Below are 57,671 nucleotides of genomic sequence, written 5' to 3'. Positions count from 1 at the left end.
CGGCAGCGCCCAAGCCCTGGCCGCGGCCGCTGCGGCCAATCAGTTGCCGGCCGGCCTGACACTCACCCAGGCGCTTCTTGATCGCCTGCTCAAAGGTGATTCACAGTTCGGTGCGCCGGCCCTGGAAACCCTGCAGCTCTCGGCGCGGGACAGTTTCAACTTCTACGGCAGTACCTCCCTGGACACCTATGACCCACTGACGGGTAAGTCGCGGCTGAGCAACCTGATGCTCTCCACTCCGGCGATCTACGGTGCCGGTGGCGCTGGCGACGTGGCCAACATTCATACCGCCAACCTGATCTGGCAGGGCGCGACCACCCCACCGGGCTCGGTGATCGCCGGCGGGGCGGGCACTGGCAGCGGGCGCCTGGATATCAACGCCGAGCGTATTGAGTTCGGCTACGGCGCCTTTGCCCAGACCAACACCGTGAGCAGTTTCGATCGCCTGGCCTTGGGCTTTGCCAGCGTGAACCTCAATGCCAGCGAGCGCATTACCGCCAACCACAAGGGCAGCCTCTCGGTGTATCAGAGCCAGGGCGCCTATGACCCGGTGAAGGGCTTCCAGTACAGCGGCGGCGACCTGAATATTCTCACGCCACTGATGACCGGCGAAGCCGGTTCGGTGAACCGCATGACCGCAGGTGGGGCGATTGATATTGCAGCGTCCGCAGGGGCGCGCGGCAAGGCCGACGGCCAGGGCGCCGAACTGTCCCTGCAAGGCGACAGCATTCGCCTGGCCACGGCGGTAGTGCTGCCCAGCGGCAAAGTCAGCCTGGGCGCCCGGGGTGATGTGGTGCTGACGGATGCGGCGTTGATCGACGTGGCCGGTGGCGCCACTGTGTTCAACGATGTGACCCAGTACGACGCGGGCGGCACTGTGCTGCTGGACAGCCGCAGCGGCAATATCCTGCAGGCTGCCGGCTCGACCATCGACCTCTCGGCCAAAAACAACCAGGCCGGCAAACTGCGGGCGGTTGCGGTGGACGCGGCGGGCGGTATCGTCGACCTGCAAGGCACGATCCTCGCCGGCAGCAGTGGCTATTACGATGCGGGCGGGACCACGATGCCTTATGAGGCCGGTACCGTGGAAATCCAGGCCCAGCGCCTGGGCAGCAGCGGTTCACTGGACCAGCAGTTCGCCGACCTCAACCAGCGCCTGAATCAAGGCCAGGTGTTCGGCACACGCAGCTTCCAACTCAAGCAGGGCGACTTGACCATCGGCAATGGCCTCAAGGCCGGCACCGTCAACGTCTCCGTGGACAACGGCAGCCTGCGGGTCACCGGCCTGGTGGACGCCAGTGGCGAGCGCGTCGGCAGCATCAACCTGGCCGGCAAGCACGGCCTGACGCTGGACGGCGGCGCGGTACTCGACGCCCATGGCAGCAAGCTGCGGGTGGACAGCTACGGCAAGATCATCGACTCGCCCAACCGGGCCATGGTGGTGCTCGGCTCCGGCACCGGTCAACTGACCCTGGCCGATGGCGCACGCATCGACCTGCGCCACGGCACCGAGGCGGTCCAGGGCAATGACGGGCGCAATCGCGGCACCCTGGAACTGAATGCACCACGGCTGATCAACGTCGATGGCACCAGCAACGACATCAACATCGATGCCCATGGCCGCCTGACGATCCAGGGCGCGCGCTCGATCACCCTCAACGGCATGATCAGTTACGACGATGCGCCACTGGTCACCGATCCGACGGCCAGCGGGCGGCCTTACCAACAGATCGACCAGGCCTACCTGGATGGCAAGCATGTGCTGAGCACGGCCTTTATCAACGGTGCATTGCTCAACCAGAACCTGCTGCAAAACAAGCTCGCCGGGCTTAACAATGCAACCTACGCCGATGCCTTCCACCTGCGCCCGGGCGTGGAAATCGTCAGCAAGACCGCGGACGGTGACCTGGTGGTGCAGGGCGATCTGGACCTGTCCGGCTACCGTTACGCCAGCCTCAACCCCAACAGCCAGAAAACCTCGGTGTATGGCTCCGGTGAGTCGGGCAGCCTGACCCTGCGCGCCGGTGGCGACCTGAACATTTACGGCAGCATCAACGACGGTTTTGCGCCGCCACCGCAGACCGTCGATGACAAGGGCTGGGTGTTGTTGCCGGGCATCGACTTTACCGGCGGCACGATCATCGTGCCGGGTAACGGCATCACCCTGGCGGACGGCACGACCTTCCCGGCGGGCACCGTGCTCAACTACGACCTGCCGATCAAGGCCGTGGGCGTGGCCGCCGGTACGCGCTTGCCGACCCGGGCGACGCTGAACCAGGACCTGACGCTGCCTGCCGGTACGGTATTGGCCGCAGCGGTGTTCGACAGCGCGGGCAATGTGCTGTTTGCCGCAGGCACGTTATTGAGCCAGGCACACACCCTGGCGGCCGGCTCACAGCTGGACGCCGGCAGCCTGCTGACCCAGGACACCCGGCTCGGGGCGCTGACCTGGCCCAAAGGGGTGCCGTTGCCGACGAACTACGAGGCGCTTAACCCGACGCAAAACTACGTGACCCTCAATGGCGACATACCGCTGCCGCGCGGCGCGTTGATTCCTTCCGGCACCAACGTCAAGTTGCCGGGCGGGGCTGAGTCGGTGGCGTTGCGCCCGGAAGTGGCGGGGCGCCAGGGCAAGCTGTGGGCCCTCTCGCCGATGCTGGCCGAAGGTTCGCAATCCTGGTCGCTGCGGTTGGTTGCAGGTGCTGACACCGAGGCGGCCGACAGCCGCATCCTGCAAGCCCATCCGCGCAGCGGCGACCTGCGTTTGGCTGACAGCCACTACGGCATGTTTGCCAAGGAGATGCCTGCCAAGGGCAAGTTGACCTGGACCGCCTTCGCGGTGGAGGACTTTGCGGCCAATGGGGTGGTGGTCAAGGAAGGCGATCCGATCGACCAAAAGATCCTCGATGATTTCGGCCTGGGTTCGATTGATGATTTCTGTGCGGGCAATCCGGCGTACTGCGCCGTGAAAGTTGGCTATGTCTGGACCGAATTCGGCGCCAAGGACCTGGCGGACAACGGGATTATCGTCACCGTCGGAACGCCGATCGAGCAAAGCATCCTGGACCAGTTCGGTATCCCTTCCATCGATGAGTTCTGTGCAAGCTCGCCCGCCTACTGCCAGGCCCAAAGCGGCAAAGAGTATGCGGCGACCCCCTCCAGCAGCCGTTTCAGTGTGATTCGCACTGGTACGGGCGACCTCGAACTGCTCAGCGCCGGCGACTTGAGCATGGACTCCCTGTACGGGGTCTACACCGCCGGTACATCGTCCACTGCAACCGGTGCCGGTGACCCCTACAACCAGCCCAAGGCGCTGAACAGCGCGAAGACGGTGCTGAACGATACCAACAGTTATTTTGAACAGTTCGTCAACGGCTCATCTGACAGCCTGTACCGTGCCTGGTACCCGGAGGCAGGGGGGAATTTGAGCGTGAACGTGGGGGGCAACCTGACGGGGAATATCCTGGGAGGCGTCTTCAACCCAAGTCGGCCCAACCCCCTGGATAACGGCATCGACTCCGCCGATGTGGCCAACTGGCTGTGGCGCCAGGGCAGCGGCACGGTGAACACCGGCGGGCAGGCGCAGCCGACGGCCTGGTGGATCAATTTCGGTAGCTATACCGCCAACGCCTCCAAGGCTGATGCGTTCGTCGGGTTTACCGGTTTCGGCACCCTCGGCGGCGGTGACGTGGATGTACAGGTAGGCGGAGATGCCGGTGTGCTTCGGCGCATGGACGGCAACCCAATGTCGGCCTCTGCCAACCCGCGCAGCCAGGGGCTGGTACTGGCGGTCGGCAGTACCGGGCGGGTTGCCGGTGATGGCAGCCTGCAGTTGACGGGCGGTGGTGATCTGCGGGTGCGTATCGGTGGCGCCCTGAACCCTGGCAGCGTGGTTGATGTAAACGATCAGAACGGCCAGTTGGTGAATATCCGGGGCAATGTCCAACTGCAAAGTGCGACCACGGGCCGGATCGACCTGACCTACGGCAGCAACAGCTCTGAGCAGAGCCCGGGCGAAACCCGCGCATTCGATCCGTTCCAGGCGACCCGTGGCCGGGCAGTGGGGGGCATCACCCTGGTGCCGGGGGATGCCACATTCAACCTGACGACATTGGGTGACCTGGTGCTGCAGCAAGTGATTGACCCGGGCCGTGTTGTCCTGCTGAACAACTCATCGTTTACCCGTGGAGGGACGAGTGGGACCGGCGAAAGTTGGTTCTCGTTATGGACCGGTCACACGGCAATCGACCTGTTTTCAGCGGGGGGCAACTTGACGCCATCTGTCTCCGCCGCAGCGTCCGACCTGGCAACCGTCTACCCATCGATCGTTCGAGCGACGGCGGCTGGCGGCAGTATTTATTACGGAAACGCCGTCCTGGGGTCCCAAGCCGATACGAGTCCGATAAATGCCTTGGTGCTCGCTCCCGGTGCCAGCAGCCAGTTGCAATTCCTGGCCCATGACTCGATTTATGCGGGCGGTATGTTTGTCACGCCTTCCGGGGCCGACCCCAGCATCATGGCCACACCTTGGCGGCCGGCGTTCGTCGGGACCATTGATGGTCAGGTGGTTGTCGATGGCAACAATCTGTCGGAAAACGGTAGCTCGCCGGGTTCCCTTCCGCGGCCTCTGTTTGCCTTTGGCTCCGCCACGGCGTCGGCAGCCGCTTACGCGCCAACGGAACCGGCGCGGTTCTATGCCTTGACCGGCGACCTGGTGGGGGTCAGCAGCGGCCGGACCCTGACGTTCAATTCTTCTCCCTCGTTTTTGCATTCGGGGCAGACCTGGTATGAGGGTAACGGGCCGGTTTGGATGATGGCGGGGCGAGACATTGTCAGCAGTGGCAGCCGTTTTAATACGGCCCCCGGTGCGGTCAGCGAGCAGTCGACCGGCAACCTGTTCATCCACAACAACCCCACTGACATCTCCATCGTCTCCGCCGGGCGCGACATTCTGTACAGCAACTTCCAGGTTGCCGGTCCTGGCCTGCTGGAAGTGACGGCGGGCGGCAATATCCTGATGTCCGGGCGTGACCCGGCGAAGGGCGGCGAAGTCAGCATCACCAGCCTGGGCCCGGTGGTCGCGGGCGACAACCGCCCTGGCGCAGGCATCGTCATGCAAGCTGGCGTCGGCCCCAACGGCCCGGATTACCGGCGCTTTGTCGAGGCCTACCTGGACCCGGCCAACCTCGTCCAGCCAGGTGAAGCCCTGTCGATCCAGGGCGGCAAGGTCGCCAAGACCTATGAGAACGAACTGGTCACCTGGCTCGCCGAGCGCTTCGGTTTCGTCGGCACCCGCGAGCAGGCCCGCGCGGTTTACGCCGCACTGCCCGCTGAACAGCAACGGGTGTTCGCCCGTGATGTGTACTTCGCCGAACTCAAGGCTGCCGGCCGTGAGTACAACGCGGTGGGCGGTGTGCGCCAGGGCAGCTATGTACGGGGGCGTGCGGCGATTGCCGCGCTGTTCCCGGACAAGGACGTGGCCGGCAACCCGATCACCTACAAGGGCGATATCACGTTGTTCGGCGGCTCCGGTGTACACACCAATTTCGGTGGCTCGATCCAGATGCTCACCCCGGGCGGTGGGCAGACCTTCGGCATCGAAGGCGCGGCACCGCCGTCCACCGCCGGTGTGATCACCCAGGGCGCCGGCGATATCCAGCTGTATTCCATGGGCAGCATCCTGCTGGGCCAGAGCCGCATCATGACCACCTTCGGCGGCTCGATCATGGGCTGGTCCGGCGAGGGCGACATCAACGCCGGTCGCGGATCCAAGACCACCGTGGTGTACACGCCGCCCAAGCGTGTCTACGACAACTGGGGCAACGTGACCCTGTCGCCGGCGGTGCCGAGCACCGGGGCGGGGATTGCCACCTTGAACCCGATTCCGGAAGTGCCGGCCGGAGACATCGACCTGATCGCCCCGCTGGGTACCATCGATGCGGGTGAAGCGGGGATTCGGGTCTCGGGCAACATCAACATTGCCGCGTTGCGCGTTGTAAACGCCGCGAACATCCAGACCCAGGGCAAGTCGTCCGGGGTGCCGGTGTCGGCGGCGGTAAACACCGGGGCCATGACCTCGGCGAGCGCAGCCGGTGCGGCGGCGTCCCAGGCGGCGGAAGATGCCGCGCGCAGCCAGCAGGCGGCGGCCAAACAGGGCCGGGCGTCGATTGTCACAGTGGAAGTGTTGAGCTTTGGCAGCGAGCCAGTGGAGCGCAAGCCGGAGGACGGGCAGAAGACCTCGGGCTACAACCCCAACAGCCCGGTGCAGGTGCTCGGCGCCGGACCGTTGAGTGACCAGGCGCGGGCGCGGTTGACGGATGAGGAGCGCCAGCAGATCAGCTTGTAGTTTTAGAAAAGGACCTCTCGTTGTATTTGGGGCGATCATTGATCGCCCCTTTTTTTCGTCTTGGGGCCGGGCTTTCCCAGGTGGGATGATGGCGCGGTCGAGCCGGTAGTCACTGAAGCCGGGATGAGTGATATCTCGGCCACCAAGTGCGAGCTCTATCACCCTGATCTGTCAGGCCAGGAGCTGGAGGCGATTAAAAGTACGATGCGCTCAGCATTGGAAACCTACAGCGTTTCACAACGTTGGTCGGTGGCATGGACTGAGGAAATTGGTCAGGCGCTTCGCTCGTGAATTATTCAGCCAGTTGTTTGAATTGCCTCGCCAACTCCAACACGACTCGGCCGCTATTCGCGGTGGGCACCAAATGGGTAAACGGAATATCGATCATCCGATTCTCCCGCACCGCCCGCAAACGCGACAGCACCGGGTCGGTGGTCAGCAACTGACGTTTGCGGCTGGCCGGTGACCACAGCGCATCCGCCAGCAAAATCACATCCGGGTCACTCATCAGCAGGGTTTCGCTGCTCACGGTGACGCGGTATTGGTTGATCCCAGCGAATAAATTGCGCGCACCAGCAGCCGCCACCAACGTGGTGACGAACCCACGCCGGCCTTCGCTGTCCAGCCCGTTGACCTCACTGTCCAGGTAGAACACCGACAGCGGTTTACCCTCACCAGCCAGAGCCTGGGCACTGGCCAGGTCGGCGTCCATGGCATCGCTCAACGCCCGCGCCCGTGGCTGTTTATGCACCAGGGCGGCAAGGGTGAACAGGTCGTTGCGGATATGCCCGAAGTAATCCAGCGAATGCCCGTCGCACGCCGACTCCAGCAAGTACGACCCAACCCCGTTGCCTGCCAACCCTGTGCGGGAGGTGACACCAGTGCCAAAGGCAGTGGCGAATCCACCGACCACCAGATCCGGTTTCTGCGCATAGAGCACTTCGCTGGACGGGTACTTGGACGCAATCACCGGCACGCCGAAATACTCGCCGTGTCGGTGGGCCACACCGTTGTCATCCAGATACGCCACGCCCACCAAGGCCGGGCCGACATCCAGCGCCAACAGCAGGTCTGCGGCATGCTGGTTGAGGGCCACGATGCGCGAGGGCGGTGAGTGGGTGGCCGTCCAGTCCTGGTTGCAGTTGCGATAACGGTCCGCCAGCGCCAACGATGGGCAGAGCAGGGCGCCCAACAGCAACCACGAGGCTTTCATGGGCGCTCCTTGATCAGCAGATCCTCGACGACTTCGCCGCCCACCAGATGCACTTCCACCAGCCGTTGCACATCGTCTTTGTTGTGCACGCCGTACCAGCAAGTGTCCGGGTACACCGTCACGATTGGCCCCAGGTTGCACGGGAACTGGCAGTGGGTGCGTGTCAGCAGCACGCCGCCAGGCTTTTCGATGCAGTCGTGTTGCAGCAGGTGGCGGCGCAGGGTTTTCCACAGCTGCAGCGCGCCACGCTGGATGCAGCGCGGGCCGGTGCACAGGAACACGTGACGGGCGTGGTCAGGCACGTGGGACCAGTCCGGATGAGTTTCCACGGGCGTACTCATCAGAAGCGATACGTGTAGCGTACTTCGGAGGTGAACGGCCGCCCGAGGTTGTCGACGTTGCTGGCGCGGCTGGTGACGTAGTCGCGGTCGAACAGGTTCTCTACCAGCAGGCTCACGCGGTGTTGGTGGGCGTTGTCGAGGTAGCGATAGGCGTCGGCATCCACCACGGTGTAGTTGCCGTATTCGACCTTTTTCGAGCTGACGATATCGCCGATGTAACGCACGGCGGTGCCGGCGCCCCACAGGCGGTCCGCCGATTCATAGCCGACCCGCGAGCGGGCGAAGAAGCCCGGGATATCGTTGATGGTGACACCCGCACGGGACTCGGTGAGGTTGCGGGTCATGTCGGCCTGCACGCTCCATTGTTCATTGAGCTGCAGCTTGGCGTCGGCCTCGAAACCACGCATCTGGATCTGCCCCTGGCCGTTGACCCACTGGATATCGTCCAGGGTGATCAGGTCGGTGATCTTGCGTTTGAACAGCGTGACGCTGGCGCTGAAGTCCCGGGCCAGCAGGCTGCCCTTGTAGTCGACGCCCAGTTCGGCGTTGCGGCTCTTCTCCGGCTTGAGGTTGCGGTTGCCTTTCTCATCGTCTTCGTTGACGAACAGTTGCTCGGCATTCGGCAGTTTGTAGGCGGTGCCGTATTGGCCGCGCAGGGCCCAGTTGTCGTTGAGGTCGTAGAGCGAAGTGAGCATGCCGACAGTGGCGCTGTCGCCGCCGCTCATGGCTTCGTGGCGTACGCCGATGCTCGGGTGCCAGTTCGGCAGGGCTTCGATAGTCGGGCGCAGTTGGGTGTACAGCGCGTGGGCCTGGGCCTTGTTGTCGTCGATGATCAATACATCGTCCTGGCCCTTGAACCACTGGTTATCGGACCCGAATACCAGCACGTGCTCGCCGGGCAGCACGGCCTTGCCTTCGGCCTGCACGCCCCAGTCGGTGAAGCCCCAGTAGTCGTTGTGGTTGATGGCCCGGGTGCCGCCGCCTTCGATATTGTTGATGCGGGTATAGCGTGTGTCCCAATCGTTGATATGACCTTTGACGAAGTAGCTCAGGCGCTCGTTGAGGGTTTGCTCGAAGGTGGCCGTGGCGATCTGTTGCACGCGGTCGTTGGTGGTCTTGTGGTTGTCCACCGGCCGGGCGAAATCGAGGTTGGCGTCGGCGTACTGGTAAAACAGCTCAAGGCGCGTGTCATCGCCAAACGACTGGATCGCCTTGGTGCCGAAGGTGGTGACTTCGTAGGAGCGCTTCTTGTCGCTGACGTTTTTCATGTCGCGGTTGCGAAACGGCTGGTAGCCCTCGGAGACGTTGCGGCTGACGTAGGCCAGCAAGCCAAGATCGCCAAAACCGTTTTTGAAGATCTTCTCGACCCGGGCATCTCCGGTGGTGCCGCCGAAGGTGTCTGCGCCCAGGTTCACCTCGCCGGACGCCTCGCGGGTTTGCGGGCTGCGGGTAACGATGTTGATCACCCCCGACACCGCCTGGGTGCCGAACAGCAGGCTCTGGCCCCCCTTGAGCACTTCGATGCGCTCGATGGCGTTGGCGGGCAGGGTGTCCAGGTACAGGCCGCCGTACAGGCGGTTGTTCAGGCGCACGCCGTCCAGCAGGATCAGCGTGTCGTCGTTGCGCCCACCCAGCAGGGAATAAGTGCCGTAGTCGAACGGGCCATTCTTGGGGGCCACGTACAGGCCGGGGATGAACATCTGCATCACGCGCGACACATCGGCGGCGGGGCCGGCGCGTTCAATTTGTTCGCGGGTGACGATCTCAACCTTGCTGCCGTACTGGGCCATATCGGCCACGGTGGTGGACTCCACCGACGGTGCGGAAACGTTGAGTTGCTTGAGTTCCAGGGTGTTGTCGTCGGCCAGCAGCAGGGGGCTGAACAGGCAGCCGAAAAACAGGCCGGGCACAGGAGTCTTGAAAGGTCGAATCATAGTCTTCTCGGAAAAGTATCTTTCGCGAAAAGCACGCACGAGTAGGCACCGAGCACACGCCAATACCGGCCCATGCCCGCCCACCGCAGGATTTTGCCAAACAGAATTCCAGGCCGGTCTCCGGGCTCACGCGTATGGACACCTTCACCTTCCCATGGCGCGCAGGCCACAGTGGTGTGTCGAAGGGGTCACGCGTCTACCGTTGCGGGGGCAGCACCGGACTGGCTCGGAAAAAGAGCGGCACCGGTTTCCCGTTTCACCCCATGCACGGCGGCATGAGGCACCTGAAACAGGCCGGCATCTGAACATTCGAAAGACCGTTCGTCAACTTGGCGGGTACTTTTCCGGTGGCTGCATGGGAAGCGACTGACGGATATTGCCAGAAAATTCCCACAGGAGTACAAATGTACTCCATGAAGAATCTAACGCCCCGCCGTACCGCCATCCTGACCTTTATCCGCGACCGTATCGCGCAGCAAGGCCAGTCCCCCAGCCTCGCCGAGATCGCCGAGGCGTTCGGCTTTGCCTCCCGCAGCGTGGCGCGCAAGCATGTGCTGGCGCTGACCGAGGGCGGCTTTATCGAGGTCAACCCCAACCAGGCGCGCGGCATTCGCCTGCTCAATCAACCGGCGCGGCCGGAGCTGCTGGATATTCCGGTGCTCGGCCGGGTGGCCGCCGGTTTGCCCATTGGCGCCGATGCCGAAGTGCACAACCGTCTATTGCTCGACCCGGGCATGTTCGCGAAAACCCCGGATTACCTGCTGCGGGTGCAGGGCGACTCGATGATCGAAGACGGCATCCTCGATGGCGACCTGGTGGGCGTACGCCGCAGTGCCGAGGCCTTGAACGGGCAGATCGTGGTGGCACGCCTGGACGGTGAAGTCACCATCAAACGTTTCGAACACGTGGGCGAGCGTGTGCGCCTGCTGCCGCGCAACCCCGCCTATCAACCCATCGTGGTGCGGCCCGATCAGGACCTGGCCATCGAAGGGGTGTTCTGCGGCCTGGTGAGGCAAGGCTGATGGGCGCCGTCGTTGCACTGGACTCGCTGTTCAATGGCGGCCGGGTCTGGAAAGGCCGGCCCGCCGCGCCGCCGGCCAGCGTCCATCCCACCGGGCTTGCGGCCCTGGATGCGGTGCTGCCCAGCGGTGGCTGGCCGGAAGCGGCGTTGAGCGAAATCCTCATGGCCAAGGAAGGCGTGGGCGAGTTGCAGCTGGTGTGGCCGACCCTGGCACGGTTGGCGGCGGCCGGTGAGCGCATCGTGCTGGTGGCGCCGCCCTACACGCCGTACCCCCACGCCTGGCAAAACGCCGGGGTGGATGTGCGCCAGCTGTCAGTGATCCAGGCCGATGAACGCGATGCCTTGTGGGCAGTGGAGCAATGCCTGCGTTCCGGCAGTTGTGGCGCGGTGCTGTGCTGGCCGCGCAAGGCCGATGACCGCGCCTTGCGCCGCTTGCAGGTGGCGGCGGAAACCGGCCAGACCCTGGCCTTCGCCTGGCGCTCCTTGAGCGAGGCCATCAACCCGTCACCAGCCGCCTTGCGCCTGGCGGTGGAGACCAGCCCGGCGCAGGTGCGGGTGCTCAAGTGCCGGGGTGGCCTGGCCCATCCCGCGCCCATTGCGCTTGGGCACTGAGGTTGGCATGCGCTGGGTGTGTATTGTGTTCCCGCAATTGGCGCTGGACGGGGTGCTGCGTTCGCGCCCCGAACCGGACCAGCCGTTGGCCCTGCTGGCCGGCACGCCGCAGCGGCGGGTGCTGCAAACCGTCAATGACGCCGCGCGCAAACTCGGCCTTCGTCCCGGCCAGTCGCTGACGGCGGCTCATGCCTTGACCAAGGCGTTCGCCTGCGCCGAATACGACCCGGCGCAGATCGAATACTGGCAGCAGTTTCTCGCCGCCTGGGCCTACCGTTTCAGCTCCCAGGTCAGCGTGTTCTACCCACGGGCGTTGCTGTTCGAGATCGAGTCGAGCCTGGGCCTGTTCGGGCCGTGGCCGTTGCTCGAAGCACGCTTGCGCAAGGAGCTGACCGAACTGGGGTTTCGTCATCGCATCGTCGCCGCGCCGAACCCGGCGGCAGCGCGGATATTGGCGAATGTCTACGACGGCCTGGCCGTGGCCGATGAGCAATACCTGCAACACGCCCTGGCACCGATCCCCATCGACCGCGCCGGCCTCGACCCGCAAGCCGCCACCGCATTGTCGCGCATGGGCTTGCGCACCCTGGCCCAAGTGCAGACGTTGCCTCGGCATACCCTGGCCCGGCGCTTCGACGCTGCGCTGCTCAAGCACCTCGATGCACTGTGCGGCCAACGGCCCCTGGCGCTGGCGTTCTACCAGCCGCCGGACCGGTTTGATGTGCGCATCGAGCTGAATTTTGATGTGTTGTCCCACCAGGCCTTGCTGTTTCCCTTGCGCCGTTTGACTGGCGACCTGTCGGCGTTCCTGTGTGGCCGCGACAGTGGCGTGCAGCGTTTTGACCTGCACCTGGAGCACGCGGCCGAGCCCGACAGCGTGATCAAGGTCGGCCTGCTCAGCGCCGAGCGTGACGCAGCGATGCTGTTCGAACTGGCCCGGGGGCGCCTGGAGCAGGTGCAAGTCACCTCGCCGGTGCGTGGCTTTCGCCTGGTGGCCGAGGACCTGCCGGTGTTTGTGCCCCAGCGCCAGGACCTGTTCGACGAGCGCCCGCAACAAACCCTGCCGTGGGAACAACTGCGCGAACGCCTGCGGGCGCGGCTGGGGGATGAAGCGGTGCAAGGCCTGCGGTTTCACGCCGACCACCGCCCCGAATGCGCCTGGCAAGCCGGTGCTGACACTCGCCCGTGCACCCCCTCAAATAACGTGCAGCGTCCGGGCTGGTTGCTGCATGAACCGACGCCTCTGGCCGAGCAAGGCCTACACATCCTGATGGGCCCGGAACGCATCGAGTCCGGCTGGTGGGATGGCGCCGATGTGCGCCGTGATTACTACCTGGTGCGCACCCGCGCCGGCCAGCAGGGCTGGGCTTACCGCACCGTGGGCGAAAGCGGCACGCTGTGGCTGCAAGGCTGGTTTGCATGAAGTACGCGGAGCTGCACTGCCTGTCCAACTTCAGTTTCCAGCGGGGCGCCTCCAGTGCCCGCGAGCTGTTTGAACGGGCCAGGCAGCAGGGTTACGAGGCGCTGGCGATCACCGATGAATGCACCTTGTCGGGCATCGTCCGTGCCTGGCAGGCAGCCAAGGAAGTCGGGTTGCCGCTGATTATCGGCAGCGAGATGCGCCTGGAAAACGGCCCCAAGCTGGTGCTGCTGGTGGAGAACCTGGAAGGCTATCAACACCTGTGCCGGCTGATCACCATCGCCCGTCGCCGTGCGGAAAAAGGTCACTACCGGTTGCTGCAGGAAGACTTCACCGCGGTACACGGCTTGCTCGCGTTATGGATGGTCGAAGACACCGACACCCAGGCCCATATCCAATGGCTGTGCAGCACCTTCACCGATCGCCTGTGGCTGGCGGTGGAACTGCATTGCGGCCAGAACGATGCCCGTCACCTTGAGCAGCGTCTGAACCTGGCCGCCAGCCTGCACCTGCCGGCGGTGGCCTGCGGCGATGTGCATATGCATGTGCGCGGTCGCCGTGCGTTGCAAGACACCATGACCGCAATCCGTCACCACGTCCCGGTGGCCGAAGCCGGCGCGCGCCTGCATCCCAATGGTGAACGACACTTGCGCAGCCTCGATGCATTGGCCGCGCTGTACCCGGCGCACTTGCTGGAAGAGTCCCTGAACATTGCCCGGCGTTGCACCTTTGACCTCGGCCAATTGCGCTATCAATACCCCAGGGAGTTGGTACCTGAAGGCCAGGATGCAAAATCCTGGTTACGCACCTTGACCGAGCAAGGCATCGCCCAGCGTTGGCCGAAAGGGGTCGACGCCAAGACCCTCCAGCAGATCAATAACGAACTGGAACTGATCAGCGACCTCGGCTACGAAAGCTACTTCCTCACCGTACACGACATTGTGCGCTTCGCCCGCAGCCGTTCGATCCTGTGCCAGGGCCGCGGCTCGGCGGCCAACTCGGCGGTGTGTTTTGCCCTGGGCATCACCGAGATCGACCCGAGCCTGATGAACATGTTGTTCGAGCGCTTCCTGTCCCGCGAACGCAACGAGCCGCCGGACATCGACGTGGACTTCGAGCACGAACGCCGCGAAGAAGTGCTGCAATACGTGTTCCAACGCTACGGCCGCACCCGCGCCGCGTTGACGGCGGTGGTCAGCAGCTACCACGGCGCCGGCGCGGTGCGCGACGTGGCCAAGGCCCTCGGGTTGCCGCCGGATCAGGTCAACGCCCTGGCCGACTGTTGTGGGCGCTGGAGCGACGAAGCACCGCCCCTGGAACGCCTGCGCGAAGGGGGGTTCGACCCCGACAGCCCGGTGCTGCGCCGAGTGCTGACCTTGACCCAACAACTGATCGGCTTCCCCCGGCACCTGTCCCAGCACCCCGGCGGCTTCGTGATTTCCGAACACCCGCTGGACACCCTGGTGCCGGTGGAAAATGCCGCCATGGCCGAGCGCACCATCATCCAGTGGGACAAGGACGACCTCGACGCCGTGGGCCTGCTCAAGGTGGACATCCTCGCGCTGGGCATGCTCAGTGCGATTCGCCGCTGCTTCGACCTGCTGCGCCGCCATCGCAACCGGGACCTGAGCCTGGCTTCGGTGCCCAAGGAAGACGCGGCAACCTACGCGATGATCAGCAAGGCTGACACTATCGGCGTGTTCCAGATTGAGTCGCGGGCGCAGATGTCGATGTTGCCCCGCCTGCGACCGGAAAAATTCTACGACCTGGTCATTGAGGTCGCCATCGTGCGGCCGGGGCCCATCCAGGGTGGCATGGTGCATCCGTACCTGCGGCGGCGGAACAAGGAGGAAGAAACCACCTACCCGTCGCCGGAACTCAAGTCCGTACTGGAGCGCACCCTGGGCATCCCGCTGTTCCAGGAACAGGTCATGCAGATCGCCATGGTCGCCGCCGATTACACACCCGGTGAAGCCGACCAACTGCGCCGTTCCATGGCCGCCTGGAAACGCCACGGCGGCCTCGAACCCCATCAGCAACGCCTGCGCACCGGCATGCTGAAAAACGGCTACAGCGAAGCCTTCGCCGCGCAGATCTTCGAGCAGATTAAGGGCTTTGGCAGCTATGGTTTTCCCGAGTCCCACGCCGCCAGTTTCGCCTTGCTGACCTATGCCAGTTGCTGGCTCAAATGCCATGAACCGGCAGCGTTTGCCTGCGCCCTGATCAACAGTTGGCCCATGGGTTTCTACAGCCCCGACCAGATCCTGCAGGACGCCCGTCGCCATCATTTGCAGATCCGCCCGGTGGATGTGCAGGCCAGTGACTGGGATTGCAGCCTTGAGCCGATCGAAGGCCAGCAACCGGCGATTCGCATGGGCTTGCGCATGATCTCCGGGTTTCGCGAAGAGGATGGCCGGCGTATCGAAATGGCGCGCCAGGCCCGGGCGTTCTTTGATATTGCCGACTTGGGCGAGCGTGCCCAATTGGACACTCGCGCCCAGGAACTGCTGGCGGATGCCGGTGCCTTGCGCGGCCTGGCCGGGCATCGGCACCGGGCGCGTTGGGAGGTGGCCGGGGTGCAGAAACAACTGGGCCTGTTTGCCGGTATCGCCAGCCCGGAAGAGGCGGTGGTGGAGCTGCCGCAACCGACAGTCGGCGAAGATTTATATGCCGACTACGCCAGCGTCGGCACCACCCTGGGCCCACACCCGTTGGCGCTGTTGCGCGATGAACTGCGCGCGCGGCGTTGCCGCAGTTCCAGGGAATTGCTGCAGGTTGAGCATGGCCGCAACGTCAGCGTCGCCGGCCTTGTCACCGGTCGACAACGCCCGGGCACGGCCAGCGGCGTTACCTTTGTCACCCTGGAAGATGAGTTCGGCAATATCAATGTGGTGGTCTGGCGCGATTTGGCCGAGCGCCAACGCCAGGCGCTGGTGGGCTCGCGGTTGCTCAAGGTGGATGGCCGCTGGGAGGCGGTGGGCGAGGTTCGGCACCTGATCGCCGGGCGCTTGACCGACCTGACCCCGTTGCTGTCGGGCATCAGTGTGCGCAGCCGGGACTTTCGCTGAGCCGGCCCTTGCTCCTTCCTGCCGGCATAAGCAATATGCGATGAAACCAACCGCCGCTGCCGGGCTCAAAGTTTTCATCGCCGCCCACCTTTTATCTTTTGCAGAGCCGACCGATGCAGTTTTTATCCAATACCCACGGCTGTGAGGGTTGGGCTGGGGAAATGGCCCAGAGGATTCGTGCTTTCGATTGGTCCACCACTGACCTCGGCCCGATGAATGCCTGGCCCTCCAGCCTGACCAGCGCCGTGCAGATGATGCTGGCATCGCCCATGCCCATGGTGATGCTGTGGGGGCACGCCGGTTACATGATCTACAACGACAGCTATTCGGTGTTTGCCGGCGGGCGCCACCCTTATCTGCTGGGTACGCCAGTGGAACTGGGCTGGCCGGAAGTCGCCGACTTCAACCGCAATGTGGTCGACACCTGCCTGGCCGGCGGCACCTTGTCCTACCGCAACCTGCCACTGGAACTGTTGCGCGACGGCCGCCCGGAACAAGTGTGGATGGACCTGTATTACAGCCCCGTGGCCGGTGACGACCAACGACCGGCCGGGGTCCTGGCGATTGTAGTGGAGACCACCGAACATATGATCTCCGAGCGCCTGCGCCAGGAACTCACCCACAACCTGGAGCAGCGCGTGGCCGCGGAAGTGCAGGCCCGTTCCGCCGCCGAAGAACAGTTGCGTCAATCACAGAAGCTGGAAGCCATCGGCGGCCTGACCGGCGGCGTGGCCCACGACTTCAACAACCTGCTGCAAGTGGTCGCCGGCAACCTGCACCTGCTGGCCCGGCATGAGCCGGACAACCCCCAGGTGCAGCGCCGCGTCAGCGCCGCCATCGCGGCAGTGGAACGTGGGGCCAAACTGACCTCGCAACTGCTGGCCTTCGCCCGTCGCCAGCCATTGTCACCGGCGGTGTACAACCCGCTGCGCATCTATGAAGGCCTGGGCGAGTTGCTGCAGCGGGCGCTGGGAGAAACCATCCACATTGATGTGCAACTGCCCCAGGATCCATGGTGCATTAACGTCGACCGCAACCAACTGGAAAACGCACTGCTCAACCTGGCGATCAACGCCCGGGATGCCATGAAAGGCGAGGGCGTGATTCGGATCACCGGCGAAAATATTATTCTCAACCCTCCGGATTGCGCCGGTAAAAGCATCAACCCCGGTGAATACGTGCGCCTGGCCGTCGCCGACAGCGGCGCCGGCATGTCACCAACGATCCTGGCCCGTGCCTTCGAACCGTTTTTCACCACCAAGCCCAATGGCCACGGTACCGGCCTGGGCCTGAGCATGGTGTTCGGGTTCGTGCGCCAAAGTGGCGGGCATGTTGAGGTCGAGAGCGTGGAGGGCAGCGGCACCGTGGTGCAGATGTATTTCCCGCGCAACTTGGGAGAGCCGGAAAACCCCGATACGCCCGTCGAGCTCACACAACGCAGCGGCGGCCATGAGACGATCCTGGTGGTTGAGGACAACGAAGGCGTACGCGCGGCCGCGGTGGAATTGCTCGAACAATCCGGCTACACCGTGCTCACCGCCGAAGACGGCGACCGGGCCATGCTGATGCTCCAGGCCGGCCTGCAACCGGACCTGATCTTCACCGACGTGGTGATGCCGGGCCGGGTCAAAAGCACCGACCTCGCCGAGTGGGCGCGCAGGCAAGTGCCGGCGATAGCGGTGCTGTTTACCTCCGGGCATACCCGCGACATTCTTTCCAGCAACCACCTGCTGGGCAACGACATTCACCTGCTGAGCAAACCCTATGGCCCGGATGACTTGGCGCAACGGGTGCGCTCGGTACTGACCTCCCGAATGATGTGACGAATGAAGATCCAGCCAGCAACACCAAGCCCGGCTCCCACAGTTGATCTTCACTGCCTTGAACACACCGATAAGGTTACCCATGACTTCCCAGCGCAACCTGCCACCAGACACCTCACTCACCACCCAACGCCCTGGCTTCGTGCGGGTACGAGGTGCCCGGGAACACAACCTGCGCAACGTCGACGTGGATATCCCCCGCGATGCCCTGGTGGTGTTCACCGGCGTGTCAGGCTCCGGCAAGTCCTCGCTGGCATTCTCCACCGTCTACGCCGAAGCCCAGCGGCGCTACTTCGAATCCGTGGCGCCCTACGCCCGCCGCCTGATCGACCAGGTCGGCGTACCGGACGTCGACTCCATCGAAGGCCTGCCGCCCGCCGTGGCCCTGCAACAACAGCGCGGTACACCCAGCACACGTTCATCAGTGGGCAGCGTCACCACCTTGTCCAGCCTGATCCGCATGCTCTACTCCCGCGCCGGCAGTTACCCGGCGGGGCAACCGATGCTGTACGCCGAAGACTTTTCCCCCAACCTGCCCCAGGGCGCCTGCCCGCAATGCCACGGCCTGGGCCGCGTGTACGAAGTGACCGAAGCCCTGATGGTGCCCGATCCCTCCCTCACCATCCGCCAGCGCGCCGTAGCGTCCTGGCCACTGGCGTGGCAAGGCCAGAACCAGCGCGACATCCTCGTCACCCTGGGCTACGACGTCGACATCCCGTGGCGCGACCTGCCGAAAAAGCAGCGCGACTGGATCCTCTTCACCGAAGAAACCCCCACCGTACCGGTGTACGCCGGCTTCACACCGGCCCAGACCCGCGACGCCCTCAAACGCAAACTCGAGCCCAGCTACCAGGGCACCTTCACCGGCGCCCGGCGCTACATCCTGCACACCTTCACCCACTCCCAAAGCGCCCTGATGAAAAAGCGCGTGTCGCAGTTCATGCAAGGCAGCCCGTGCCCGCTGTGTGAAGGCAAACGCCTGAACAAGGCCGCGCTGTCGGTGAAATTTGCCGGCGTGGACATTGGCGAGCTATCGCAAATGTCCCTGCTGCAACTCGCCGAACTGCTGCGCCCGGTGGCTGAAGGGCAGGGCGATAAAAAGCTCTCCGTGGAAAAACGCCTGGCCGCCCAACGCATCGCCCAGGACCTGCTCGAACGCGTCAGCACCCTGACCGACCTCGGCCTGGGCTACCTGGCCCTTGAGCGCAGCACACCGACCCTGTCCTCCGGCGAACTGCAACGCCTGCGCCTGGCCACCCAACTGGGTTCGCAGTTGTTCGGCGTGATCTACGTACTCGACGAACCCTCCGCCGGCCTGCACCCCGCTGACGGCGAAGCCCTGTTCGCCGCCCTCGACCGCCTGAAGGCCGCCGGCAACTCACTGTTCGTGGTGGAACACGACCTGGAAACCATGCGCCGGGCCGACTGGCTGATCGACGTCGGCCCGGCTGCCGGTGAACACGGCGGCCAGGTCCTGTACAGCGGCCCACCCGCCGGCCTGGCGCAGGTCGAAGCCTCGCAAACCCGCGAATACCTGTTCGCCGAAAAACGCCCGGTCAGCCAACCACCGCGCCAACCCACCGGCTGGCTGAGCCTGGAAGGCGTCACGCGCAACAACCTCAACGACCTCAGCGTGGACTTTCCCCTGGGCTGCTTCACCGCCGTCACCGGCATTTCCGGCTCGGGTAAATCCAGCCTCGTCAGCCAGGCGCTATTGGAACTGGTAGGCGCAGGCCTGGGCCGCGTGGTGGAAACCGAAGACGAACCCAGCCTCGAAGACGACGCCCCGCAAACCAGCGGCGGGCGTATCAGTGGCGGGCTGGAACACATCCGCCGCCTGGTGCAGGTGGACCAGAAACCCATCGGCCGCACACCGCGCTCCAACCTCGCGACCTACACCGGCCTGTTCGACAACGTACGCAAACTGTTCGCCGCCACACCCGCGGCGAAAAAGCGCCATTTCGACGCCGGGCAATTCTCTTTCAACGTCGCCAAAGGCCGCTGCCCGAACTGCGAAGGCGAGGGGTTTGTCAGCGTTGAATTGCTGTTCATGCCCAGCGTGTACGCGCCATGCCCGACGTGCCACGGGGCGCGGTACAACCCGGAAACGTTAGCAATCAAGTGGGAAGGGCTGACCATCGCCCAGGTGCTGGGGCTGACGGTTGAACAGGCGGTAGAGGTATTTGCCGAAGAGCCGGGTGTGCTGCGCTCGCTGCAAGTGCTGCGGGATATTGGCTTGGGTTATTTGCGCCTTGGCCAGCCGGCGACCGAGTTGTCAGGCGGGGAGGCGCAGCGCATCAAGCTGGCGACCGAGCTGCAACGCAATGCCCGGGGCGCGACGTTGTATGTGCTGGATGAACCGACGACCGGGCTGCATCCACGGGATGTGGATCGGTTGTTGAGCCAGTTGAATCATCTGGTGGAGGCGGGGCACACGGTGATTGTGGTAGAGCATGAAATGCGCGTGGTGGCGCAGAGTGATTGGGTGATTGATATTGGGCCGGGGGCTGGGGACAGAGGCGGGAAGGTGGTGGTGAGCGGGACGCCGCAGAAGGTGGCGAAGAGTAAGGGGAGCCGGACTGCGCCGTTTTTGGGGCGGGAGTTGGGATAGCTAATGGCCGGAAGGGGTTTATTCATGGCTTTGCTCTCTAGCGTTCGGCACCTGGCGGGTGACCAAAGTAGGCCTTGTAGGCATGGTTGAAGTTAGCGGGATTGGCATAGCCCAGGCGGTAGGCGATCTGCGCCACCTGCCACTTGCGCTGACGAAGCAGATTGCGCGCAAGCTCCATGCGTTGCTGGCGCACATAATCCAGCATCGACTGGCCGTAGATTTGACTGAACGCCCGGCGCAGCGTGGTTTCCCCCACACCCAGGCTACGGGCCAGCGCTTGAGTGCCGGGAGGGTCGATCAGGTTGGCATCCAGTTGAAACCGCGCTTCATGGGCCAGGTCTGAATGACCGCGTACCGCAGGTATTGGCCTGGCAGGTTGAGGGGCGAGATGGGCCGCCAGCTCCACCAGCGCTGCCAGGCTCAGGCTTTCCTGATTAAGGCGCTCCAAGGCGCCTTGGTACGGTGAGTGATAAATCCGCTCCAGCAAACGCCCCAGTGCCGGGCAGCCGTGCAGTCCCGAAAACTGAACGCCGTCATTGAGCAGGCTGAGTAACGGCTGGAGCGCCGAGTCTTCTTCGGCCAGCTCGCGCAAATAATCGCCTGCGATGCGTAGCCCGGCCATGCGCGCATGACTGCCGGCGGGCAGTTGATCGACGGTTTCCATGCTCTCACTCAGGCCCAGCACATGGACTGCGCCCGTGGTGTATTCATTGAGCACACCGTCGACCCGATGCTGCCACTGGCCGCCGAGCACCTGCACGATGCACACACTGTCGGGCAATACCTTGTGGATCTTCAGCGGCTCGGGGAACTGCAAGTCACAGTCGAAATACTGCAGGTCTGGCCGAACGGTCCGTGCGCGGTAGTGGCCGATGGCAGAACCGATAACCTGACGAGCGCTGTCGTCGAATACGCCGGCCTGGTCCAGGGGACCCGGGTGATCGAAGCAGAAGTGTGTGTCGAGATAAGGATTCTGGCGTTTCATCGAGAAGGGGTTGAGTCATGTCCTTATGTGTTCGCTCCATTGTACCCCGTCACTCGTCGTTGTGAACCGCAGTCTCATTGTTGTGCGCAACGGCCTGCACGGTTGGCAGATCGCCGAGGGTGACTTTCAATGGTCGGCCGTGAAATTCAAGGAACCTGAGTATGCTGATTTATCGCAAATGGGCTGCCGTGCTAAGCATGGTACTGGCCGTCATGACGGGCAATACCTTCGCTCAAGATCGCCCGGAAGTCGCAGATAAGGTCGCTGCGTATTCGGGTGAGGCCGGGGTGAAAGTCTGGACACTGCGTATCGGGGCCCGTGACGAAAATCAGGCACTGGTGCAAGTGGAAGGGGCTGACCACGACTGGAACCTGAAAATCCAAAAGATGTCTGTCGAGAAGACCAGCAAGGACACGCGCTATTACACCACGGTAGACGGTCAGAAGTTCGTCGTACTGATTCTGCAAAACGGCTGGGGAGAGCTGTACTTGCCAGGCGAAGCAAAAGCGCTGGCCGTCGCCTATAACGAGGCGTTGGCGAGTCAGGGCAATGCGCAAGCATTTCTCACTGACTATCTCCAGGCGAACTGAGCCATGAGCCTGTTGAGACGATGGTCGTGGGGCCTGGCGATGTTGCTGCTGCCGCTGGTACTGATGGGCTGGAGCAGCCTTCAGAGCTGGCGTGCCGACAGTACCCTGGAAGAAGCGCAGGTGATGCGCCAATGGCTCGCCAGCCCGAGCGATGAATTGAGGCAGCAACTGCCGCAACAATGGCGCAAAACGCCGGTACTCCCGGACGACAGCCTGCGTGGTCACCTGCAGCGTGAGGTCGCTCGGGCCGATGCCGACGAGGGCTCGGTGCACATGCGCCAGGTCTTGGCGTTTCTCGGTTACTGGCTGGCGGTCGCGGCCGTGCTGGCGGGCTGCGCGACCTGGGTAAAACTGCGCCTGGATGCCTGGCGCGCGTTGCGTTCGCGGGACTTTCTTTATGATCGACTGGTCCTGAGCTGGCGTGCGCTGGGGCAGTGGCTGGTGGTCTACACCGGGTTGATAGTGGGGGCGCTGGCGATGGCCCTGCTGTATGAAGTCAGCTGGGGCTGGAGCAACCGCCAGAACAGCGGCATGGTGATACTGCTAGTGGTGGTGCCCTTGCTGGTGATGCTGTACCTGGGCGTGCTGTTGATTGGGCGCCTGCGTCGGCAATGGCAGGATATGGAAACGCCGCAATCCGGGTTTCTGGGGCGTTCAATCAGCCGGGCCAGCGCCCCGGCCTTATGGGAGTGGATAGAAAAACTGGCAGCCGTCACCCGCGCGCCCGTGCCGGACCACATCGTGATTGGGGTCGACCAATCGTTTTTCGTCACCAGTGTCCAGGTGGCCCTGCAACCCTCGGGGCAACTGTTGACGGGCCGCACGATGTACCTGCCGCTGACTTTCCTGTCGACCCTGAGCCAGGAAGAAGCCGCCTCGATTATCGGCCATGAGCTTGGCCACTTCAGCAGCCGCGACACCGAGCGCGGCAGTGAAGCCGGGGCACGGTTCAGCTTGATGTACATGCATTTCCTGAACATCAGTGCGGTGGATGACATGCCGTCCTGGATCGAACGCCCGGCGATCTGGATGACGTGGCGCTTTCTGCACCACTTCCAGATAGCCGTGCACCATTGGAGTCGTGCGCAGGAATTGGTGGCGGATAAGGTCGGGGCGCAAATTGCCGGCGAGCGGCTGTTTTGCCAGGCGCTGCTGCGCGTCATCGCCCTTGATGCCGAAGTCAACAAACTGCTTGGGCAGCGTACCCACAGCAACTTGATCCAGGCGTTAGCGGACCACCTTCGCCAGGCTCCGGTGATCTTGAACGAGGCGGTGATGGATCACGCGATCGCTCATCCGTTCGATACCCATCCCCCCACTGCCGTGCGCCTGCAGCAACTGGGTGTGGTTCTCGACGACCAGTTGCTGGCCCAGGCAACACGGACGCCCACCGCGCACGACCGGCAGTGGTTCAGTCAACTCACTCATGATCCGCAGTCGGCTGAAGATGCCAACAAGAATGGAGTACCGGTATGAACCACCCTGATGATCCACTGGCCAGCCTGGCCCAATCCCTCACTGAGGATTTTAATCAGCACACTGGCGATCAGTTGCAGGCGGCCATCCAGGAACGCGAGGAGTGGTTGGCCGAGGTTCCCGCAGTCACCGAACTGGCCTACCCACGCAAGGTGCGCCGCACCCTGTTGCTCTTTTCAGTGTTCGCTTTCGTGATGGCGGGCGGGAGTGCATGGGATGGCAAAAACGCGTTGATGGGAGGCATTTTTGCAATCGTGGCGCTGGTCTTGCTCAGCGGGGTGTGGCTGCACCGTCGGGCCGGCGAAGAAATCCTGATGCGCCTGACCCATAGCCACTTGTGGTTTCGCAACCTTGATGCAGAAATCGATCTGCTGGATATCGGCGATATCCACATCAAAGAGGGCCGCATCAAGCTATGGATCACGCTGACATTGCGCGAGGGTGCGCCATTGCCCGCCTGCAAAAACGCTGCGGGCCCCCTGATGCCCCACGTCAAGATCAAGCGCTCCCGGGAGCCTCAGATATGCCTGACGCTGTTCGGCCTGCAACTGAACGGTAACGTCCTCACCGGCGAACAAGTGCTGGAAATGCTGGACACCTACTGCAACGCGGCGCGTGTAGAGGGTGAGTTGCGGGCGTTGAAGGCTTCCTGAAGGGGTAGGGGGCTACACCCGTTTGTGGCGAGGGCGCTCGCGCCTCGCCACACACATTGATGTATTCGACAGTTTCAGCGACTTGCCTCGGTACGCCACAGCACAGGCCAATGAACCTGCTCCAGCCCCATGCAGGTGTTCATTTCAGCCGCATGGGTCAGCGTGAAACCGTTACCGTCGTAGCGCCAGCGCAGCGCAGTGCCACAACCCCCCATGCCCATCGCCATTGCCTGGCTGCTCAGCTCACCCGTGGCCGGATCAAAATCGACCAGGCCGTTGGGCTCTCTTTCCGGCAGATTTGGCACTTCGGCGACCCGTGCTGGGCGCGCCTGCTCAGGGTGGTCCAGGGGCGCCTGGTAGATATTGTAGAAACAGTTGTATGCCCCACAGCCGGTTTCGATGATCACCAGCGCTTGATCTGCACTCAAGGCATAGGCGTTAGCCTTTGGCGCAACGCCTTCATTCAGATCCGCTTGCCACTCCTTGCGCGTGGCCGCCACCACGGCATCCGCGACTTCTTTTGCCCTGTCCGGGGTTAGCGCAACGGGTGCCTGCCAACTCGGTGCCGGCGGTGCGGCCGGTGCTTGCGGCACGCTGCTGGCGGGCGCCTGCCCCTTGGAAATCAGTGCGTCCTGTGTACCAACGCGCCCCTGGACCGAGTCGATCAGCAAAAGCGCCGCGCTCATCCCGTTTAGCGAGGCGACGGAGGTACCGCCCTCAATGGGTAAAATCAACTCCCGCCCGTTGCGCAACTCTGCAATCAAGGCGTCGGCATTCGTTCCGGTCAGAGCAAACACCTCAGATACCTCACCTTTTTTGAGTTCGCCAGGCTCGAATCGATTTTTCAGCGGCTTGCCATCGAGTGTTGGCTGACCATGGGGGGCGGTGTAGCTGAACACGCCTACCCGCAAGTCTCCATGTGGGCCGGCTTCACGGGTTACCCGCAGGCTGAACGTTGAGATACCGATATCGTCACGCTCCGGGACGGCACCGATAGCCGTGCAGGCACGCGTGTTATCACAGCCGACAATCCAGTCCTTGATCGAACGCTCCAAAGGGACATTGTCGGCGGCGTTCGCACTGGTAACTGCAGCAGCCATCAGGAATATGAGGGGGAGTCGGGTCATCAAACAGGTGCCTGTAGACTGGAAAAACGCTATTAGGGCAGGGTTCTTTGCCAATACCTATTGCATGGCCGTCAGGCACAACAGAAACCCCGGCTGGAACAATCGGTACGGTGTTCCAGCCAGCGCCTGAACGTGGGATGTCGCCAGTCCAGCGCGCTGCAAATCAGGGTGACTTTGCGCCGTTGCGCCCCTCAATGCTGCGCACCAACGCCCCAAAAAGCTCACCCCGCGGCATCTTGCTCAAGGGAATATTCGCCTTCTCGAACCACTCCCGATCCGCCTCTGGGTGCGGGCCGCTCAGCACCACTACCCCGTTTTCATAGGTGTAACGCGCTGCCGCCACATCACCATTCCGGTAGGTCGCAATGGTTGAAGAAGGCGAGGTCGCGTCAGGCTTGGGGAAGTAAGGCCCATCCTGATAAAAGACGCTATCGGTTTTCCCATCCCACACAACCTGCACCGCCGCGTCTGCAATGCCCGCGACCTCAAACCCAGGCCTGCCCGCCTCTGAATCAAGGTCGTAGGGTATCAGGCCAAAGTTGCTGTCGTCGGCCAGATAAGCACCCATACAAAGCCCCAGGTAGCGCCCACCCTGGGCGACAAAGTCACGAATGGCTTGCACCCGCGCATCCCCCAAACTATCAAGCGCCGCAGGGATGTCCTGACCGCCACCAGGTTGAACGTAGAGGTCATAACGAGCGAGGCTTTGCGGCGTGATGTCGATCGATTCATCGGCACCTACAAAGTCAATCTGTGCATTCGGGCGGACGCGCAGCAGGGCTGTTTTGACATTCTCTGAACATCCCTCACAGCCCGCCGGGCCTCGGTAGATAGCGACATGGGCGATGGGGGTTGCGGCGTGTACCGAGTAAGGAAGCAGCGTGAAAAATGCAAAAAGTGTCGCGGCGATGGCGTGCAGATTCATGGTTGTAGAGTCGTCTTAAAGCTGATTGGGTCCGATCGGACTTTGTGATTCGAAGCCTAAAGCCAATAGCCACTTGAAGGAGTTAACATTTGTAAAACGGCTAGGAAAAATCGGGATTGATGATCGCAACGACGGTTTTCCCATTGAAATTTATGGGTTTTCCTTTAGTGCATAAATATCGAAGAGAGCGTTTCTTCCATTTTCAGTCCCCGGAATTTTTCAGGCCGTTTGAGTCAGCTCTCGGCCATGCGCGAATGCTATCGGCCAATAGCACACACTCAAGTATCGACTATGCTTGGAGCGATTCAGCCCTGTACCTGAAGGATCTAAACAATGGGGTACCTTGTCGTTGCTCACGCGATGAATGTGAAGCCGGAGTTAGAACCACTTTCTACGTTGCCGGTGAGCATTGGTTGGTCATTGCACCAGGATGAAAACGCCACGTCGTTCTACTTAGACACGTTCAAGGCTGGCGAAGAACGGAAATGGCCCTTTACGTCTATGCCACCCATCAAGGATGTACCGCTTGAGCTCCCTCAAGAATTGGCAGCGCTATCGCGGATATACAAAGTGCTTAGGGATGCTCAGCTAGCCGACTACTTCAAGAGAGCTTTCCTGAATGTGAATTTAGCGCTGAGTAAAAGCCTTCAATTACACGTTTGCAGCTTTTGCACGGATGACGACGGGCTGGATTTTGTGTGTGTATCGTCGAATGGTGAACTGCAAAGACTGCGTTGCGTTTGCGGTGATCTGGATATCACCTACGAGCTTGGGACGGTCATGATCCAGCCGCTTCTGATAGATGGGGTTGCAGGCACCGACGCAAGTGGTCTGCATGACCCAGAGAGCGGCATTCACGTCTTGAGTCGGAATATAACGCCCTCATCGTTACTGCATGCGGTGGCTTCGGCAGAAACCACTCGCTTTCTACAAACAGAAAGCCCCCCTCTGGGTCTAGGTAGCTTCGATGGTCTGGACGTCGCACCGGTAAAGATTGCAGGCTCTAAGATCGCCTCGCTGAAGCCTGAGGTGGTTGCTCAGAAAGCGTGGTGGAGGCGGTGGTAGTTGTATCGACGACTTCGACCCAAGCCAGGAGGTTTTCCGGGGAAAAGTAGCCAATTATCAGCATCGAAAAATTGGGGCCGATAATGGGGGCCAGTTTTCAAGAAGCTACCCGTCATGATGGGCTGCAATCGGCCAATAGCGGTCCCTCCGTCCAGAACCATTTTCCACCTTTAGCAGTCACTCAAGCCGACCACTTTTTCTTATTCGCCTTATCTCTACCTTGTAAATTTGCTCGTGTTCGAGCCGCATATTAGATGACATAGTCATCCACTGATCCGGACCGAGCCCCAAGCTCTTCAACCTCCCGAACCACCGTGCCAAGAATGCCGATCCCTTCATGAATCTGCTGCGTTGTCAGGCCGGCATAGCCCAAAATGAGCCCTGCCGGTCGCTCGTATTCTACCGACGTGGGTTCGGCAAACAGCGGCGAAAGCGGATATACGCCAACCCCGCGTTCGAGCGCTATCGCCTGCAACGTCGGCTCATCCTGAGCGCGAAGCGCGGGTAGCGTTAATACGCCGTGTAAGCCCGCCGCCATGCCGGCCAGTTGCCCATATTCCGCCAGATGCTGTTCAAAAGCCTCCAGTAATGCCCTTCGCCGCAGTTCATTTTCCCGCCGCAGGCGGCGAACGTGACGCTCATAGGTTCCACTTTCGATCAATGAGGCGAGCACGTTTTGCTCCCAGCGCGGTGAGTGTCGATCGGTCAGCCGTTTTGCTTCACGGAAAACGTGAACCAACTCGCGTGGAAGAACCAGATAACCCAACCTGAGTTGCGGTGAGAGTGCCTTGGAGAACGTTCCGACATAAATGACGCGAGCATCTGCGTCCATGGATTGCAGTGCGTCGATGGGCCGCTGGCCATAGCGAAACTCGCCGCCGTAATCGTCCTCAATGATCCACGCACGATGCCGCCTCGCCCAACTCAGCAGTTCGAGGCGACGTGCGACAGGAAGCACCGCCCCCATGGGAAACTGGTGCGACGGAGTGACAAAGGCCAGGCGCACGCGATCACCTTCCGGCAGAGCACTGGTATCCAGTCCAGAGGCATCGACGGGTATGGGCAACGCCGTCGCGCCCGTGGCCTCAAAGCAATATCTGGCCATGCGGTAGCCAGGCTCTTCGAAGACGAATGCATCTTGCGGGTTCAGCAAAAGCCGGGCGCACAGGTCAAGTCCTTGCTGCGAGCCATGCACGACGAGTATTTGATCCGCATCGCACGCCAGACCGCGTGCGCGTCGCAGATAACCTTGCAGCGCATTGCGCAAGCGCTCTTCCCCTTCGGGGTGGCCGTAAGCGAGGCTCGGTTGACGCTTGACTAGTTCGGAACGGTAGGCGCGCTGCCAACCCAGCGCCGGAAAATCCCTGGTAGCGACCGAGCCGTACCTGAAATCGATGCGGGCTTGGGGTGACGCCATGTTGTACGGCTTCATGATGGCCACTCGTTGTCCGTAAAGGGAAAGCACTGGCGGCAGTTCCTTTTGCTGCGTCGAGTCCCCTTGGGCATGCCCGGATTGAGTGCTGATTATGCTCGCTACCGTGGCGGCCTTGCCCACTGATGTCAGGACAAAGCCTTCGGCCGCCAGTTGCTCGTAAGCCGCCGTTACCGTGGTTCGCGACACGCCGAGTTCGGCCGCGATTGCCCGCGTCGACATGAGCCTCGTGCCGGCGGCAAGCGTGCCGTCTTCTATCTGCGCGCGCAGCCTGGCATAGATCCGACGTTGCGCGCCGCGGGAAAATACATCCGGATTGGCTGAAAACTGGCCCATGGAAAAACCTCGAAACTGGCACTTTCGATGATGCAGGTCGTGTTCGACATTATGGACTCCCAACAATCCGTAGTGAAATCCCATGTACATTCCCGAACACTTCGCAGAGCACCGCCCGGAACAGTTGCACCGAATTATCCGCGACAATCCGCTGGGCATCCTCGTGACTGAGGGTGAATCCGGCATGGATGCGGACCACATTCCCTTTGAACTCGATACCGGCCACGGAACATACGGGTTGCTGACCGCTCATGTGGCCCGCGCCAATCCTGTGTGGCAACGTTGCGCCGGCGGCACGCCTGTCATGGTGATCTTCAGGGGGGCAGAAGGCTACATTTCGCCCAACTGGTATGCGTCCAAGCACGAAACGCATCGCCAGGTTCCCACATGGAACTACGAGGTGGTGCATGTGCATGGCGTCATGCGCGTGATGTCGGAAGAAAAGCTCCTGCGCCGCACCCTGGCCCAACTGACTCGCCACCAGGAGTCCAAGGAGATCAAGCCCTGGAAGATGGGCGATGCGCCGCGTGAATATCTGGACGAGATGGTGTCGAGAGTTGTCGGTATCGAGATCGAAATGCAGTGCGTTGAATGCAAGCGCAAGCTCAATCAAAACAAGTCGCACGCTGATCGCTTGTCTGCGATCGCGCACTTGCGCGAGCGCGGGCACGTTGAGCTTTCTTCGATAATGCTGGCCAACCTTGAGCAGCCGGATCAGGGGGCAGCACCGTGGACCTTGAGTTGACCACCACCACGATTCTGGTGACCTTCGCCGGAGTTTTTTTGATCTGCTTTATGAAAGGTGCTTTCGGTGGAGGCTTCTCCATTGTCGGCATTCCGCTGCTGTCGCTGGTGATGGATCCGCTCACAGCCGGCGGACTGCTAGCGCCGTTGTTTATCGCGATGGACCTGTTCGGCCTGCGTTACTGGAAGCCATCCACTTGGTCTAAACCCGACTTGGTGCTGTTGTTACCAGGTCTGATTGTCGGCATCGGTGTCGGCTATCTACTCTTTCGCGTCATGGATCACCGCGCAGTCGCGTTAGTGATGGCGGCGGTTACCCTGATTTTTGTCGGCCTCTGGTTCAAAACCGGTGGGGAAATCAGGGTCAGCCAGCGCTCATCGCTCAAGGCGGTGTCCGCAGGCGTCACCTCTGGGATCACGACTATGGTCGCGCATTCTGGTGGGCCACCATTAGCGATATACCTGTTGCCGCTCGGTCTAAGCAAGAAAACCTATGCCGGCACCACCAGCATGTTCTTTACCGTAGGCAATCTGCTCAAGGCAGTGCCTTGGCTGCTGCTAGCCAGGCCCACCGGTAACGTGCTAAGCCTGATGGTCATCTGCCTGTTAGCAGTTCCAAGTGGTGTCTGGCTGGGCTGGCGACTGCACACCAAGCTGGATCAACGCCAGATGTACCTTGCCTGCTACTGCCTGCTCGTAGTCACGGCGGTGAAACTTCTGTGGGACGGCATAAGTGGCTATATCGTCTGAAAATGCCTCACCACTATGAGGCCCAACGTTACGGCCATTATCCGACTGGCTGCCAACGGAATGTTAGCAGTCAGAGGCCGTTCAAATGGCCTGTGACACTAGGATGCTCTGCTCTGCTCGGCTAGGCGTGCTTCATCGAGCTAAAATTAGCGCTTGAGGACTTCGTCAGGGTAGTAACCGAGCATCTGAACTGGACGCAGATACTCAGACGGCGCTCCGAACAATTTAATCGAGCTGCTTAGAGTGACGAAGTTGAGATTGAGCGGCGGCGTAATATCACCGGCATTGCGTGCCGTCGCTTGAGCCTCATCGAGTGCCTCGGAGATGCTGTTGATTGCAGCTCCGGAACACTCCGAGGAAGGCATCACACAGCATTTGTGTGAACTGGCTTGCCTGCATTTTGGCTGAGCCGAATTCGGACTAAGCGGCAGTAAAACCGGTCAGGGCTTGGACAAGCTCCTGAACCCAGCTTGGCCACCCACCTTAACAACCAACCAGGCCAGCAGCACCAATCCCAAGGTTGCCCAGGGGATCGATCCCACGCCTGTCGTCTCAAGCAGTACACCGCCCACTACGGCACTGCCCGCAAACGCGAGGTTCAGCACGGTCACCAGCATCGACTGAGCCACATCGGCACCGTCGGCAGCAGCATTCGCCAAAGCTGTCTGTAGCAGGGTCGGTGCACCGCTGTAACTCAGGCCCCAGGCAGCCATCGCCACATAAACCGCTATGGCAGGCAAGCCACCCAACGCCAATGCAAGCGATACCAGCGCAAACCCGGCCAGGCTCAACAGCACCAACCGCCGCAGCCAGCGGTCAATCAATAGCCCAGTGAGCCAGATACCCACGAGAGCCGCAATGCCGAACGCAAGCAATGCCTGCTCGACCTGTCCATCCAACCCGACCGATGCCAGGAATGCCGCAATATAGGTGTAGAGCATGTAATGAGCCATGATCCACAGCATAACTACCGTCAGCACCGGTCGCACGCCTGGCCTGGACAAAACATGGCCCAGGGACAAGCGCTGGCCAGCCCGTTGCCCGGCAAAGTCAGGGACATTCAGCCGAATCCAAACCATCAGCGCCAGGCTCAACGCCGCTAGCAGCCCGAACACATTGCGCCAACCGATCTGCTCACCCAGCCATGCACTCAGTGGTACGCCCAGCGCCAAGGCGACGGGGATACCCAGCATAGCCACTGCCATCGCGCGGCCTTGCAAGGGCGCGGCGACCATGCGTCGCGCATAACCGGCCAACAGGCTCCACGCCACACCAGTGGCGACCCCGACGATCAGGCGCGCGACCAGGGTGAGGGCAAAATACGGCGACAAGGCAGTTACCGCGTTGCACAAACAGAACACCCCCACTGTCAGTAATAACACAAGGCGCCGTGGCCAACCTTGCAAGGCCAAGGTCAAGGGAACGGCCGCCAGCCCGGAACCGAGGGCACACGCGGTGACCCATTGCCCCGCCCATGCCTGGGAAACCTCAAACGTGTCGGAGATGTGTGGCAACAGGCCGGCGGGTACGCTCTCGTTGGCAGTGGCGATAAAACTCGCGGTGGTCAGGGCCAGTAAGCCAGTGATAGGTAGTTCTGAGGACGGCGGGGGGGTGGGTTGAATCGATTCTTCGCGGTTCATGAGCTTGCTCGAAAAACAGGTGAGGCCTGATTGTGATGAAGTGTCTGTGATTTGATAATTGGTCTAGAATTTGATGCTTAATCAAATCTGGATTGAAGATGGCCACTGATCGATTGGGGGACATGCGCTTGTTCGTTGAGGCTGCCGACCTCGGCAGTCTTTCAGCCGCTGGACGCAAGTTGGGGTTGTCGCCGGCGGCGGCCAGCGCACGGTTGCTCAAATTGGAGGCGGCGCTGCATACCCGCTTGTTTGATCGCACAACCCGTCAACTGCGGCTGACTGATGAAGGCCGGTTCTATCTGCAGCAATGCTGGGTCGCTTTGCGCGCCATTGATGAGGCGGAGGCGGGGTTGCAGGCGAGTCAGCAGGAAGTACGCGGTAAAGTCCGTCTGTCTGCCTCTACTGACTTTGGCCGTCACCTGCTTAATGACTGGCTCGAGACCTTTTGCGCGCAGCATCCGCAGTTGAAGGTGGCGCTGACCTTGTCGGACGCTATGTCTAACCTGGTACAGGACGATGTCGACCTGGCCATTCGTTTCGGCCCACTGCGTGATAGCTCGTTGATCGCCCGGCAACTGGCACCCAACTGGCGGGTGCTTTGTGCCTCGCCGGACTACCTGGCGAGCCACGGCGAGCCGCAGACGCCGGCCGAGCTCACCGGGCATAAATTTATTCTGCTGGTGACTCCGGCGGGTCCTTTAAACACCTTTCATTTCAGGGTGGACGGCCAGACATGGAACCACAGTGTGCCATTGGAAAGCGCCTGGGAAACCAACGATGGCGCCGTGGCACGTGCTTGGGCATTGGCCGGTCATGGCATTGCACGCAAGACCATTTGGGACGCAGCAGCGGATATCCGTGCCGGGCGGTTGAAGGTGCTGCTGCCTGACTATTGCGTAGCAGAAGCTGGGGTGTTTGCGGTGCTGCATGGCAATCGGTACCGAATTGCCAGAGTGCGGGTCCTGTTGGACTTTCTGGTGGAGCGTTTCAAATGTGCCACCGAGGAACTTCTGCGCGACGTCGATGTGCCGAGGTTTTAAATGAATATGAACAGCTCTGGCTGACTTACCATTTTCGCCATAGGCGCAGCAGCTTTTTACATCTACCGTTCGCACAAGCGGAAGGTAGATTACGAATCTGTTTCAACCATCTGCCAAGCGGTACAGCGCCTGAGCATGAGACGCCGCCAGCCCAATGCGCTGCAAATTACGGCGACTCTGTGAACTTGGAAGCGCAGTTGCAGCAATCACCAGGCTGCCGTGCTTCTTTGCTTGCTCTATCCGGTGAGATATCAGCGCTCCATGATAGCCCAAGCCTCGTGCATTTTTTCGAGTGGCAGCCGTGCCCAGGTAGGCTACGCCATTGGTGGCCAGGTACATCAACGCGCCTGCAACGACTTGCCCATCAGCTTTAAGGACGTAGATTTTCAGGCGTTCATTCGACATCAGTCCTGCAAAACAAGCCTGGCTCAACTGACGATGCTCTGGCTTGGTATGAAAGCCACTCGCATGAACTGCCGCGAACTCCGGGAGAGAGTCTGAAGTGGCCTCTTCGATGTTGAATAATTGGGGGGTCAACACCGCATCCTCGATGGGGCACGCAAGCTGCAGATGCGTCCACCCCCTCAAACGCTCGAATCGCTCCTCACCCACAAAAGCGGACTGCTCCAGCGTCGAGGCTTTCCCGATAAGGGGCGTTACTGTTGAATACTCCGCTGACTCCTTGAGCAAGCTCAGCAGTGAAAGGGGGTTGCCGGTGCTGTCACCGTAGATACGATTGAACATCGGGCTAGGTGTTGCCTTCACCTGAAAGCACGGAAAGGCCCCATTGAAAAACACACGAGCACCAAAAGGATTTCCACTAACCTGCGACAAGCTCTCAACGCGGGAACACAAGTACTCGCTTTCTGCGGCTTCGATGGCATGCGCCCATTCAACATCCATGTGCATCGTCTCTTTGCAAGATTTCCAGGGAAGGTAGCGGTAAATCAACCCCTACGCACCTGGGAGGGCAGTGAAATAGATTGTCGGGCCAATGGGAGAAGTTTGGGCATCTGCCACAGAAGAGACATCGCTTGGCTTGTCGATAATCGACCCGGCTGCGTACATGCTCAAAGCCAATCCGATGTGCGATGACTTGATGGAAGAGGCAAGCCGCTATGCGTTATCCGGCCCACGCTCAAAATGAACACGCCACGTCCAAATAAAGGAGCAGAAAGGGCCCGATTCATTTGATTGAAACCCGATCTGCCCGTAGCGACGCTCACGCCTGGACTATCCATCCGCGTCAGAAGCAGCGCTTGAATCGAGCACCGGCCAATGCTCCCACTCACTGATGAAACCGGCGCCCCAGCGCATCCAGCCGCACCGCAATCGGCGGTAACCGCTCACTGCTCCTGGCCAGCGTCTCCACATCCTGCGCCGTATTCTGCGCGATGCTCTGCACCGACTGCAGCCGCCCCACAATCTCCACATTCGCCGTGGATTGCTCCCGAGTGGTCGACACAATCCGCCCATTCAACTGATCGATCTGCGAAATATCATTGCCCACCGCCTGCAGCATCTCCACCGCCAACTGACTGTCCTCCACGCAGCGCTCCACGCCCTGGCGACTGTCGTGCATGGCCTCAACCGCTTGCCGGCTGCCGTGTTGCAACCCTTCAATAATCGTCTTGATCTCCTGGGTCGACACCGCCGTGCGTTGCGCCAGGCTGCGTACCTCATCGGCGACCACGGCAAACCCGCGCCCTTGCTCACCCGCGCGGGCGGCTTCGATGGCGGCGTTGAGGGCCAGCAGGTTGGTCTGGTTGGCGATGCTGTTGATCACCTCCAGCACCGAGCCGATCTGTTCGGCTTGCACGGCCAGCCCTTCGACCGTCTCGTTAGTGTCGTGGAGGCGGGTGGCGAGTTGAGTGATTTCCAGCTGGGCGCGGCCGACGCTTTCCTGGCCACGGATGATCTGCTGGCTGGCTTGCCCCGCGTGCTCGACGGCATGCTCCACGTGCACGGCGATATGGCCCATTGCATCTTCCATGCGCTGCATGGAACCGGTCATCTGGGCGATTTCCGCCAGTTGGTGGCGCGCGCCTTTTTCCAGGGTGCCGCTGGCGTGAGCCAGCTCCTGACCGAGTTGGCCGAGGCCGTGGGAGTCACGGGCGACGCCGTCGATCAGGCCGGTGATCTGGGTCAGAAAGTGATCGAAACGGGTGGCAAGGGAGACATGCACTTTTTCCGGACTGCCCTTGACGGCCTCACCGCTGAACTGCGTGGTGACGGCGAGCATTTTTTCGAGCATTTCCTGGCTTTCTACCGCTTCGGTCTGGCTGTGCACCGCGAGGTAGAGCAGGGCGACCGTCTCCATCACCACGTAGAACGCGTGGATGAAAATCATGCTCCAGCCGCCGTGATGCTCCATCACAAACACCGGGAAACCCTGATGCTGCAACGCATGAAACACCACGTGATGCACCGCGATGGTGACGGCGGCCACCAGGATAGGCAGCCAGTCGCGGTAGAACGTCAGCACCGCCAGCAGCGCGAAGATACCGAAGTGCGATTCGATGACACCCTGGGCCTGGTTGATGTGCAACGCCGCCATCACCATCAGCCCAACGCCAAGGGCGCAACGCATCAGGCGGGTGCCGCCGATGACGCGATAGGCCAGGGTCAGCACCACGCTGGTGCCGGCGCCTATGAAGAGCGCTTGAAGCAGCGTGTCGTGCCAGAACGCCAGGCCGAGGGAGAAGAGGGTCATCAGCCAGATCAGGGCGAGCATGATGCGGTCGGCTTTGCGGTAGTGCTCGATGAAACGGGCTTGGGCAGGCATTCACTCGTACTCCATGTGGACGGGCCGGGGTGAGGCAAGCATGCGACGTGCCATACGGGCATGCGGGGAGCGAATCGGGTGTAGGGGAGCGGGGGTTGATTGATGGTAGGAGGTTATCGGCGGTGTTGGGTGGGGCTTTAGGGGGGATAAGCCAGAAGCTGCTTGTTACGAGGGGCTGCAATCGGCCAGAAGCAGTCAGTTACGAATAGCTATCATCGCGACTCAGCTACATGAGAAATGCACCCTGGTTCCTATTAGTAGGAGAATCTAAACTCACTTAGCTCGGCACACGACAAGAAGCGTGATCACCCGATGGCTTGGAACGATATCGGGGACGTGAACAAGGCGATTCAGAACCTGATTCTGAGCTATCATGCGCTCGGCGCGGAAGGGTCTGATCGTCATCCAGCTTTTTTGCTGACTCCAACACCCCCCATCACCGGCCACTTTGACCGCGATCATTGGTTTGCGTAAACACAAAACTATGTTCCAGCGACCTGAGGATCATATAAATGGCAGGCCATCGCTATCGGTAGCGCTCAATTTTCTCAAGCTCTGAGTCAACACCTAAATCCCGCACATATTCTTCATAAGTGTCTTTATATATACGCCACGCTTCTTGCACCAGCTTATTATGCTCACTAATCTGGCCATACATATGAGCAATACTTGATTTTATTTTTACCTCCTCAGATACTGGTTTGTGTGAAGCTAGGTCTTCACCAGACTCACAAAGTTCTACCAGCTCGCATACTATATTTTTTATAGCCCTCATGTAGGAATATATTACGGTATGGGAAACTACAAATTCATACCTAACTAAATCCTGATATGAAATATCTTCTATTATATGCAGATTGCTTTCAAACATTCCTTTTATATGCGTCTTCCAGCGTAATGACAAAATATTCAGCGCAGGAAACGACTCAAGAAGTTCCGATAGATGTCTAGAGTTTTTTGAAGCGCTTGCATAAACAGCCAATAACGCTCCTGACCTAAGTGCCTTTTCTCTCTCAATAGCTTGTTGACTATTTCTAATCTGTTGAGTGCCTAGATGGGCAGCCCCAAGTATTGCAGCTACAGCTCCGAATGCTTGGGCCCAAGATGCCAGGCCGGCTGAGTTATTCAACCAACTATAAAGCAGGTTCAGATTCCAAGATCCAAGCGACCACAAGTTTGCAAAAATGCAACCTGACAGAAATAACCCCAAACAAACGCACCAGACTACCCAATCCCGTCTCAAAAGACTGCTCCAATTTTTATCTATCTATTTATCTGTACCGATTTCCGACCTGCCGGCAAAGAGTGTGATGCCCGTCATCCAAATAAGCACTTCCAGAAATATACTAGCTGCTATTTACCCGAACTCTCGCTGGATTGATGTGTCGCATTATAATCGAATTAGGCTGTACTACCATCCGCTTCCACAACCAAGTAGCGACTTAGCTATTTCACAACTCTTTTATCGGTTCAAATGTTGCCGAGCTTGATAGTGCAAAAAATGGATGTTCTCCAAACCCAGCAGCGCTATGCAACTCTTTTATAAGTTCCTGACACGCTTCAAAACGGGCGCGGACTATCGATAAATCTAAATGAGTTTGCCAGCCAACAGGGTTATCCTGCGACTCTGAGTCTATGGCGAGGGTCAGTTCATGCCTTTCCGTTCGCCCATGAGCCATATTATTTCTGAACTTAAGAACGGCAGCAACTCCCGGATGTGCTTGCTCGAGACTAAGCACAGGAAATCCTACTGCGTCACGCAATATCCTGTATTTAGCCCAAACAGATTTGCTCTCTTTTGAAGGGAACCAATCCGGAATTATTTTTTCGCCTAAATGATTCAAGTATGCCTCTACCGAAAACGCGCTCATAACCATGACACTTATCAAATCAAAAGCGAAACCCGGGTCTTCTTTTTCGGCGATGCGCAAGTATCTTTTGGCGGACGCATTAAGAAACGCAAATGTATTTAATTCTTTATACCCCATATCTTTTCCTTAGTGGTTCTAGCGTTCTTAAATAGAGTCTCGGGGTGCAACTACAGCAATCGACATATTCTACGGCGCGAACGACGGGAGCCCTTGCACACACGATGCGTGCGTTGAAGTTTTATGGGCTTTCCCAGAGTCAGCTCTTGGCCGTGGGCTATCTTCCGCGAAGGGCGGCTCTGAGTCCTTTTCTACCTTCTCGTGACTGGCAGAATACGGCCAAAAGCAGATCTTTCGATCTATCGGAATTTTATAAATGATTAAAATTAGTCGAACGCCCATCAACGATAGTCATAGTTTAAAGAATCGGGATTCATAACCCTTTCAATGCCACTCTCAATCAATCCTTTTTTCAAAGCCATGTGTATTAGTAAAAAACTAGGGATTTCAAGCAAATGAGTTTTTGAACAAGTATTTAGCAGCTGTATTCGAGATGCATTAAACGGAAAACGATTCGATCTGTTGTGGCCGTGACATATCAACAGCTTTGATCGCAACTTCAAAGCCCGATGAATTACGGAGAGGAGCCACCCATCAAGCATCGTTAGCTGAATGACGTCGTCAACCAAGGGATAAAAACTCATAACCCCTTTAAAATATATCCTTTTGGCTCTACCGGACAAATAATCTTTAATTTGTTTATTGCTGAGGCCCCCATACATGTACCTGCGCACTTCTAACATGGCCGACAACAGATTGATATCTCTATTATTGGCCGGTATGCGTTGACCTGCGAGATTTTGCTGCTTGAGAGGTTGAATTAGATTACGATACAAAATATATGATATTTGTTTTTGAATTTTCTTTAGCGACTTATCTTTAATTGAAACCTTATCAACTGAAAGAGAGTATCCTAAGAAATTTAGACTTGTTTTTGCAACAATCTCAGATGGCAAACCATCTTTTGTTAAGATTGATATCCCTTCGGATTTGGCGGCATTAATTTTAACACCAGCTTGCTTGGAAAAACTATTGATAAATCCAAATGCATTGCATATCTTAGAATAATCTGGTGACCACACAATTGTATCGTCGGCATAGCGTGAAAACTTCACGCCTTCCCGCTCCAAATCTTGGTCGAACTTCCAGCAGGTTAGATTTGCCAGAAACAAGCTAATCGATGTGCCTTGGGGAACTCCAACCTTCCTCTCTTTCAGAAACGAATTAACTATGAATTTTTCTTCCGGACTTATAAAAAAACCGTTCTCCAGGAACTGATCTTTAAGGAAAGAATGAGAGATAGAGCCAAAGAAATCTGAAAAATCAAATTCAGCTAAGAAAGTCCTTTCGTTCCTTCGAAGATCAACGGAGATGTCTTGTATCGCAAAATGAACGTTCCTATCGTTGCGATAGGCATAAGAAAATGAGCTAAAACGATGTCGATTTTTAGCCAGAAGCCTATTGAAGAACAGCTTTGATATAGCCGCGTCGGGGATTTGGTAAATCGCTACTTTTCTTATTCCGCCATCAGGCTTAGGGACAGATTTTATATACGGACTATTTGGGGTGTACGTACGATCTTCTATTTTTTTTGCAATTGACCGAGCAATGCTTTTGTACTTGCTCTTCACATAAAACGGGTTATATTTTTTATCAACATCCCAATAGTCCGGCGTATAAATTTTTTTGGGAGGTGCGGCATCTCCAAGACGTCTTGCATTCCTTTTGGCTTCAAGATGCACTCTATTATGGTATTCGTGATACCGAGTAATTAATTTCTCAGCCTCCTCACGAATTATGCTTTCCAGTTGTTTCTCTAAGCGCATACTCCCTCCAAACAAAAAAGCCTGAGTTAGACTCAGGCTTTTCCACGGTATCAACCCAAGTAAAAGTAAGTTATCACATGGTTGGAAAGGCTGTGACGCCTTCCCCCCGTCAGTGCGAGCCCTCGCAGCTGAAGACCGGCTATGGCTAGTCGGTAGAAGGCAACACCGTTATCCCCATAGGGGAATCTGCGTATGATAGCGATTGGCCTGCGTCTTGCAAAACTTTTATTTTTACAGTTACTAGATAACATCGAAAAGTCAACGACACTTGTGACCTCATTCAGCAACCGGCCACTACGCAAGGCTAGTACGGACGCTTAACGGCTGCATTGGGTCGACCTATGACCCTCGCGATGGCAGCTGTTGGCCAATTGCTGCCCTAAAAGGAAGGCAGTAATCGGGGTGAAAGGGAGGCTCCAATTAGGGCTGCCCATGCTCAACCATGCGTCCATATCAGTGATACGAGGGCGGTAGAATTTTCCGCAATACTTTGCAGCGACTCTTCTGGAGCATCGCATCGAAACACTCAGGTGACCCGGAGCTGTTTGAGCGAACCATGAGCGTTCATCCGGCCCTGAAAGCATTTATTTGAGTTGATTATTGCTATATCGCACGCGTCTTGGGGTAGCCTAAAGCTCTGGTAAGTTCGGCGCTAAATTTAAGGGATATAGATCTTCATGAAGAAACCTCGCTGGTACCTGCCTCTCAGTGAAAACCTCAGCGCTTCGCTTTCAATCGGGACTGTTCCAGATGTGGTTCGTCTGTCTCGCTATGAGGTTGCGGCGATTCTATACGTGCTCCAGCTACCCAAGCTGCCCGTGCGCTCGCCTCTGGAGATGGAGCGGGTGTTTGCAAATCTGCTGACTCATCACTCTGATAAGCTGAGATCGGCTTTGGCCGGCGCTTACAGCCAGGTTGATTTTGAAGCGGGACTTCTCCAAGCATCTGCGGTCGAGATCGGTCTGATGGACAAAGAATCGGTTGCTCGCCGTCAGTACATTCGTCCCGAGGGCACCTGGAATTTCGATTATGCGAAGCAGCATACGGCTTCATTAGGTGCTATCAAACATGAGCATGTTCGCCGAAGTGGTTTAGTCGTAAAACTTAGCGATCACCAGCTTCGGTTAGTTCAGAACATTCGGGCAAACTTGGAGGACTCCATCGATGCCCAAGCTCACGCAGGCACAGGGAAGTCCTTTGTGCTGGATGAGATATTGGCTCTTATGCCAGAACGCAGAATCCTGTTCCTCGCCGATGTGGAGCCGAAGCTCAAACCCATACGGGCTCGATTCTCTGAGGATCAGGTTTGGGCTGTAACATTTCGGTGGATGGCTACAAGACTTCTGGCAGGTGGGAATAGGGCTCTTGAGACAAGGTTGGACACGATTTCCAGATTGCCACTCTCGTATTCAGCGCTCGCAGAGAAGGCAGGGATCAGCTCCATCGGTAACCGGAATGCTGCCCGTGTGGCGGCTCTTTGCTGGTCGGTAATCGCCAAATTTAGTTTTTCAAACGATGCTCGGATTAGCATCAGTCATATACCTTCCGACCAGGTCCGCTGGCTCTCGACTTCTGAACAAGAAATAGTAGCGGCAGCGGCCGGAAAGCTTTGGTTCAAGATGACAAGTTTTGAGGAAGAGGCGGATCCCCTTCCGGTCCGTGGCTACCACCGCGTGAAACAACTGGCTTTATCGAGACTTCATCTACCTGAATCTATTGATACGGTGATCGTCGACGAAGGCCATGACTTGAGCGGGCCAATGGTCGACATCCTAGACAGGTCACCTCAAACTGTAATTACTTTGGGGGACCAGTTCCAAAATCTACAAGGACGATACATGCCGCACAACGCGAGGATTCGCCATCGCGAAATGGCTGTTTCGTTACGAGCAGGCCCAGCATTGGTCGATTACATCAACCCACTTTTAGCTGAGTTCCCAGACGCAAGCGCGTTACCGTTTGTAGCTGATAAAGCGAAAGACACGGTGGTGGCTGAATACCGAGCGAACTCATTCCCTCCTGAACCATCAGTAATTCTGGTGGCCGATGAATGGGGTATTTTCGACTGGTTAATTCGCAATCGCGATTTGAACCATGGTGCCGCGGTCATTGACTGGACCAATCAGTTCGAACCATTCCTAGAGGGGTGCCTTGATTTATATATGCATGACAAGCGCCCGAGCCACGGGGCGATTGCTCGTTTTCGAAGCTGGGAACAATTACATGCGGAAATGAGGTGGAACGACGCTTTTCTCAGGGTAGAGCAATGGCTTGAAATTGTGGGTACCAAATTTGGTGTTTCCGGGCTTTACCAATGCGCAAAATTGGCTGAACTCGCTGACGGAAAACCGTTACGTCCCTTGTTGGCCGACGTATTTACGGTGAAAAACTACGAGTTTCCGAGAATGGCAGTTTCTGAGGACTTGTACTATTTTTCTGATCTTCGAAGTAAAACTGAGCTGTCCAAAAAGCTCGCATTGCTATACACCGCGATCACAAGATCGTCTGGAAAAATCTACTTTCCGGATACGCATCAGGAGCGAATTGCGACAATTTTGAGCGCTCAAAGCTTGAGAGCAAAGCCACTAAACCTTCTTCACTTAAATGTCTAAGTAATTGCTAAAGCATTGGAGTTCATACGATGCGTCGGACCAATGCTTCATTGATCTATCGGAGAAGGGAAAACACCAGATCAGTACAGATCCTTCTCGGCCACACTGAATCACCCATGGGGCCGTGGACATATCCTACTGACTGCTTATGGCCGTTAGCGGCCCCTTACGAAACGTCGTTACCGGCGAATAGCAAACGCTCCCATAACGACGTATTTCAACCATCTGCCAAGCGGTACAGCGCCTGAGCATGAGACGTCGCCAGCCCAATGCGCTGCAAATTGCGGCGACTCTGCGAACTTGGAAGCGCAGTTGCAGCAATCACCAGGCTGCCGTGCTTCTTTGCTTGCTCTATCCGGTGAGATATCAGCGCTCCATGGTCGCCCAAGCCTCGTGCATTTTTTCGGGTGGCAGCCGTGCCCAGGTAGGCAACGCCATTGCTGGCCAGGTACATCAACGCGCCTGCAACGACTTGCCCATCAGCTTTAAGGACGTAGATTTTCAGGCGATCATTCGACATCAGTCCTGCAAAACAAGCCTGGCTCATCATCCCAAGAGCGGCTGCGGGCTTGAACGCGTTAGCAATGAATCGCACTGGCAGTTCCCACATCTACCTTCGGTACGAGCGACAGAGCTGAACAGCTTCTCTGCCGGGATGGAAAAATGTGGCAGGGGTTTAACTGATCAGTGCCTCATATTCTCGCGTGGCCATTTCCTTTGAAAGTTCGCGCAAAAATTCCGCCTCGCTTTGCAGCAGCGTGACGATATTAAGGACATTACTGGCTTCGGCCGCGGTCAACTTGCGTAATAGACTCAGCAAGTCAACGGCGCAGGCCTCGTTAACGGAGGCTGACTCTATCAGCCTTAGTTGCCGTCTTTGAATTTCGTGCAAAGGATCCATCATTCAAACCTTGGGATCGGTTGAGTTTGTCTTTAGTTGACATGACCGATTTTCAGGGGGGAGGGCGGTGAATCAAATCAGACTGCTCTTAATTCACAGACCCGAATCTCAATCTGCCGGAGGAGGGACGGGCGGGTCGAAAACGGGGTGACTGAAGCTCGTGGAGCGAAACCCATGAAGCAGTGCCTGTAAGGTCGTGGCGTAGGTTGGGTCGCTCCAAGGCGTGGCAGTCCTGAGAAGGGCCTCCAACTGTCCCGCTTGGCGGGCCACATCTGGCCATTCGATACTGAGTGCTGCGCCGTGAAGACGGTGGGCTGCGTGGAGGGCCGGTTCCAGGTTGCGCAGAACCATCCCTTCAAGTAGCGCCAGTAGGTCCCGTTCCAATGCTTCAAGGATCTGCTGGTGGCCCACAGGTTGCCGTAGGGCGAAGGGGTGTGGCAGTAAAGTCAGGGTCACGCCGCACCATAACTCGATTGCATCCTGCAACTTGCCAAGGCTGATCGGCTTGCTGAGGATGCCATCCATGCCGGCATCAAAGCATCGGGCGACATGCTGGTTGCCCGTAGAGGCGGAGATCGCAATGATGGGGCAGCGCGTTTGCGCGGCATCCTGTTCGATCATGCGGAACAGGCGCGTCAGCGAATAGCCGTCCTGGTCCGGTAGGTCACAGTCCATCAAGATCAGGTCATATGTGCCTTGTTCGAAGCAATCCACGGCCTGGCCGCCGTCCCTGGCGATCACCGGCGTGCAGCCGAACCCCTCGATCTGTGCCTGCAATACCGCTTGGTTGGCGACGGTGTCCTCCACAACCAGAATGCGCAATGCCTTTGGTGCGGATGTCGCTGACCAGTTCGTGGCGGGGAGCACGGTTTCGGCCTCTGTCGAGTCGGGCGGTGCCAACTCCGCGGTCAATGACAATTCAACACGCGTTCCCTTGCCCGGCGAACTGTCCAGCGTGAGGGTGCCGCCCATTAGTTTGAGCAGGTCGCGACAGATGACTAGCCCCAGGCCGGTGCCACCTGAGCGCTTATAGGATTGTGCTGCCTGGCTGTAAGGCTGGAAAAGGCGCGCCTGGCTTTCCTGGCTCAGGCCGATCCCGGTATCGGTGACGGTCAATCGCAGCTCCTTGTTGCGCGACGAAGCCAGGTCACTGATCGCATAGGTAACTTCCACTCCGCCGATTTCGGTGAACTTGATGGCATTGGACAGCAGGTTGTGCAGCACCTGCCCAATACGTGTGCTGTCGAGCATCAACAGTGGCAGGTGGGATTCGCCATTGACGCAGATCGATAAATGCTTCTCCCGGGCCCGCAAGCGATGCAGATCAACGACGTTATGCACCAGGGTGCTGATGCTCACCGGCTCGTATTCGAGCTTGACCTGCCCCGCATCGAGCTTGGATATATCCAGCACGTCATTGAGCAGCCTCAACAATGATTGCGCGCCGTGATTGGCCAGGTCGGCAAAGTGCTGTTGCTGCTTGTCCAGCGGCGTATTGCGCAACAGTTCGACTGCAGCCACCACTGCGTTCATCGGCGAGCGGATTTCATGGCTCATGACTGCCAGGAACATCGCCTTTTCCCGCTCGTTGCGCTCGGCGCGCTGGCGCATGCGCTGGGTTTGGTAAATCGTGATGAGCAATAGCACTACCACTAGGACAATTAACGCGATCTCATGAGGGTAGTGGGACACAACTTCCCTGAGCGGCAGGTCCGGGGTGGCATGCTCGCGCAGCCAATTGGCGTGCAGGACGCGAACTTCGTCAGGGGTGACCGAGTCGAGCGTCTTCTGGATGATTGAGTGCAGTAAAGGCTCGGTGTTCCGAGTGCCCATGGCAATTTGCGACGCCATGCCGGTGAGCACCCCGGAAATCTGCAATTGGCCCTGGAACTGTCGATAGAGGAACGGCAGCAGATAGGCTTCGGTGGCCACTGCAGCATCAGCGGTCCCTTCGGCAACTTGCTGCAGCATCGTCAGGGCGCTGCCACCGATGATCAGTTTCGCCCCGGGTGCCTTCGTTGCAAGGAAATCACTGTAGCGGTCGAAGTAGGGCAAGGTCACGGTCAACCGGTCCAGCTGTTCGGCCTCGAAAAGAGGCGGGCGCCCGATGCGGGTGATGATGACCGTGGTGGTATTCAAATAGGCTGAAGTCAGCAGCAGCCGGGGATTTTTACCTCCGGGCCCATTAAGCCTGACAGTGGAGATAAGGTCTGCCTTACCGGTCATCAGTAGCTCTATGCGATCCTGGATCGAGTGAGCGGAAACGTAGTCGATCTTCATGCCGGTCTTGTGGGCAATCAGCTGCAAATATTCAGCTGACAGCCCCTTGAGGCGGCCGTTCTCCACGTATTCGATTGGAGAAAGACTGCCCACTACGGCGACACGCAATACCGGATGATGTTCGATCCAGACTCTTTCCTCGACGCTTAAATCAGGTCCGGGAGGCCGCGCGCCGGCGTTAGCCCATGTTGCGGCCATCAACAGGCACAGGCTGGTGCCCCAACGAACGCGGTTCCTCGTCATCATGTCTAGTCCAGGGTTTTCATGATCTTGAACAAGCCGTTGTTAGAGGTGACCCCAAGCTTGCGAAAAGCGGTGGCCTTCTGCGTACTGATGGTCTTGATGCTGCGATTGAATTTCTCGGCGATCTCCGTCACGGTCATGCCTTCCAGATAGCAGCGGATCACTTCCTGCTCCCGCGCCGACAAGGCCGCGCGCTGCAAGGCGTTATCACTGATCGATATTTGTGTCGATTCGTCTGGCCTGGCCGCATCGGCCACTTGGTAAGACATATCGGCACTCAAGTAAATGGCGCCCGAAGCAACGGTACGGATCGCCTTCACCAGGCTTCCCAGCCCCTCATCTTTGCCTACAAAACCGCGCGCTCCTACACGCAAGGCAAGCGAGACGGTAGCCGACTCATGATGGCTTGATAGCACCAGAATACGACAGTCAGGGAAGCGGCTTCGCAAGGCGCGAATCAGGGAGACGCCATCGAGTTCATCCCGTCCCAGAGCAAAGTCCAGCAGCAAGACGTTGGCGGGCATCGTCGCCATGCCGCGTATCAGTTCGCGACTGGTTTCATAGACGCCAACAATCTCGATGGATGACTCTTCAGCGAGGTGGCTGACAAGGCCGTGGCGTACCACTGCATGATCATCAAGGATCGCTATGCGTATGGTTTTCATGGATGCCAATGGACACTCGAATGTAGCCGGATAACTAATTGATTAAAGACCATCTCTCAATTCGGCTCCAGCAGGGGTGAAGATACCGTTTAACCCCGCCGTGATTGTTTCAGCACACGCGAGGCAATGTTTGCAGGAACAATGGACGTAAGCGCATCCCTAGGCGGTGATCATGCTCAGGAATACATCGCTCTCCATGGGCCGGGCTAGAGCGAAACCCTGCCCGGTGTTGCAGCCCAGCCTGCTCAGCAACTCGATGCTCTCGGTATCTTCAATACCTTCGGTGATCAAGTTGATATTGAACAACTGCGCCAGACCGACGATCCCCAAGATGATTTCTGAAGAGTGGGCGAACTGGCCCACCGCACGCACAAGGGCTCCGTCAATCTTCATCTCGTCGAATGGCATGCGTGACAGCAGGGACAGCGTTGCGGCGCCGGCACCGAAGTCGTCCAGGGACACCGGAAAGCCTTTGGCGCGCAACGCAGTGATCGAGGCTGAAAGGGCCAGCTCGCTGTCGGGCGCCAAGTCTTCGGTCAGCTCTATCTTGAGGCGTTTGCAAGGCAACCCCGCCCGATGCATCTTTTGCGCAAGTCTCGTGGCCAGGCCATGGGCGCAGAGCGTGCGTGCCGAAGCGTTGATGGCGATGGGGATATCAATGCCTGCACGGTTTAACTTGCCCAGGGTGTCGATCACGGTCTTCTCGATAAAGCTGAACAACAACAGATCCAGCCCGAGCTGGTTGATCATCGGGATCAGGACCGAGGGTGGCACATCCCCGTGCCGTGGATGGTGCCAGCGGATTAGGGCTTCCGCGCCGACAATCGCTCGTGTCGCCAGGTCATATTGGGGCTGGTAGACCACTCTTAATCCTTCGCCGGTGGCGAGGGCTGCCACAACCTCATCGTCATTGAGCAGTTGCTCCAGTTTTTCCTCATGTGGACTGCGCGGTGCCGGATGGGCGGTATGCGCCAATTGACTGATCACTGCCAAGAGTTTCTCGGGTTGTTGCTCCACCGCGATCTCTACCCGGATACCTGAAGCCCTGGCCAGGCGTGCATGGGAAGCCAGCGCTGCCGTCGAGACGCCATTGAGAGTGTGCGTCCAGCCCTGCTCAATGCCTGCGGTCAGTAAGCCGGGGGGTAGCGCATGCTCGGATTGTGGCTGTGCGGTCCAGACGATATGCGGAATGCTGTGTAGTAGCCCGGAAGCATTCAGGTCGCTGACACAGCACGGCAACATCAAGCTGTCGACATGGTCGGCATGAACCTGCGCGACGATGATGTCGACAGGTTGCTTGCGCAGGCGCGTCATCAACTCGCTCAACGAATCGATGTGTTCGATAAGAAAAAGGGGGCTCCCGTTGAGCAGCGTGGCTACGCGGTGGGCGTACTGCTCGTCACTGGCCAGGATGACCAGGCTTTGCAGGGCGCGCTCGGAGGGAACGATGACTTGGGCTGCCATCAGCTGATGCTCAGTGGTTGTGGTGAGGTCACATTTGAGCAAAGGCGATGTGAGAGAAATATAAGACTGGGACTAAATCGCGGCTGGACCCCTTTCTTGGGCCCGGCTTGTGCTGATCCGAAATTTAAGAGCAGTCCGATATCAGCATTGGCGAGCGCTCGACAGAATTCACCCCGATTCATGGCGGCTCGCAGCATGTGCGGGCATTACAGAACGAGTGCACGCACGCTGTCGCCAACAGCTGTTGCTTCTGCGCTTCAATGCCACTTCGTGAGGCCTCATACCTGACGATGTGTGTGCTACAGGGTGAGTTATTGTGAAAGTCACGTCGCGTTCAGTCTTGCCGTTTGCGTTCCTGCGATCAGCCCCGCTTAATCCAATTCGCCACGGGGTTCGCATGCGTTATTGTCATGCGCCTGATGCTTGTCAGTCCCGACACCGTCAACTGGATTGGGCGATATGGGGGGTGATGACCCTGACCGGCATAACGGCATTGCTGAGTGCAACTGCCCATGCCGGCAATGGTGTGCACATCAACGCGAATGCGGACGGCCAGTGCGTAAGTTTGAATGACCCGCAGAACAACGATGGCAATGCCGCGACGTATCTTGCGCAAAACCTGATCTTCAAGGATCAGGCCGGGGGCAAGTGCAATTCCGCGACTAAAGGTTCGCAGACCGATTCGGTACTGTTTTACCGTCCAGGGGGCGTTTCTGGCGTAGGGGCGACCTCTCTGACCCTGGGTGGCGAACTGTTCGTCAACAGCGGCCGGGTTATCCTCGGGCAGCCCGGCGGCAATATGGCGATTGGTAACGAGAGCACTCAAGCCAACGCCGACGGGGCTGCCATTGGTCATGGGGCCCAAGGCCTCGGCCGCTGGGGCATGGCGGCGGGGTTCCAGGCCAAGTCCCTGGCTGACTATGCCCACGCATTTGGTTATAACGCCCAGGCCTCGAATCAGTACGCCACGGCTATCGGCGCAAATACGACGGCGGCGGGAGAACGGGCCACGGCTGTGGGCGCCGGTGCATCGGCCAGTGGCGGCGGGGCTTTTGCCGCGAGTCGCGACGCCAGGGCTGACGGCACCCACAGCGTTGCGGTGGGCTCTGAGGCCAGCGTGACGGCCAGCAGTAATGAAGGGGTTGCCTTGGGCAACAAGGCCAGCGCGCAACACAATTACGGCGTTGCACTGGGCAGTGGCTCAACGACGCAAAACCTGAAGGCGGTTGCGCCGGTGACGATCAATGGCACTGCATACAGTGTCGATAGTACGTCGGCCATGGGCGTGGTCAGCCTGGGTAATGCCAGCCAGACTCGCCAACTGATCAACATGGCCCCCGGAGCGGTAAGCAACACCAGCACCGATGGCGTCAATGGCGCCCAGTTATTCGTTGCCTACGATGCGATCCAGAAGCTCGGGGATCGGGAGTTGGCGGCCACTCAGTCGGTGGCGGATGCCCTCGGTGAGGGTACTGCGGTCAAGGACGGCAAGGTGGTGCTACCGGCCTTTTCCCTGACCAGCCTGGGTACTGGCGTGGCACAGCCCACATCGGTGGTGGGGGCGATCAAGGCCCTGGATCAGGCCCATAAAGGTACGCAGGAAGCCTTGAATGATGTTGATCAACTGGCCAACGCAACGGCAGGGCAAGTTCGTTTGGCGATGGCTGAGAAATACCTGCGATGGAGCGAGGACCAGCAGGCCTACACGGCCAGCGAAGGCGCCCGCCCTGAGAGCCGAATTGCCAATGTAGCCGCAGGTGTGGCTGCTACCGACGCGGTGAACAAGGGCCAGTTGAACGCAGTGGAAAGTATGGCCAATAACGCGAACAGCCTTGCTGCCAGCGCGCTGTCCGGTGCCAACGCAGCGATGGCCACCGCTGACGATGCCCGCAAAACGGCAAGCGCGGCGCAAGAGGGTGCCGACGCAGCCCTCCAAACGGCGGCGGGAGCACGGGCAACGGCAGATAGTGCGCAGAGCACCGCCAAGGACGCCTCTAGCTCGGCCGAAACCGCACAGAAAGCTGCAGAAGCCGCGCAAGGTTCTGCCACTGCCGCGATGGGGGTGGCATCAACCGCGCAGGCGACAGCTGATGCTGCCCAAGCCACCGCCAGCTCGGCACTGGGGTCGGCAAGCGGCGCGCAGCAACTGGCTCAGGCCGCACAGGCGGCTGCGGACGTGGCGGCGAATTCTGCAACGACGGCGCAGCGAACTGCAGAGACCGCAGAAGGCAAGGCGAGCTCGGCGTTGGCCGGCGCAGATGATGCCCGTAAGACTGCGGACGATGTGCGAGCTGCTGCCGATGCCGCTTTGGCCAAGGCCGACAGCGCCGAAAAGAGCGCAGGTGTGGCGCAAGGGACGGCCAGTACCGCGCTGGACTCCGCAACTAACGCCCAAAAAACTGCCGAATCCGCCCGGGGAATCGCCGAACGGGCGCAAGGGGCCGTTGCGACTGCACAACAGACGGCCGAAACCGCACAGGGTGTCGCCAACACGGCCCTGGGCTCGGCAGCCACTGCCCAGAAGACGGCCGAAGCCGCACAAGGGGCAGCCACCACAGCACTGAGTACGGCGTCTGAAGCGCAAAAAAGCGCCGCGACAGCCCAAGGCACTGCCGATACCGCGCTGATCACGGCCTCCAGCGCCCAACAAGCCGCGAATGCTGCGCAGGGCTCTGCCGATAAGGCGTTGGACACGGCTGTTCGGGCCGGCGAAACCGCTACGGCCGCCCAGGGCTCCGCCGATGCCGCCTTGGCTGCAGCCGCCAGCTCTCACAAGGCTGCCGACGTGGCCCAAGGCACCGCTAATACGGCGCTGGACAAGGCCGCCGTGGTGCAGAAAAGCGCCGATGCCGCGCAGCTTACAGCCAATCAGGCGCTCAGCGCCTCCGAGGGTGCCGGGCAATCCGCCAACGCGGCCCAAAGCGTGGCGGATTCGGCATTGGCAACGGCGACAGGGGCGCAGACTGCCGCTCAATCGGCTCAGGATCGCGCGGATGCCGCCGTCAGTTCGGCGGCTGGTGCACAACAGGCCGCAAATGCCGCGCAAGGCACGGCGGATACCGCCCTTGGTGCTGCCTCCACGGCACAGCGCACGGCCGACGCCGCCAAATCCACCGCAGACCAGGCACTGAGCACGGCCTCCACGGCGCATCAGGCGGTCGAGAAGGCCCAAGGCACGGCCGATGAAGCGCTGATCGCTGCAGCCAGCGCTCAAAGCGCGGCCGGTAACGCCCAGGGTACCGCTGACGGCGCATTGGCTTCGGCGGCCCGGGCACAGCACGCCGCAGATGCTGCCCAAGGCACGGCTGACACGGCATTGAGCTCGGCTTCCGGCGCGCAGAAAACCGCTGAAACCGCGCAGAGCTCCGCCGATACCGCCCTGGCTTCGGCCACGTCTGCACGCAATGTGGCGGACAAGGCCCAGAGCACGGCGGACGCCGCTGGTCGCTCGGCAAACGATGCTCTGCAGGCCGCGACAACGTCACAGGCCAGCGCCGACAACGCTTTGGACGCCGCAAGCAATGCCCAGAAAGGGGCGGTCGCCGCCCAACACACCGCTGATGCGGCCAAGGCCACCGCCGATATCGCCACCGGCCAGCTCAAGGGCCTAGACGACGGCCAGACGGTTGTCCAGCGCATTGACGCGGCTATCCGAAGCGCCGCAGGTGTAGCCAGTGAGTTCGTTGCGAAGGCTCTGGGAGGAGGTTCCATCGTGGGTAGCGATGGCCAGCCGACGGCGCCGGCCTATGCCATCAGTCAGATCAATGCCGATGGCAGCATCCAGCCCGCTCCTCAACTCCATGACAACGTGGGCGCTGCCCTAACGGCTTTGGACCACAATGTCGGCACGGTCAACGCCGCCGTGAACCGCCAGGGCGCAGCACTCGGCGCCTTGGGTGAGGGCGTCCGGGCCCTGCGTGACGATAGCGTTGTGTGGGACGAGGCCAGCGGCGCTTATACCGCGGGTCGTGGCGCGGATCGCAATGAGCCGGCACGCATCGGTAACCTGGCGGCCGGTGTTGCACCAAGCGATGCCGTCAACAAGGGGCAACTCGATACCGTCGCGACCACCGCATCGCAGGCCGGCAGCGCCGCTGACGCAGCCCGGGCGGCAGCGGTTCGGGCCCAGGGGACGGCGGATGGCGCGATGGATGCTGCTGCCTTCGCCCAGACCGCCGCTGATGCCGCGCAATATGCGGCCGATACCGCTGGCGGCACTGCTGCTGACGCACGTGAGGCCGCAAACGCTGCTCACACATTCGCTAGTCAGGTTGGCCAGGTGGCGGAGCGCGCAGCAGCACAATTGCAGGGGCTGGAGGATGGTGAAACCGTGCTTGATCGCATACAGTCAGCGAACCACGCAGGCCGACAGGCATTGGCTGATGCGCTGGGCGGTGGCGCTGCCGTCAACGCGGATGGTTCGTTGAAAGCACCGGCCTACGCTGTGACCCGGATCGACTCTGAGGGTGGCCCCGTTGGCCAGGTCCAGGCCGGCAACGTCGGGCAGGCTATCGAAACACTCGACGCGTCGCTGAATGCAGTCAACGGCAAGGCCGACAAGGCCACAGCGAACATGGCCAGCTTGCGCGAGCAGGTGAACAACGGACAGGTCGGCCTGGTTCGCCAGGACTCCCTCAACCGGAACATCCAGGTGGCGCGGGACACTGACGGCGTTCGTGTCGATCTCACGGGTACGCAGGGACCTCGTGTTCTGACGGGTGTGAAGGAGGGTGCCTTGAGCGTCGACAGCACCGATGTCGTCAATGGCCGACAACTCCACGCCGTCGACCGGCAGGTCAAGCAGTTGATGCAACGAGCCTCCGGCATCGCCGTTGACACCCAAGGCCATGAAAAGGCAACGGTGTCGCCGGGTAGCAAGGCCGTGGCTATCGGGGCCAACGCCCAGGCCGGCAGTGAGCGCAGCGTTGCGGTGGGGGCAGGTGCTGTGGCCCAAGCGCCTCGCAGCACTGCACTGGGGGCTGGTGCCAAGGCCGATGCGCCGAGCAGCGTCGCGCTTGGCGCCGGCTCCCAGGCCCAGCGGGCGAATACCGTCTCAGTGGGTGCGCCGGGTGCGGAGCGGCAAATCACCAACGTAGCAGCCGCCAGCGAGGCGACCGATGTCGTCAATCTCGGCCAGGCCACGCAGATCTCCAACCAGGCCGCTGACCGTACCCTACGACAGGCCAATGCCTATACCGACAGCCAGATCAGTGCAGTGCGTCAGGATGCCTACGCCGGCATCGCGTCAGCGATGGCCATGGCTGCCTTACCTGTGGCGTCGACACCGGGCAGGAGCATGGTGGCCATGGGAACGTCGGTCTACGAGGGGCAATCAGCCTTGGCCGTCGGCCTCTCGGGGCGCACCGAGGATGGTCGTTGGGCGTACAAGGCCAATGGTTCGGGCAGTGCCCAAGGAAGTGTCGGGCTGGCGGTTGGCGTGGGTTACGAATGGTAGGTCCTGATATCGGCAGGTCGAGGGTTTGACCCTCCCTGCCGATTTAGGAGCAGTCCGATGTTCTCCACCAGCCTCACTGTCCACAATAACCCTCAGTAATCATTGCCCGCTGTCGTAGCGGCTACCACTCGTGGAACCCGTCTCAGCCATCGGATTGCCGTGGTGCCTTGTTTCGGTTCGACGCATCCGTCAATGTCTCAGGTAAGTCATCGTGAAAGTCACATTGCGTTTCGATTCGCAGGTCGCTTGTCCGCATGCTGTTCCTCTCAACTCACTTCGCTCCCTCATTCGCGGCTTCTACTGCCCCGAGTTTGCGGTCACATCACGCGGTTGGCCGACTCTCGGCCTGCTGACCCTTACCGGGGTTTCGGCGCTGCTGGGCGTGTCTGATGCCCGTGCAGGCAACGGTGTACACATCAATGCGAATGACAGCGGCGAATGCGTCAGTCTCAATGACCCCCAAAATACTTATACTGCAGGCACCGGGGCCGACAGAGCCTATTTGAACGAAAACTTGAATTTCAAGGATGGTCAGTCGGGGCAGTGTGACTCGAACGCCAAGGATGGCCAAACCGAGAGCGTGATGTTCTATCGGCCGTTAGGAACACCGGGTGTTGGTGCAACCTCGCTTTCCTTGGGCGGGGAGCTGTATATCAACGGTGGGCGGCTGATGTTGGGAGGTGTCAACGGCAGCATCGCGATTGGCCATTCCGGCATTGAGGTTGGCGCCCCGCTTGCCACTGATAACGGCTTTGCCTTCGGCCGCGGTGCCCAGAGTACAGCCGCCTGGACCATGGCATTAGGTCTTACCGCCAGGGCCCGGAACCCCTATGCACTGTCGTTCGGGAATACCGCTACGGCCTCCAATACATTCAGTACTGCATTCGGTTCGGCATCCACTGCTTCAGGTGAGTATGCCACTACACTCGGCGCGAGCGCACAGGCGGGCGGTGCGGGTTCGTTCGCCGGCGGGCGATTCGCAGTATCACGAGGGGACAACTCGGTAGCGATCGGCAGGAACGCGAGCGCATCGAACTTGGAAAGCCTGGCACTTGGTTACAGCGCCCAGGCCCCCCAGAGGGCGAGTGTCGCGCTCGGCAGCTTCTCGGCCACTGACGATCTGCGCGAAGTTACGCCCGTGACCCTCAATGGACGCGTCTACTCCTTCGAGCGCAACAGCGCGGTCGGCACGGTCAGCGGCGGCAGTGCGGCGCGATTGCGCCAATGGATTTTTGTAGCTCCAGGGACGGTGAACGCCACAAGTACCGATGCCATTAACGGTGCCCAGTTGTTCTCGGGATATGAGGCGATCCGCCGTCTTGGAACACGTGAGACCACGGCCGGTGAATCGATGGCACAGGCCTTGGGAACCGGCCCGCTCGCCCAGGGCAATCGGATAGTACCGACACCTCTTGTACTGACCAGCCTTGCCCCGGGAACACCGCCGCCCACCACGCTGTTGGGGGCTCTGGCGGCCTTGGACAAAGCGCACAACGTCACTGATGACCGCATGGGTGAAGTGTTCGATTCCGTCATGGACATCTCGGAAAAATCCCAGGTGTTGAGGGCGACCAGGAGGTTCTACTGGAACCCCCAGACGGGTGCGTATGACGCCGACAGGGACGCTGGCGTGCCCACGTCGATTATCAATATGGCTGCCGGCGTGGCGGTAACGGATGCTGTCAACAAAGGTCAGTTGGACAGCGTTGAAAGCAGCGCCTTGCGTGCACAACAGGCGGCCGGCACCGCCACTGCTGCTGTGGACAAGGCTCATCAGGTGTCGTTGGCGGCAAAGGAGGCCGCCGACTCATCGTTGGCACAGGCCAACAATGCCTCCCAGGAGGCAGCGGGTGCCCTTGACGCCGCCAATCAAGCCCAGGGCAGCGCCGGCGCGGCGGCAAGCGCCGCCAGCAAGGCCGGTACGACCGCCGCCAACGCGCAAGCGGTAGCTGAGCGTGCCGACGTTGCGGCCGCAAGCGCTCAGCATTCGGCCCAGACCGTCCAAGGCGCCGCCACACAGGCACACGCCAGCGCTACGACGGCGCAGGCTCTGGCCAGCGCGGCGCAAACCCGTGTCAAGGAAGTGGGAGATGTCGTGGACAAGGCTGCAGCTGCCGCGACAGCTGCCCTGCGCTCGGCTGATGCCGTCTCGGATGCGGTCACTTCGGCGCAGGCCGCTGTAGCGGATGCACAAGACCGGACGGACCAGGCTGCCACTGCGGCTTCAAGTGCACAGGAGAGGGCCGATGGTGCACAGCGCGCTGCGGATGCGGCCTTGCTTGTGGGCAGGGAGGCCGACGTGGCCGCTGAAACCGCGCAAGCCACTGCCGGCCAGACCCTGAACGCGGCGAACGCGGTACAGGATGCAGCGGCTACCGCTCGTGAAATCGCCGATCGGGCTGCGGGGCTCGCGTCGACCGCCCAGGGTGCCGGTGAGGTCGCCAAGGACATGGCTGACGGAGCTCAGGACACGGCTGCGGGCGCACTCAGCGCGGTCGACTCGGCGCAGGTTTCAGCCAACGCCGCACTGAACGCGGCGACCGCCGCCCAGACAACGGCAGCCACCGCCCGGCAAACAGCTGACACGGCAGGTGCAGCGGCCGTCACAGCGCAAACCGATGCGCAGAATGCCCAAGGGACCGCAAAAAACGCTCACGAAACCGCCGCTTCTGCTCAAGACCTGGCCGATGTCGCCCAGCGTGGTGCAGACAGCGCGTTGGGTGCGCTGGAAAACGCTCAGGCCATCACCGACGGGGCCCAAGGCACTGCCGACCTCGCGTTGTCTTCAGCCTTGCAGGCGCAGCGGTCTGCGGATGCCGCGCAAAACACTGCAGGCGCTGCGCAGGGCTCGGCTGCCAGTGCGAATATCACTGCCATGGCCGCACGCAACAGCGCCGATACCGCATTGGGCGTCGCGTCGACAGCACGAGAAGCAGCCAGCGCTGCCGACACTACCGCCAGCCGGGCGCTGAGCCTCGCCACCGTCGCGCATGCTTCTGCGCAGGCGGCTCAAAGCCGTGCCGACACCGCTTCCGACGCGGCGTCCGGCACACAGCATGCCGTGCTGGAGACTCAAGCCAACGCTGAAGCTGCGTTGGGTGCGGCATCCACCGCTCAGACGGCTGCGCAGACCGCGCAGAGCGCCGCCGACCATGCGTTGCTGAGCGCCTCGCAGGTCAATCAGAAGGCCCTGGCTGCCCAGAGCCGCGCCAATGCGTCTCTGGATGCGGCAAACACGGCACAGCGTTCGGCCGACACGGCCCACACCACAGCACAGCAAGCGAACAGCGCCAGCATCGATGCGATGAGTGTCGCCGTCGTAGCGCAGTCCGACGCCGACCAGGCGCAAGGCGTAGCGACGCAGGCAAGTCATCGAGCCGCTGCAGCACAAACGACAGCCGGCACGGCGTTAAGCGTCGCGTCGGTCGCTCAGCGAACGGCCGATAATGCCCAGGGCACTGCCAACGCCGCCCGGTCCACCGCTGATGTGGCTGCGATTCAGCTCGGCGGCCTGGACGGCGGGCAAACGGTGGTAGAGCGCCTGGACTCGGCGGTAAAAGCCGCTGCGGGCGTGGGTCGCGAGACCATCACTCGGCTGCTCGGAGGTGGCGCTACCGTGGACGCTGAAGGCCAGCCCACGGCACCTGGCTATAACATCCCCCTGATCGCAGCCGCTGGCAGTGCTCAGCCTGCAACCAGCCACGACAATGCAGGTGAGGCGCTGCACGCGGTGGCGGGCAATCTCTCCACGCTCAACGATGCCGTGCGTACCCAGGCCACTGAGCTAGACGCGCTGGTGGATAACATCCAGGGCCTGCGCGATGACACGTTGCAGTGGAGTGGTATCGACGGGGTCTACAACGCAGGCCGCGGTTCAGCCAGCGAGCCGGCCCGCATCGCCCGGTTGGCTTCCGGTAGCGCACAGGCTGATGCGGTGAACAAGGGTCAGTTGGATGACGTTGATCGCGCGGCGGTGGCAGCCCAGAGTGTTGCCCTGGCTGGGAAAACCATGGCTGACCAGGCGCAAAGCGTAGCCGTCGGTGCGACAGGCGTCGCTGCCATTGCACAGAGCCGCGCGGAGGCGGCCAAGGGCAGTGCCGAGGCCGCACAATCCGCTGCTGCTACTGCCCGTGATGGCGCCAGCGCAGCGCACGCCAGTGCAACTCTTGCCGGCCAGGTCGCGGACCAGTCAGCCGCCAGGCTGCAAGGTATCGCCCAAGGCGAAACGGTTCTCGGGCACATCCAGGTCTCCGCTAAAGCACATGACCAGTTCCTGGCTACCGCCATGGGCGGCGGCGCGAACGTGAACGCCGACGGTTCGACGAGCCCTTCCACCTATGCAGTGACGCAGTCTGGCCAG

At 60.1% G+C, this 57,671-nt stretch carries 35 protein-coding genes, 2 pseudogenes and 1 riboswitch (2 of these 38 running past the window's edge); of the genes and pseudogenes, 19 read left to right on the top strand and 18 right to left on the bottom strand.

Annotated elements, in window-relative coordinates; translation table 11 throughout:
- Both HX811_RS04965 and HX811_RS04960 read left to right on the top strand, forming a co-directional pair.
- Positions 1-6,346, top strand: the 3' portion of a protein-coding gene (locus HX811_RS04965) for a filamentous hemagglutinin family protein (protein WP_177045029.1). Its footprint begins 6,218 nt before the window's first position; 6,346 of the gene's 12,564 nt are visible here — the last part of the coding sequence; its start codon lies beyond the left edge, outside the window; its stop codon occupies positions 6,344-6,346.
- 123 nt (positions 6,347-6,469) lie between these two features.
- Complete coding sequence (locus tag HX811_RS04960) at positions 6,470-6,637, top strand: hypothetical protein (protein ID WP_177044547.1); 168 nt, start codon at positions 6,470-6,472, stop codon at positions 6,635-6,637.
- A 1-nt stretch (position 6,638) separates the two neighbouring features.
- On the opposite strand, the gene HX811_RS04955 is transcribed toward HX811_RS04960, so the two are convergent.
- Genes HX811_RS04955 through HX811_RS04945 form a run of 3 tightly spaced genes read right to left on the bottom strand, consistent with a single transcriptional unit; the run spans position 6,639 to position 9,834 of the window.
- The gene (locus HX811_RS04955) at positions 6,639-7,559 is read right to left on the bottom strand and encodes an ABC transporter substrate-binding protein (RefSeq protein WP_177045027.1); all 921 of its coding nucleotides are present in this window, start codon (positions 7,557-7,559) and stop codon (positions 6,639-6,641) included.
- Positions 7,556-7,888, bottom strand: a complete 333-nt coding sequence (locus tag HX811_RS04950) for a (2Fe-2S) ferredoxin domain-containing protein (RefSeq protein WP_177045025.1) — start codon at positions 7,886-7,888, stop codon at positions 7,556-7,558. Before HX811_RS04950 ends, HX811_RS04955 begins: the two co-directional genes overlap by 4 nt.
- A gap of 11 nt (positions 7,889-7,899) precedes the next feature.
- Positions 7,900-9,834: a TonB-dependent siderophore receptor gene (locus tag HX811_RS04945; protein WP_177045024.1), complete on the bottom strand. Its 1,935-nt coding sequence runs from the start codon at positions 9,832-9,834 to the stop codon at positions 7,900-7,902.
- 93 nt (positions 9,835-9,927) lie between these two features.
- A riboswitch (cobalamin riboswitch) is annotated at positions 9,928-10,137 on the bottom strand.
- A 101-nt stretch (positions 10,138-10,238) separates the two neighbouring features.
- Between HX811_RS04945 and lexA the strand changes: the two genes are divergently transcribed.
- The 6 genes from lexA (at position 10,239) to uvrA (ending at position 20,389) form a co-directional block, all read left to right on the top strand.
- A complete protein-coding gene (lexA, locus tag HX811_RS04940) occupies positions 10,239-10,856 on the top strand; it encodes a transcriptional repressor LexA (protein WP_003210482.1) in 618 nt (205 codons plus the stop codon).
- Positions 10,856-11,467 (top strand): translesion DNA synthesis-associated protein ImuA, encoded by a 612-nt coding sequence (gene imuA, locus HX811_RS04935; protein ID WP_003210484.1) that lies wholly within the window; start codon positions 10,856-10,858, stop codon positions 11,465-11,467. The genes lexA and imuA overlap by 1 nt, the downstream gene beginning before the upstream one ends.
- A 7-nt stretch (positions 11,468-11,474) precedes the next feature.
- Positions 11,475-12,890, top strand: a complete 1,416-nt coding sequence (locus HX811_RS04930; protein WP_177045022.1) for a DNA polymerase Y family protein — start codon at positions 11,475-11,477, stop codon at positions 12,888-12,890.
- A complete protein-coding gene (locus HX811_RS04925) occupies positions 12,866-15,955 on the top strand; it encodes an error-prone DNA polymerase (protein WP_371132360.1) in 3,090 nt (1,029 codons plus the stop codon). The genes HX811_RS04930 and HX811_RS04925 overlap by 25 nt, the downstream gene beginning before the upstream one ends.
- Positions 15,956-16,068: 113 nt before the next feature.
- Positions 16,069-17,778 (top strand): ATP-binding protein, encoded by a 1,710-nt coding sequence (locus HX811_RS04920; protein ID WP_177045018.1) that lies wholly within the window; start codon positions 16,069-16,071, stop codon positions 17,776-17,778.
- Between the two features lie 82 nt (positions 17,779-17,860).
- A complete protein-coding gene (gene uvrA / locus HX811_RS04915; protein WP_177045017.1) occupies positions 17,861-20,389 on the top strand; it encodes an excinuclease ABC subunit UvrA in 2,529 nt (842 codons plus the stop codon).
- A 37-nt stretch (positions 20,390-20,426) separates the two neighbouring features.
- On the opposite strand, the gene HX811_RS04910 is transcribed toward uvrA, so the two are convergent.
- Positions 20,427-21,374, bottom strand: coding sequence for an AraC family transcriptional regulator (locus HX811_RS04910; RefSeq protein WP_087694703.1), 948 nt, complete (start codon positions 21,372-21,374; stop codon positions 20,427-20,429).
- A 161-nt stretch (positions 21,375-21,535) separates the two neighbouring features.
- Here HX811_RS04910 and HX811_RS04905 point away from each other — a divergent pair, with 161 nt between their 5' ends.
- Genes HX811_RS04905 through HX811_RS04895 form a run of 3 tightly spaced genes read left to right on the top strand, consistent with a single transcriptional unit; the run spans position 21,536 to position 24,093 of the window.
- Positions 21,536-21,964 carry a hypothetical protein gene (locus HX811_RS04905; RefSeq protein WP_003210496.1) on the top strand — a complete coding sequence of 143 codons (429 nt, stop codon included), beginning with the start codon at positions 21,536-21,538 and terminating at the stop codon, positions 21,962-21,964.
- Positions 21,965-21,967: 3 nt separating this feature from the next.
- Positions 21,968-23,440 carry a M48 family metallopeptidase gene (locus HX811_RS04900; protein ID WP_256344379.1) on the top strand — a complete coding sequence of 491 codons (1,473 nt, stop codon included), beginning with the start codon at positions 21,968-21,970 and terminating at the stop codon, positions 23,438-23,440.
- Positions 23,437-24,093 (top strand): hypothetical protein, encoded by a 657-nt coding sequence (locus HX811_RS04895; protein WP_177045014.1) that lies wholly within the window; start codon positions 23,437-23,439, stop codon positions 24,091-24,093. The genes HX811_RS04900 and HX811_RS04895 overlap by 4 nt, the downstream gene beginning before the upstream one ends.
- A gap of 74 nt (positions 24,094-24,167) precedes the next feature.
- On the opposite strand, the gene HX811_RS04890 is transcribed toward HX811_RS04895, so the two are convergent.
- Complete coding sequence (locus HX811_RS04890; RefSeq protein ID WP_177045012.1) at positions 24,168-25,220, bottom strand: DUF1176 domain-containing protein; 1,053 nt, start codon at positions 25,218-25,220, stop codon at positions 24,168-24,170.
- A 163-nt stretch (positions 25,221-25,383) separates the two neighbouring features.
- Positions 25,384-26,145 carry a BPL-N domain-containing protein gene (locus tag HX811_RS04885; RefSeq protein ID WP_177045010.1) on the bottom strand — a complete coding sequence of 254 codons (762 nt, stop codon included), beginning with the start codon at positions 26,143-26,145 and terminating at the stop codon, positions 25,384-25,386.
- Between the two features lie 333 nt (positions 26,146-26,478).
- On the opposite strand from HX811_RS04885, the gene HX811_RS04880 reads away from it, so the two are divergent.
- A complete protein-coding gene (locus HX811_RS04880) occupies positions 26,479-27,210 on the top strand; it encodes a hypothetical protein (RefSeq protein WP_177045008.1) in 732 nt (243 codons plus the stop codon).
- A 250-nt stretch (positions 27,211-27,460) separates the two neighbouring features.
- Here HX811_RS04880 and HX811_RS04875 read toward each other — a convergent pair whose 3' ends face one another.
- Complete coding sequence (locus HX811_RS04875) at positions 27,461-29,062, bottom strand: PLP-dependent aminotransferase family protein (RefSeq protein ID WP_256344378.1); 1,602 nt, start codon at positions 29,060-29,062, stop codon at positions 27,461-27,463.
- Here HX811_RS04875 and HX811_RS04870 point away from each other — a divergent pair.
- Together HX811_RS04870 and HX811_RS04865 are read left to right on the top strand one after the other, a co-directional pair.
- Positions 29,061-29,723 (top strand): FMN-binding negative transcriptional regulator, encoded by a 663-nt coding sequence (locus HX811_RS04870; RefSeq protein WP_008432591.1) that lies wholly within the window; start codon positions 29,061-29,063, stop codon positions 29,721-29,723. The genes HX811_RS04875 and HX811_RS04870 overlap by 2 nt on opposite strands.
- Positions 29,708-30,472, top strand: a complete 765-nt coding sequence (locus HX811_RS04865; RefSeq protein ID WP_177019862.1) for a sulfite exporter TauE/SafE family protein — start codon at positions 29,708-29,710, stop codon at positions 30,470-30,472. Before HX811_RS04870 ends, HX811_RS04865 begins: the two co-directional genes overlap by 16 nt.
- A 440-nt stretch (positions 30,473-30,912) precedes the next feature.
- On the opposite strand, the gene HX811_RS04860 is transcribed toward HX811_RS04865, so the two are convergent.
- Positions 30,913-32,112 (bottom strand): MFS transporter, encoded by a 1,200-nt coding sequence (locus HX811_RS04860; RefSeq protein WP_177039825.1) that lies wholly within the window; start codon positions 32,110-32,112, stop codon positions 30,913-30,915.
- Between the two features lie 98 nt (positions 32,113-32,210).
- Between HX811_RS04860 and HX811_RS04855 the strand changes: the two genes are divergently transcribed.
- The gene (locus tag HX811_RS04855; protein WP_177036102.1) at positions 32,211-33,152 is read left to right on the top strand and encodes a LysR family transcriptional regulator; all 942 of its coding nucleotides are present in this window, start codon (positions 32,211-32,213) and stop codon (positions 33,150-33,152) included.
- A gap of 102 nt (positions 33,153-33,254) precedes the next feature.
- Here the strand turns inward: HX811_RS04855 and HX811_RS04850 are convergent, their stop codons facing one another.
- The 5 genes from HX811_RS04850 to HX811_RS04830 form a co-directional block, all read right to left on the bottom strand.
- Entirely contained in the window at positions 33,255-34,055 is an 801-nt protein-coding gene (locus tag HX811_RS04850; RefSeq protein ID WP_177045007.1) for a GNAT family N-acetyltransferase, read from the bottom strand.
- Between the two features lie 385 nt (positions 34,056-34,440).
- The gene (locus HX811_RS32120; RefSeq protein ID WP_177045005.1) at positions 34,441-35,937 is read right to left on the bottom strand and encodes a methyl-accepting chemotaxis protein; all 1,497 of its coding nucleotides are present in this window, start codon (positions 35,935-35,937) and stop codon (positions 34,441-34,443) included.
- Positions 35,938-36,463: 526 nt separating this feature from the next.
- Positions 36,464-37,147 carry a hypothetical protein gene (locus HX811_RS04840; RefSeq protein ID WP_157955055.1) on the bottom strand — a complete coding sequence of 228 codons (684 nt, stop codon included), beginning with the start codon at positions 37,145-37,147 and terminating at the stop codon, positions 36,464-36,466.
- A gap of 241 nt (positions 37,148-37,388) precedes the next feature.
- Positions 37,389-37,925, bottom strand: coding sequence for a hypothetical protein (locus HX811_RS04835; protein ID WP_157955054.1), 537 nt, complete (start codon positions 37,923-37,925; stop codon positions 37,389-37,391).
- 281 nt (positions 37,926-38,206) lie between these two features.
- Positions 38,207-39,691: a reverse transcriptase domain-containing protein gene (locus HX811_RS04830; protein WP_177045003.1), complete on the bottom strand. Its 1,485-nt coding sequence runs from the start codon at positions 39,689-39,691 to the stop codon at positions 38,207-38,209.
- 677 nt (positions 39,692-40,368) lie between these two features.
- On the opposite strand from HX811_RS04830, the gene HX811_RS04825 reads away from it, so the two are divergent.
- Both HX811_RS04825 and HX811_RS04820 read left to right on the top strand, forming a co-directional pair.
- Positions 40,369-42,303, top strand: a complete 1,935-nt coding sequence (locus tag HX811_RS04825) for a hypothetical protein (RefSeq protein ID WP_177045001.1) — start codon at positions 40,369-40,371, stop codon at positions 42,301-42,303.
- Positions 42,304-42,320: 17 nt separating this feature from the next.
- Positions 42,321-42,413 (top strand): annotated as a pseudogene (locus HX811_RS04820) (integrase); the annotation flags it as partial.
- A 107-nt stretch (positions 42,414-42,520) separates the two neighbouring features.
- Here HX811_RS04820 and HX811_RS04815 read toward each other — a convergent pair.
- From HX811_RS04815 to HX811_RS04795, 5 genes and pseudogenes are all read right to left on the bottom strand, one after another.
- A pseudogene (locus tag HX811_RS04815) lies at positions 42,521-42,850 on the bottom strand (GNAT family N-acetyltransferase); the annotation flags it as partial.
- 129 nt (positions 42,851-42,979) lie between these two features.
- The gene (locus tag HX811_RS04810; protein WP_065904340.1) at positions 42,980-43,204 is read right to left on the bottom strand and encodes a hypothetical protein; all 225 of its coding nucleotides are present in this window, start codon (positions 43,202-43,204) and stop codon (positions 42,980-42,982) included.
- A 108-nt stretch (positions 43,205-43,312) separates the two neighbouring features.
- Positions 43,313-45,730 (bottom strand): ATP-binding protein, encoded by a 2,418-nt coding sequence (locus HX811_RS04805; RefSeq protein ID WP_177044999.1) that lies wholly within the window; start codon positions 45,728-45,730, stop codon positions 43,313-43,315.
- A gap of 2 nt (positions 45,731-45,732) precedes the next feature.
- Positions 45,733-46,392 (bottom strand): response regulator transcription factor, encoded by a 660-nt coding sequence (locus HX811_RS04800; protein WP_177044997.1) that lies wholly within the window; start codon positions 46,390-46,392, stop codon positions 45,733-45,735.
- A 159-nt stretch (positions 46,393-46,551) separates the two neighbouring features.
- Positions 46,552-47,856 (bottom strand): EAL domain-containing protein, encoded by a 1,305-nt coding sequence (locus HX811_RS04795; protein ID WP_177044995.1) that lies wholly within the window; start codon positions 47,854-47,856, stop codon positions 46,552-46,554.
- Positions 47,857-48,325: 469 nt separating this feature from the next.
- On the opposite strand from HX811_RS04795, the gene HX811_RS04790 reads away from it, so the two are divergent.
- Both HX811_RS04790 and HX811_RS04785 read left to right on the top strand, forming a co-directional pair.
- Entirely contained in the window at positions 48,326-53,311 is a 4,986-nt protein-coding gene (locus HX811_RS04790; RefSeq protein WP_177044993.1) for a YadA-like family protein, read from the top strand.
- Between the two features lie 211 nt (positions 53,312-53,522).
- Positions 53,523-57,671: the 5' portion of a YadA-like family protein gene (locus HX811_RS04785; RefSeq protein WP_177044991.1), read on the top strand. The gene runs 996 nt beyond the window's last position; only the first 4,149 of its 5,145 coding nucleotides appear in the window; its start codon is at positions 53,523-53,525; its stop codon lies off the right edge, out of view.

The sequence above is a fragment of the Pseudomonas sp. F8002 genome, from assembly GCF_013385495.1.
Classification (GTDB): Bacteria; Pseudomonadota; Gammaproteobacteria; order Pseudomonadales; family Pseudomonadaceae; genus Aquipseudomonas.
Note: the sequence above shows the minus strand (reverse complement) of the source record. Positions and strands in the feature narration are given on the sequence as shown.

Excerpts from the sequence above, each read along its gene's own strand:
- HX811_RS04960 (WP_177044547.1), top strand. The coding sequence starts at position 6,470 with ATGAGTGATATCTCGGCCACCAAGTGCGAGCTCTATCACCCTGATCTG.
- HX811_RS04955 (WP_177045027.1), bottom strand. The coding sequence starts at position 7,559 with ATGAAAGCCTCGTGGTTGCTGTTGGGCGCCCTGCTCTGCCCATCGTTG.
- HX811_RS04945 (WP_177045024.1), bottom strand. The coding sequence starts at position 9,834 with ATGATTCGACCTTTCAAGACTCCTGTGCCCGGCCTGTTTTTCGGCTGC.
- lexA (WP_003210482.1), top strand. The coding sequence starts at position 10,239 with ATGTACTCCATGAAGAATCTAACGCCCCGCCGTACCGCCATCCTGACC.
- imuA (WP_003210484.1), top strand. The coding sequence starts at position 10,856 with ATGGGCGCCGTCGTTGCACTGGACTCGCTGTTCAATGGCGGCCGGGTC.
- HX811_RS04930 (WP_177045022.1), top strand. The coding sequence starts at position 11,475 with ATGCGCTGGGTGTGTATTGTGTTCCCGCAATTGGCGCTGGACGGGGTG.
- HX811_RS04920 (WP_177045018.1), top strand. The coding sequence starts at position 16,069 with ATGCAGTTTTTATCCAATACCCACGGCTGTGAGGGTTGGGCTGGGGAA.
- uvrA (WP_177045017.1), top strand. The coding sequence starts at position 17,861 with ATGACTTCCCAGCGCAACCTGCCACCAGACACCTCACTCACCACCCAA.
- HX811_RS04910 (WP_087694703.1), bottom strand. The coding sequence starts at position 21,374 with ATGAAACGCCAGAATCCTTATCTCGACACACACTTCTGCTTCGATCAC.
- HX811_RS04905 (WP_003210496.1), top strand. The coding sequence starts at position 21,536 with ATGCTGATTTATCGCAAATGGGCTGCCGTGCTAAGCATGGTACTGGCC.
- HX811_RS04900 (WP_256344379.1), top strand. The coding sequence starts at position 21,968 with ATGAGCCTGTTGAGACGATGGTCGTGGGGCCTGGCGATGTTGCTGCTG.
- HX811_RS04895 (WP_177045014.1), top strand. The coding sequence starts at position 23,437 with ATGAACCACCCTGATGATCCACTGGCCAGCCTGGCCCAATCCCTCACT.
- HX811_RS04890 (WP_177045012.1), bottom strand. The coding sequence starts at position 25,220 with ATGACCCGACTCCCCCTCATATTCCTGATGGCTGCTGCAGTTACCAGT.
- HX811_RS04885 (WP_177045010.1), bottom strand. The coding sequence starts at position 26,145 with ATGAATCTGCACGCCATCGCCGCGACACTTTTTGCATTTTTCACGCTG.
- HX811_RS04880 (WP_177045008.1), top strand. The coding sequence starts at position 26,479 with ATGGGGTACCTTGTCGTTGCTCACGCGATGAATGTGAAGCCGGAGTTA.
- HX811_RS04870 (WP_008432591.1), top strand. The coding sequence starts at position 29,061 with ATGTACATTCCCGAACACTTCGCAGAGCACCGCCCGGAACAGTTGCAC.
- HX811_RS04875 (WP_256344378.1), bottom strand. The coding sequence starts at position 29,062 with ATGGGATTTCACTACGGATTGTTGGGAGTCCATAATGTCGAACACGAC.
- HX811_RS04860 (WP_177039825.1), bottom strand. The coding sequence starts at position 32,112 with ATGAACCGCGAAGAATCGATTCAACCCACCCCCCCGCCGTCCTCAGAA.
- HX811_RS04855 (WP_177036102.1), top strand. The coding sequence starts at position 32,211 with ATGGCCACTGATCGATTGGGGGACATGCGCTTGTTCGTTGAGGCTGCC.
- HX811_RS04850 (WP_177045007.1), bottom strand. The coding sequence starts at position 34,055 with ATGGATGTTGAATGGGCGCATGCCATCGAAGCCGCAGAAAGCGAGTAC.
- HX811_RS32120 (WP_177045005.1), bottom strand. The coding sequence starts at position 35,937 with ATGCCTGCCCAAGCCCGTTTCATCGAGCACTACCGCAAAGCCGACCGC.
- HX811_RS04835 (WP_157955054.1), bottom strand. The coding sequence starts at position 37,925 with ATGGGGTATAAAGAATTAAATACATTTGCGTTTCTTAATGCGTCCGCC.
- HX811_RS04830 (WP_177045003.1), bottom strand. The coding sequence starts at position 39,691 with ATGCGCTTAGAGAAACAACTGGAAAGCATAATTCGTGAGGAGGCTGAG.
- HX811_RS04825 (WP_177045001.1), top strand. The coding sequence starts at position 40,369 with ATGAAGAAACCTCGCTGGTACCTGCCTCTCAGTGAAAACCTCAGCGCT.
- HX811_RS04810 (WP_065904340.1), bottom strand. The coding sequence starts at position 43,204 with ATGGATCCTTTGCACGAAATTCAAAGACGGCAACTAAGGCTGATAGAG.
- HX811_RS04805 (WP_177044999.1), bottom strand. The coding sequence starts at position 45,730 with ATGATGACGAGGAACCGCGTTCGTTGGGGCACCAGCCTGTGCCTGTTG.
- HX811_RS04800 (WP_177044997.1), bottom strand. The coding sequence starts at position 46,392 with ATGAAAACCATACGCATAGCGATCCTTGATGATCATGCAGTGGTACGC.
- HX811_RS04795 (WP_177044995.1), bottom strand. The coding sequence starts at position 47,856 with ATGGCAGCCCAAGTCATCGTTCCCTCCGAGCGCGCCCTGCAAAGCCTG.
- HX811_RS04790 (WP_177044993.1), top strand. The coding sequence starts at position 48,326 with ATGACCCTGACCGGCATAACGGCATTGCTGAGTGCAACTGCCCATGCC.